Here is a 57,671-nt window from a genome sequence, read left to right as displayed (position 1 = left end):
GCTCCGGGGCCGGGCGCGCCGGGGCCGGCGTGCTGCTCACGGCCGGGGTCGAGGCCGGGTTGACGGCCGTCACCGGGGCGGTGGCGGCCGGCGAGGTGCCGGCCGGAATCCCGTGCTCGGAGCGGATGTCCGGGTTGCGCGGCGCCGGGGCCGTCGGCTGCGCCGGGGGCAGCACGCCCGTCCGGTGCGACGGGTCGGTCGCGGGCACCGACGCCGGCAGGCTCGGCGCCGGGTCCGGCGTGGTCGCGGCGTACCGCGCCGTGGGGCTGCCCGGCGCCTTCTCCGGTGTCGCGGCCTGCTGGGCCGGCGGCGCGGCCTCGGCCGCACCGGCCGGGCCGGTCGCGGTGGCCGAGCGCTGGGCGCCCTGCCGGAAGACGGCGGGCTCGATCTTCTTGTGGGTCGGCGTACCGCCCTCGAAGCCGGCCGCTATCACGGTGATCCGGACCTCGTCGCCGAGCGAGTCGTCGATCACCGTGCCGAAGATGATGTTCGCCTCGGGGTGCGCCGCCTCCTGGACCAGCGACGCGGACTCGTGGATCTCGAACAGGCCCAGGTCGGAGCCGCCCGCGATGGACAGCAGCACCCCCTGGGCGCCGTCCATCGACGCCTCGAGCAGCGGCGAGTTGATCGCCTTCTCCGCGGCCTGCACCGCACGGCCCTCGCCGCGGGCGGACCCGATGCCCATCAGCGCGGAGCCCGCACCCGACATGACCGACTTGACGTCGGCGAAGTCGAGGTTGATCAGACCCGGGGTGGTGATCAGGTTGGTGATGCCCTGGACACCGGAGAGCAGCACCTCGTCGGCCGAGCGGAAGGCGTCCATCAGCGAGACGCCGACGTCGCCGAGCTGCAGCAGCCGGTCGTTCGGGATGACGATGAGGGTGTCGCACTCGTTGCGGAGCTGCTGGATGCCCTCCTCCGCCTGGCCGGCGCGGCGGCGGCCCTCGAAGGTGAAGGGCCGGGTCACGACGCCGATGGTCAGCGCGCCGAGCTTGCGGGCGATCGAGGCGACGACGGGTGCACCGCCGGTCCCGGTGCCGCCGCCCTCGCCGGCGGTGACGAAGACCATGTCGGCCCCCTTGAGGACCTCCTCGATCTCCTCGGCGTGGTCCTCGGCGGCCTTGCCACCGACCTCGGGGTTCGCCCCGGCACCGAGTCCGCGGGTCAGCTCGCGGCCGATGTCGAGCTTCACGTCGGCGTCCGACATCAGCAGGGCCTGGGCGTCGGTGTTCACCGCGATGAACTCCACGCCCTTCAGCCCGACCTCGATCATGCGGTTGACGGCGTTCACGCCGCCGCCACCGATGCCGACGACCTTGATCACGGCCAGGTAGTTGTGCGGGGGCGTCATGCGCGGCACCTTCCAGTTGCTCGGGGTCCGGGTCCGGGTCCAGCTCCGGGTGCCCCGGGCCTTCGACGCAGAACGCTAAGTGGCCTCCCCTGCCCGGGTCCAGCAGGCGCGCCGCGCGTCGACAACACCCCGCTCGGGTGGTTCGTACCTCCCGGACATGTGAAACGCGGACCGTCGCGTACCGATCACGCTGTGCCGTCGGGCAGGGTGCGCGCCGGGTGTACGCCCAGGCACGGGGTGTCGTGCAGGGAGATCGCCCGGCCGACGCGCTTCCGGATCCCGGACCGCGCTCATCCCGATCATCGACACCGCGACGGCCGTACGGGTGACTCCGCCGCCAGGCCGATCCGCATCCGATCACCGACGCCCCGCCCCACGCGGGCGGCAGCCGCACCGTGCGCGGACGGCGCCGGGGTGCGCAGCAGGCCCGGAACACGGCGGCGCGGCGGCGCGGATCAGCCGTTGCGGACGGTCACGAGGTCGGGGCTGGAGACGTCGTAGACGGTGCCCTCGCGGCTCAGCAACGGGCCGAGCACCTCGGCACGCCGCGGGTTCGCGGTGGCGTCCGACCACGGCCCCCACAGGACCCGGCGGCCCTCGGTGAGGCCCAGCTCGAAGGTGGTCCCGCCGGGGCCGAGGGCCAGGGTCTCGACCTGGTCGCGGACCGGGTCGGGCAGGCTCGCGAGGACGGTGACGGCGGCGAGCGTGGCCGGGTCGTCCGGCGCCACCCGGGGCAGCTCGAGCCGGGGCAGCTCCACCCCGGGGGGCGCGTCCCGGTAGGCGACGCCGGTGACGTCGACCAGCTCGGGACCGTCCGGGGTCTCGACGACCGCGGCCGGGCTCCGTTCGGTCACGGTCACCGTGAGGGTGGACGGCCAGGACCGTCCGACGGCGACGTCGGCGACCCCGGGGATCGCCCCGACCCGCGCGGCGACCGCGGCGGTGTCGACGGCGGCGAGCGGGGTGCCGTCGGGGACGTCGGCGGCGGCGCTCACGTCCGGGGCGGGGATCTGGCTGGTGCCCGACACCTCGACGTGGTCGACGGCGGGACCGAACTGCCCGAGCGCCCACCAGCCGGCCGCCGACACCCCGATCAGGACGACGAGCAGGGTGGCCACGACGGCGAGGGCCCGCCGGCGGCGGTAGCGGGGGTCCCGGGCGGGGCGCCCGGCGTCGCGGTCCCGGACGGCGCCGGTCCCGTGGCGGCGGTCGCGGTCACGGCCGTCCCGGTCGCGTCCGTTCCGGGATCGGGCTCCGTCCTGCGCTCGGGCTCCGTCCTGCGCTCGGGCTCCGCGGCGCCCGCCGGTGCGGGTGCGCTCCGCGGCGCCCTCTCGGTCGGCGGCCGACTCGTCCCCCGAGGACCGGTCGTCGTACGCGCCGTCGTCGTACCCGCCGTCGTCGTACCCGCCGTCGTCGATGCCGTCGTCGGCCGGGTCGGAGGTGTCGCCGGTGCGCCCGGAACGCGGCGTCCGGGCGCCGGCGGACGCATCGGCGGACCCGCTGCGGGTACCGCGGCGCCGTCCGCGGCCGGGGGGACCGCTGCCCGTCGAAGCCGCCGGGCCCGCGCGCTCGGCGGCGCGCCGCTCGCGGATCCGCCGGGCCCGCTCCGACGCCGTCCGCTCCTGTTCGGGGGTGCGCCGCGCGGCCGGACCGGCCTGGTCGTCGTCGCCGCTCATCGCCGGACCCTCCCCGCGCGCACCCGTCCGGTCACACCTCGTCGCCGCCCTCGAGTTCACGCAGGATCTCGGGGCCGAGCGCGGTGACGTCCCCGGCGCCCATCGTGATCACCGTGTCGCCGTCGGCCGCGAGTGCCGCCATCGCGGCGGGCACCCGCTCCCAGGACGGGGCGCGGTGCACCCGCCCGGCGGGCAGCGCGACCCGCTCGGTGATCAGCGCGGGGCCGACGCCGGGCTCCGGGTCCTCACGGGCCCCGTAGACGTCGAGCACCATCACCTCGTCGGCCAGCGACAGCGCGTCGGCGAAGCCGTGCGCGAACAGCCGGGTACGCGAGTAGAGGTGTGGCTGGAAGGCGACCAGCACGCGTCCGCGGCGGCCGTGGCCGGACGCCGAGGCCTCCCGGGCCGCGCGCAGGGTCGCGGCGACCTCGGTCGGGTGGTGGGCGTAGTCGTCGTAGACGGAGACGCCGCGCACCCGGCCCTTGAACTCGAACCGGCGCTGCACCCCGCCGAACCCGGCGAGTCCCTCGAGCAGCGTCCCCGGTTCCTGCCCGACCGCGACACCGGCGAGGAACGCACCGAGCGCGTTGAGCGCCATGTGCTCGCCGGGGACGTCGAGCACCAGCTCGTGCTCGGTCCCGTCGTGCCGGAGCCGTGAGCGCGACCCGGAGCCGTCCGGCACGAAGTCGACCATCCGGGCGTCCTGCGGCCCGGCGGCGGTGCGCCCGTAGCGCCGCACGGTGATCCCGGCCGCCGCGGCGCGGGCCGCGACGTCCTCGGCGCCGGGGTCGTCGGCGCAGGTGATCAGCGTCGCGCCGGGCACGAGCCGGTCCAGGAACCGCTCGAACACCGCGTGGTAGGCCTCGGCGTCGCCGTGGTGGTCGAGGTGGTCGGGCTCGACGTTGGTGACGACGGCGACCGACGGCGCGAACGCGGTGAAGGACCCGTCGCTCTCGTCGGCCTCGACGACGAACACGTCCCCGGTGCCGTGGTGCGCCCCGCTGCCCGAGGCGGTCAGGTCCCCGCCGATCGCGAACGACGGGTCGGCACCGGCGTGCTGGAGCGCGACGGTGACCATCGACGTCGTCGAGGTCTTGCCGTGCGTCCCGGCGACGGCGACCAGCCGGCGTCCCCCGGTCAGCGCGGCGAGCGCGGCGGCCCGGTGCACGACGGTCAGGTCCCGCTCGCGGGCGGCGGCCAGCTCGGGGTTGGTCTCCCGGATCGCAGTGGAGACGACGACGGTCGGCGGGTCCTCCCCCGCCGCCGCGAGGTGGGCGGCGTCGTGCCCGATCTCGACGCGGGCGCCGAGTGCCCGCAGCGCCGTCACCGTGCGGGAGTCGCGGGCGTCCGAGCCGGAGACGGTGATGCCGCGGGCCAGCAGGATGCGGGCGATCCCGCTCATCCCGGCGCCGCCGATCCCGATCAGGTGCACGTGCCGGCCGAGGCCGGGCACACCCCCGGTGTCGTTCTGCGGGGCGTCGCTCACCGCCCGGCCACCTCCATCACGATGCGCGCCAGCTTCTCGTCGGCCTCGCCGTGCCCGGCCGCCCGGGCGCGACGGCCCATCGCCAGCGCCAGGTCCGGGTCGGTGAGGATCGGCATCAGCTCGTCGATCGCGCGCTCGCCGTTCATGTCCTCGTCCGGCACCAGCTTCCCGCCGCCGGCCTGCACGACCGGACGGGCGTTGAGCGCCTGCTCGCCGTTGCCGTGCGGCAGCGGCACGTAGACGGCGGGCAGCCCGACCGCGGTCAGCTCGGCGACGGTGGTCATCCCGGACCGGCCGAGGACGACGTCCGCCGCCGCGTAGGCCAGGTCCATCCGCTCGATGTAGGGCATCGGGAAGTAGCCGGGCCGCGGCTCGGCCGGGGTGCCGTTCCGGCCGTGCGCGTGCAGCACCGAGACGCCGCGCTCGGTGAAGGCCGGCAGCGCCTCGGCGATCGCCTCGTTCAGCGTCCGCGCTCCCTGCGACCCGCCGAACACGAGCAGTACCGGCCCGTGCGACGGCAGCCCGAAGTGGGTCCGGGCCTCCGGGCGCAGCGCGGCCCGGTCCAGCGAGGTGATCGACCGGCGCAGCGGCATCCCGACGACCTCCTCGTGCGCGAGGCCGGTGCCCGGGACGGCGGTGGCGACGGCCGCGGCGAACCGTGCACCGACCTTGTTCGCCAGCCCGGCGCGGGCGTTCGCCTCGTGCACGACGATCGGCACCCGGCCGCGCGCGCCGAGGTAGGCCGGCAGCGAGACGAAGCCGCCGAACCCGACGACGACGTCGGCCTCCACCGACTCCAGCACCTCGCGGACCCGCTTGACGGCACCGCGGACGTTCCCGGGCAGCTTGAGCAGGTCGGCGGTGGGCTTGCGGGGCAACGGGACCGGCGGGATCAGCTCGAGCGGGTAGCCCCGGGCCGGGATGAGCTGGGTGTCGAGGCCCTTCTCGGTGCCGAGCGCGGTGACCCGGGCGCCGGGGACGAGCCGGCGGATCGCGTCGGCGAGCGCCAGCGCGGGCTCGATGTGCCCGGCCGACCCGCCACCCGCGACGACGACCGACAGCGCGCCGGGCTGCGGGGCCGGCTGCTGCTCACCCGCGGGCCGGGTGGTCGCTGGCGGGGCCGCGCCGGGGCGCTGACCGGGCTGCGCCGGGTGTCCGGGCTGACCCGGCTCACCCGGGCCGGCGCCGGCCGGGTGACCGGGTGCCGGCGCGCCCGGGCCCTGCGGTGCGCCGGGGCCCTGCGGCATTCCGGGTCCCTGGGGACCGGACGGGCCGGGGCCGTGCGTCGGCCGGCCGGGACCGGTCAGGTTCGCCGGGTTCATCGGTGCCGGGCCGCCGCCGTAGGGCGGGGTGTCGGGGGACGTCCAGCCGCCGGACTGCTGCGGGCCGGGGAATCCCGGCTGCCCCGGCCGGCCACCGGGCTGCCCCTGCGATCCCGGACGGCCCTGCGATCCGGGACGGCCCTGCGGCCCGGGGTACCCCTGCGGTCCGGGGTGACCCTGCGGCCCGGGGTACCCCTGCGATCCGGGGTGGCCCTGCGATTCGAGGTGGCCCTGCGGTCCGGGGTAGCCCTGTGGCCCGGAGTAACCCTGCGGCCCGGGGTGGCCCTGCGGTCCGGGGTGGCCCTGCGGTCCGGGGTGGCCCTGCGGTCCGGGGTGGCCCTGCGGTCCGGGGTGGCCGAACGGGCCGGGCATGCCCGGCCGCGTCTGCCCGCCGGGGTGCGGCTGTCCCGCGGGCGGGGCGTACGGGCCCGCCGGACGTCCCTGCGGTCCCGCGTACGGGGCCCGGCCGGGCTGCTGCGGGTGGACCGGGGCCATCCCGGGCCGGGTGCCCGCGATCGGGCCGGCCGGGCCCTGCCCCGCCGGAGCCTGCGTCGGGGCGGACACGGGCCGGCCCGCCGGGGCCTGCAGCGGGGACGGCTGCGACCGGTGGATCGGCGCGCCCGCGGGGCTCGCGGTCTCGCCCCCGGGGGCGGCGCCCGCCGCCTGCTCGGCGGACGAGGCCTGTCCCGTGCTCGGAGCGGGTGCGGCGGCCGGCGCGTGCTCCGGGGTTGTCCCGGTGGCCGGTGTGCCGGTGGCCGGCGTGCCGGAGACGGCCGGCTGCCCGCCGGGGTCGGTCGCCGGGTGGTCGGCACCGGCCGATGGCGCCGGGGCCGGGGCGGCTGCCTCCGGTCCGGGTGCGGCCGCCGACGGCCCGGCGTCCGCAGCCGGCTCGTCCGCGGCGGTCCCCGCCTCACGGGCCGAGCCCGGCCCGGCGGCGTCGGCGGCTGCGGCGGTCTCGTCGGGCGCGGCCGGGCCGGCGGTGTCGGCGGCGGTGGCCGGTGCGGCGGGGTCGACGGGGGTGGCCGGTGCGGCGGGGTCACCGGAGCCGGGCCGGGCGGTCCCCGGCCGCGACCCCGCTCCGATCCCGCCGGCGGGTGTCGAGGTCGTGTCCGGCGCGGACGGACCCGGCCGGGCCCCGGGCAGCGCGACGTTCGGACCGGTCGCGGGGTCCTGCGCCGGCACCCCGTGCTCCGGCGTCCCGATCCCGGCCGGACCGGTCGGCACGCCGTTCGAGCCGGTCGCCGGGCCGGTGGTGCCGCGGGCGGCACCGTTCGATCCGGACGACGGCGTGAACAGGCCCCCCGGCGGCATCGCTCCGGGCGGGACGGCGCGCGACGGCTGCCCGCCGGACGCGCCCCGGGACGCTCCACCCGGGCCGCCCGACACCGAGCCGGGGCGCGGTCCCGGGCCCCCGGCGGCGTCACCTGCGGGCGGTCCGGCCTCGCCGCTCCGCGAGACCCCGTTCCGCGGGACACCGTTCCGCGGAACGCCGTGCGGCCCGGTGTCGGAGGTCCCGCCGGCCGGGGTCCCGCCGTTCCGCGGAACGCCGTTCGGGGTCGCACCGCTGCGCGGGACGCCGTTCGTCTCCCCCGCCGCGGTGCCGCGGTCCGCGTTCCGCGGAACGCCGTCGGACCCGCCGTCCGGCACGGCGCCGTTCCGCGGAACGCGGTCCGGCCCACCGTCCCCGGGCGCACCGGTGCTGCCGTGCGGGCCCGCGGGGTTCACCCCGGAACCGTTCGTTCCGGCACCGTTCACCGGCGTGGCCGGCCGGAAGAGCGACGGGTTGCCGTGGGTGTGTGGGTTCCAGCCGGTCCCCGGAAGGCGGCGGGGCGGTGTGATCCCGCCCGGGTTCGTGGCCGTCCCGGTCCCGGGGTCGGTCGTGTGCAGCGCGTCGGACGCCTCGGCGGGCTCGTCCGGCCGCGCGGCGTCGCCGGCGTCCAGCCGCACCGTCCGCCGCTCGTCGGGCGCGGGCCAGGAGGCCCGGGGCTCGTCCGGGGCGGTCGCCCCGTCCGCCGGCGGACCGCCGAAGACCACGCCGTCCGGCTCGACACCGGACCGGCCCGGCAGCGGCCGTCCCATCGTCGGCCTCCCGGACGGCGAGCCGCCCGGCCTGCCGGCGCCCCGGCCGTCGCGGTCGGCGCCGCCGGTCTGCTCCGTGCCCGTCACGCTCTCGTGCCCCTCAGGTCGTCCGACATCTGATCGTTCCTCGCGTCCCGCACGGCCTAGCGGGCCGTCCACCGCGGCGCCGGCTCCGACGCCCGGTACGGCTGCGGCAACGGCAGCCCCAGCATCCTCGCCAGCCGGCCCTGACCGTCCTTGCGCAGGGCCGCCACGGCCTCCGGCTCGTGCCGGGCCGCGTTCGTCAGCACCCCGAACAGGAACATCGTCACCACCAGCGACGTCCCGCCGGAGGAGATCAGCGGGAGCTGCAGGCCGGTCACCGGCAGCAGGCCCACCACGTACCCGATGTTGATCGCGGCCTGGACCACGAGCCCGGCGGTCGAGGTGGCGACCACGATCCGCAGCCACGGGTCGGTGTTGCGGGCCGCGATCCGCATCCCGGTGTAGGCCAGCGTCCCGAACAGCGCCAGCACCGAGAAGGCACCGACCAGCCCGAGCTCCTCACCGATGATCGCGAAGATGAAGTCGTTGTGCGCGTTCGGCAGGTAGTCCCACTTCGCCCGGCCCTGGCCGAGGCCGACACCGAACAGTCCCCCGCCGGCCAGCCCGTACAGCGCCTGGGTCGCCTGGTAGGCCGGGCCCAGCGGGTCCGCGGTCGACGGCGACAGGAACGCGGTGATCCGGCTGGCCCGGTAGCCGGCCGTCAGGCCCAGCACCACCGCGCCGATCAGGCCGCCGCCGGCGATCAGTGCGAGCAGCTTCAACGGCGCCCCGCCGAAGTAGAGCAGCGCCAGCACCGCGATCCCGATCGAGACCGTCATGCCCAGGTCGGGCTGCAGCACCAGCAGCGTGAACACGACCAGCGTGACCGGGACGACCGGGTTCAGCGCGTGCTTCCAGCGGTGCATCACCGCACGGCGCGCGACCAGCACGTGCGCGCCCCACAGGGTCAGCGCGACCTTCACCGCCTCGGACGGCTGCAGCGACACCGGGCCGAACGCGAACCAGGACCGGGCGCCGCCACGGATCTCACCGATGCCGGGGACCAGCACCGCGACGAGCGCGGCCAGGCCCACAATCAGCAGGGCGGGCGAGAGCGCGCGCAGCCGTCGCGGCGGCACCCGCACCCCGACGTAGAACAGCACCAGCCCGACCGCGCAGAACATCAGCTGCCGGGTGAACACCGAGTAGGACGACCCGCCGGCCGACAGCGAGCCCGCCGACGACGCGGACAGCACCATGACCAGCCCGAACAGCGTGAGCAGGCCGAAGACGGCGAGGACCAGGTGCAGCGACGTGAGCGGGCGGCGCAGCCAGCGCCGCACCCGTCCCACGGTCCGGCCGGTCCCGGTGACGAGGGCGGCGGCGAACCCACGCGCCGGACGCGCGCTCATCCGCGGCCGCCGAGCCGCGCCACGGCCGCGGCGAAGGCGTCGCCGCGGTGGGCGTAGTCGCGGAACTGGTCCATCGACGCGGCAGCCGGGGCGAGCAGGACGACGTCGCCGGGCCGGGCCATCGACGCGGCCGCCCCGACGGCGGCCGGCATCGGACCGAGCTGATCAGAAGGCTGGTGGGAGGGCACCATCGACCCATCGTGACCCTCGCGCACCTCCCGCACCGGGAGGCCGGGGGCGTGTCGCCCCAGTGCCTCCACGATCGGCGTCCGCTCGGTGCCGATGACCACCACACCCGCCAGCCGCTCGCGGTGCACGGCCGCCAGCGCGCCGAGCGCGTCCGGGGCGACGCCCTTGAGCAGCCCGCCGACCACCCACACGGCCCGCGCGCCCGGACGGCGGGCGGCGACCGCGGCCAGCGCGGCGTCGGCGGCGTGCGGGTTGGTGGCCTTGGAGTCGTCGAGGTAGACCACCCCGGCGTGCTCGCCGACCGGGGCGCTGCGGTGCGGGCCGGGCGTGAACGACGTCAGCGCGGCGCCGATGTCGGTCGCGGCCACCCCGTGCGCGCGGGCCAGCGCCGACGCGGCCAGCGCGTCGACGATCCCGGGCGGGCCCGGCGGCACGACGCCCGCGGCGGGCAGCAGCTCGCCGCCACCGAACGCGCGGTCGGTGAGCATCCCACCGGCGACCCCGAGCTGGTCCGGTCCCGGCTCCCCCAGCGTCACCCCGACCCGGCGGGGCGCGGATGACCCGGCCAGCAGCCGGGCGGCGACCGGGTCGTCCACCCCGGCGACGGCGACGTCCCCGACCAGCGCGGCGGCCTTCGCCGTCGCGTAGCCGGACATCCCGCCGTGCCAGTCGAGGTGGTCCTCGGCGACGTTGAGCACGACCCCCGCGGCCGGGCGGACCGACGGCGACCAGTGCAGCTGGAAGCTCGACAGCTCCACGGCCAGCACCCGGTGCCCCGCGGCGACCGCGCTGACCACCGGGTAGCCGATGTTGCCGCAGGCCACCGAGTCCAGCCCGGCGCCGCGCAGGATCGCGGCGAGCATCTCGGTCGTCGTCGTCTTGCCGTTGGTGCCGGTGACGACCAGCCAGGCCGGGGCAGGCGCGCCGCCGGCGTCCGCCCGGGCCACGCCGATCCGCCAGGCCAGCTCGGGCTCGCCGATGATCTCGGCCCCGGCCGCGGCCGCCTCGGCGACCAGCGGGTGGTCCGGCCGCCGGCCCGGCGAGGTGACGATCGTGGCGACGCCGTCGGGCAGCCCGTCGCCCGTCCAGGGCCGGACCCCGTCCGGCAACGCGGCCAGGGCGTCCGCGCGGTCGTCGGAGACGAACACCGGCGTCCCCGCGTCGCGCAGCGCGACGGCGGCCGCGAGGCCGGAGATCCCGGCCCCCGCGACCAGCACCGGACCACTGCTCACGCCGATCATCCGGACCCGGACGCCGCGAGCCACTCGCTGTAGAAGATGCCCAGGCCCATCGCCGCGCAGACCGCCGCGAGCAGCCAGAACCGGATGATGACCGTCGTCTCCGCCCAGCCCGCCAGCTCGAAGTGGTGGTGGAACGGCGCCATCCGGAACAGCCGGCGCCGCGCGGTGCGGAACACCAGGATCTGCAGCGACACCGACAGCGCCTCGACCACGAACACGCCGCCGATCACGACGAGCAGCAGCTCGGTGCTGGTCACCATCGACAGGCCGGCCAGCAGGCCGCCCAGCGCCAGCGATCCGGTGTCGCCCATGAAGATCCGGGCAGGGGCGGCGTTCCACCAGAGGAACCCGATGCAGCCGCCCATCGCCGCCGCGGCGACCACGCCGACGTCGAGCGGGTCGCGCACCTCGTAGCAGCCGGCCGTGGCCTCCAGGGCGCAGGCGTTGCGGAACTGCCAGAACGCGATGATCACGTAGGTGCCGAGCACCATCGCCGCGGTGCCCGCGGCCAGGCCGTCCAGGCCGTCGGTGAGGTTCACCGCGTTCGACCAGGCGGCGACGATCAGGTTGCACAGCAGCACGAACCCGACCACGCCGAAGGTCAGCACCGGGATGTCCCGGACGAACGACAGGCTGTCCGAGGCCGGCGTCAGGTTCCGCTCGTTGGCGAACCGGACGGCCAGGATCCCGAAGATCGTCGCGGTCAGCACCTGGCCGACGATCTTCGACGTCTTGTTCAGCCCCAGGTTGCGCTGCCGGCGGATCTTGAGGAAGTCGTCGATGAACCCGACCAGGCCCAGCGCGGTGGTCAGGAACAGCACCAGCAGAGCCGAGGCGGTGATCGGTTCCCGGGTGAAGCCGTGCGAGCCCAGGTAACCGACCCAGATGGCGAGCAGGATCGCCACGCCGCCCATCGTCGGCGTGCCGCGCTTGGACTGGTGGCTCTGCGGCCCCTCCTCACGGATCTCCTGGCCGAAGCCCTGCTTCGCGAAGAACCGGATCAGGTAGGGGGTCAGCAGGATGGACACCGCGAGCGCCAGGCCCGCGGCGACGAAGAGGCCTCTCACCGGCGGACCAGCTCCTCGGAGTCGGTCCGGTCGGTCCGGTCACCGAGCAGCCCGGCCGCCACCCGCTCCAGGCCGGCGCTGCGGGAGGCCTTCACCAGGACGACGTCGCCCGCCGCCAGTTCCGCACGCAGCAGGACCAGGGCGGCCTCGACGTCGGCGACGTGCTCGGCGTCCGGCCCGTAGTCCGGCGCCGCGACCGCGACGACCCGGGCCACCCCGGCCGCACGCGCCGCGGCCGTGGTCGCGGCGTGCGCCTCGGCGGCGCCGTCGCCGATCTCGGCCATCGGCCCGAGCACCGCCCAGGACCGCCGCTCGGGGCCCGCGATCGACGACAGCGCGGAGACCGCGGCCGCCATCGCCTCCGGGTTGGCGTTGTAGGCGTCGTTCACGACGATCACCCCGTCGGCGCGCTCGGTGACCTCCATCCGCCAGCGCGACGCCGGCGTCGCGGCGGACAGCGCGTCCGCCACCTGCGACGGGGTCGCGCCCAGCTCGAGGGCGACCGCGGCGGCCGCCAGCGCGTTCGACACCTGGTGCTCCCCGACCAGCCGCAGCGTGACGTCGGCGTCGCCGGCCGGAGTGACCAGGCGGAACGAGGCGCGTCCGGCGTCGAGGGTCACGTCGCCCGCGCGGACGTCGGCGGTCTCGGACCGGCCGAAGGTGACCACCCGGGCCCGGGTCCGCGACGCCATCGCGGCGACGGCGTCGTCGTCGGCGTTGAGCACCGCGACCCCGCCGCGGTGGCCGGGGAGATCGCCCGGCGGCAGCGCCTCGACCAGCTCGCCCTTGGCGGCGGCGATCCCGGCGCGCGAGCCGAACTCGCCCAGGTGCGCCGAGCCGACGTTGAGCACCACCCCGATCCGCGGCGGCGCCGTCGCGCAGAGCGCGGCGATGTGGCCCGGCCCGCGGGCGGAGAACTCCAGCACCAGGTGCTTCGTCGCGGCGTCGGCGCGCAGCGCGGTCCACGGGGTGCCGAGCTCGTTGTTGAACGACTCGGGCGGGGCCACCGTGCGGCCCAGCGGGGTCAGCACCGCGGCGAGCAGGTCCTTGGTCGAGGTCTTCCCGGCGCTGCCGGTGACGCCGACGACGGCGAGACCGGGCAGCGCGCCCAGCACGTGCCGGGCGAGCCGGCCCAGCGCGGCCAGGACGGCGGCGCCGTGCCCGTCCGGGTCGACCGAGCCCAGGTAGGACCGGGCGTCCCGCTCCTCGACCGGCGGCGCGATCACCGCGGGCGCGTCGACCTCGCGGCCGGCGAGCACCCCGGCGGCGCCGCGCGCGACGGCCCCGGCGGCGAAGTCGTGGCCGTCGGCGCGCTCGCCGGGCAGGGCCAGGAACAGCGTGCCGGGTCCGGCGCGGCGCGAGTCGAACTCGACCGCCGTCACCGGGGCCCCGGCCGCCTCGCCGTCGGCCCGGTGCAGTCGGCCGCCGGTCACCGTCGCGACCTCGGCCAGCGTCATCTCGATCATCGCCCGCGTGCCTCCACCTGCTCCGCCGGTCCTCCTCGCATCGTCCGTGCCCCTGTCACGAGACCGTACGGATCGCGGCGACCAGCTCGTCCGCGTCGTCGAACGGGTGCTTGACGCCGCGGGACTCCTGCCCGGTCTCGTGCCCCTTGCCGGCGACCACGACCGCGTCCCCGGGCCGCGCGGAACGCACCGCGTAGGCGATCGCGGTGCGCCGGTCACCGATCTCGATGACGTCGCCGGCCGCCGGCTCGCGGTGCGCGCCGTCCAGCATCGCGGCCCGGATGGTCGCCGGGTCCTCGCTGCGCGGGTTGTCGTCGGTGACCACCAGGACGTCCGAGCGGACCGCCGCGGCCGCACCCATCAGCGGGCGCTTGCCGGTGTCCCGGTCCCCGCCGCAGCCCAGCACCGTGATCACCCGCGCGTGCGGCTCGATCTGCGCGCGCAGCGCGTCCAGCAGGGCGGCGACGGCGGCGGGCTTGTGCGCGTAGTCGACGACACCCAGCCAGGGCTGCCCGGCGTCGACCCGCTGCATCCGGCCCGGGACCGACGCCTGCGTGAAGCCCTGCGCCGCGATCTCCGGCGGGATCCCGTCGGCGTCCAGGCAGGCCAGCGCGACCAGCGCGTTGGCGACGTTGTAGCGGCCCGGCAGCGCGAGGGTGACCGGCTGGGCGAGCCCACCCGGGCCGACCGCGACGAAGGTCTGGGTGCCGTCCGGGTGGGCGGTGAGCTCGCGCGCCGTCCAGGTCGCCTCGGGACCGTGCTCGGCGGCGCTGACCGTGACCGCGTCCGGGCGGCGGGCGGCCAGCTGGCGTCCCCACTCGTCGTCGACGCAGACGACGCCGTGCCGGGCGGGCTCCACACCCATCGCTCCGCCGCCGAACAGGCGGGCCTTGGCCTCGAAGTAGTCGGTCATCGTCGGGTGGAAGTCCAGGTGGTCCTGCGACAGGTTGGTGAAGGCGCCGACGGCGAACCGTGCGCCGCCGACCCGTCCCATCGCCAGCGCGTGGCTGGAGACCTCCATCGCGACGTCGGTGACGCCGTTCTCCACCATCACCGCGAACAGGGCCTGCAGGTCCGGCGCCTCGGGGGTGGTGAAGGCGCTGGCCAGCGCGCGGGACTCGTGCCCCGGGACCTGCACCCGGGTCCGGACGGTCCCGAGCAGCCCGGATGCCCGCCCGGCGGCGGTCAGCCCGGCCTCCAGCAGGTGCCCGACGGTGGTCTTCCCGCTGGTCCCGGTGACGCCGATGACCCGCAGCCGGGCGGTCGGCTCGCCGTAGACCGCGGCCGACACCGGGCCGAGCACCTCCCGGGGCGCGGGGTGCACCAGTACCGGGAGCCGGGAGTGCCGGATCTCGGCGCGGTCGGCGCCGTCCGGGTCGGTGAGGATCGCGGCGGCCCCGGCCGCGATGGCCTGGGCGGCGAAGTCCGCGCCGTGCGCCCGGGCGCCCGGCAGGGCGGCGAACAGGTCCCCGGGGCGGACCGCGCCCGCCCGGAGCGTCGCCCCGGTGACGGTGCGCGGGCCGTGTGCGGGGTCGAGCAGCGGGCCGGGCCCGGCACCGGCGGTGCGCGGGTTGAGCTCGGCCCCGGCGAGCCTGCCCAGCAGGGCGACGTCGACCGGCCGGACCGTCTCCGGACGGTCCGGCAGACCGCCACGCGGGCCGGTCACCGCGGGACCTTCGGAGCCAGGCGTGTCGTCGGCACGGCCCTCGTCGCTCTCGGCGCGGGAAGCGGGCGCAGCGTGGACGTCGGGCACAGCGCGGGAGATTACCGATCGTCCGGGGGCGGCCCGGGCCCGGCACCGGGTCCGCGGCCGGGTGAACACCGCCCGGCGCAGGGTCGCCCGACGGGTGTCACCGCAGGGCCGTACGACGGCACGGATACGGCCATCGGGCGCAGGCCCGCCACCGGTGAACGGGTCGACGGGGCACGGCCCGGACCGCGACCGGCGTCGCCCGTCCGGGTGGACGGCCCCGGCGACCGCCCGACGCAGCCAGACGACTCCCGGTCGCGGGCGGACAGTGATCGAACTCGCACGCCCGGTGACGGCTCGGTCGCCGCGTGCCGGGCTGCTGCGTCCGGGCTACGGGAGGATCTGCAGCGTCTGCACCCGGGGGGGCTCGTTCTGGACCGGGATCCGGTCGCGCTGGGCCAGGTAGGACGCGATGTCGTGGAACAGCGGCGCCGCGCTGGTGCCGCCCTGCGGGGCGTCGAGCATGATCCCGACCACGAACCGCGGGTCCTGCGCCGGGAGCATGCCGGCGAAGGTGATCCAGTACAGCGACCGGGAGTACGCCCCGGTCTCCGGGTCGACCTGCTGGGCGGTGCCGGTCTTGCCGGCGACCTCGTAGCCGGGGACGGCCGCCGCCGGGCCGGTGCCGGCCTGGCCGCGCTCGTCCTGGGTCACCGCGGTGAGCATCGTGCGCAGCTCGGCCGCGGTCTCCGGCGACATCGCCCGCACCGGCTCCGGCGCCTCGGTCGGGACGCGGACGCCGTCCGCACCCGTGGTGGAGGCGACGATCCGCGGCGGGATCCGGAGGCCGTCGTTGGCCACCGCCTGGTACATGCCGGCCATCTGCAGCACGGTCATCGACAGACCCTGCCCGATCGGCAGGTTGCCGAACGTCGACCCGGACCAGGTCGCCCGGGACGGCACGGTCCCGGCGCTCTCCCCCGGCAGGCCGACGCCGGTCCGCTGCCCGACGCCCAGCTTGTCCATCATGTCGGAGAAGCCGTCCTCGCCGACCTTCTGCGCCGTCATCAGGGTGCCGACGTTGGACGACTTCGCCAGCACCCCGGTGAGGGTGTAGCGGTCCAGCCCGTGCTGCCAGGCGTCCCGGATGGTCCGGTCGGCGACCTCGATGCTGCCGGGCACCTCCAGCACGTCGTCCGGCTTCGCGACGCCCGCCTCCAGCGCGGCGGCCATCGCCACGACCTTGTTCACCGAGCCGGGTTCGAACGGCGTGGTGACGGCCTTGTTCCCCAGCGTCGCCGGGTCGGCCTCGAGCAGGTTCGCCGGGTCGAACGAGGTGTTGTCGGCCAGCGCCAGCACCTCGCCGCTCTCCCGGTCCAGCACGACGGCCGAGCCGCTGCGCGCCCCGGAGGCGGCGGCGTGCTCGGCCAGCATCCGCTGCACCTGGAACTGCAGGTCGGAGTCGAGGGTCAGCTGGACGTCCGACCCGGACACCGCGGCCTGCTCCTGGCGCACGCTGCCCGGGATGACCGTCCGGCTCCCCTCGGCGGTGTCGGCGATCTGGAACCCGTCCTGCCCGGCGAGCACGTCGTCGTCGGCGGACTCCAGGCCGATCCGGCCGACCAGCTTCTGCGCGTCCGCGCTCCAGGTCGCCGCGCCGACGACGTTCGACGCCAGGGTGCCGCCCGGGTACTGGCGGGCCTCGCGGCCCTCCTCGGCGATCTCGGGGAAGCGCTCGCGCAGGTCGCGGGCCGGAGCCGGGTCGACGGCGGTGGCGAGCACGACGTAGCCGCGGTCGGCGGCCAGGGCCCGCTTGAGCTCGTCGACGTCCCCGCCGGTCACCCCGGCGACGGCCTCGGCCATGGCGTCCTTGTAGGCGGGCGCCTCGGCGCCCCGGTCCCGGTCGATCAGCCGCGGGTTGGTGACCAGCGCCTTGGACTCGGTGCTGAACGCCAGGACGTTGCCGTCCCGGTCGGTGATCGCACCGCGCTCGGCGGGGATCACGATCCGGCTGGCGCGCTGCTTCTCGGCGTCGGCGGTGAGCGTGCCGGCCTGCACGGTCTGCACGACGACCAGTTTCGCGCCCGCCACCAGCAGCAGGGCCGCGAGCATCACCCAGGCCAGGCGCAGCCGGAAGCGCGGGTCGTCGGCCGGGGAACGGCGCCGGCGGCGCGGCCCGTTCCGCGGCGGTCCGCCGCCGTGCACGGGCCGCCGCGCGCGGGGCGGGGCGGCGGGGGGCATCAGCCCTGGGTCTCGGCGGAGTCGTCGCCGTCCTCACCCGCGGCGCGGGTGTCGGCCGGAACCTCCTGCTCGGCCCCCTCGGGCGCCTGCTCGCCGTCCGCCTGCCCGGCGGTCTCCGGCGGGGCCGCGGACTCGCCCGCCGCGGCCGCGGCGGGGTCGCCGCCCTCGGCCAGCGGGTCCCCGGTCTCCACGGCCGGCGGCCCGGCCGGCCCGGCCGGGCCGGCAGGGTCCCCGGCGGGTGCGGCCGGCACGGCGGCCTGCGGATCGCCGACGACGTCGACCCGCCCGTCCGGTGCGACCACCAGCCGGGCCGGGTCGGAGACCGGGACGAGTCCCTGGTCGGTCGCGCGCTGTGCCAGCGAGCCCGGCGCCTCGAGCGCCGAGACGTCCTTGCGCAGCGCCTCGGACTGCTCGGTGAGCGCGGCGGTCCGCTGGCGGGCGTCCTGCAGGATGTAGGAGTCGGCGGCCGCGGCGGTGGACAGCCACAGCGTCGCGATCAGTCCGGCCGCCAGCAGCACCATCACGACCAGCACGAACTTCGCGCGGCCGGTGTTCTCCCGGGCGGTGCGGGCGCGCCGGGCGTCCGGCGCGCGACGGGTCTCGCCGGACCCACGCTGTGCCGGGATCCGCGGCTGGGTGCCCGGCCGCGGGCCGCGCCCGGTCCGGCTCCGGCCGCCCGGGCGCTCGATGACCGGTGTGCTCATCGCCGTTCCTGCCTCTCCGCCGGTGGTTCTGTACTGCCGTCCGCGCTGTCGTCGTGCTCGTCACCGTCGTCCGCGACACGCTCGGCCGCCCGCAGACGGACGGGTGCGGCACGCGGGTTGCGGGCGATCTCGTCGTCGGACGCGGTCTCGGATCCCCGGACGAGCAGCCGGAACTCCGGCCCGTGCCCGGGCAGCTCGACCGGCAGGTCGACGGGGGTGCGGGACCGGGTGCGCTCGGCGAGCTCGCGCTTGACCATCCGGTCCTCCAGCGAGTGGTAGGACAGCACGACGATCCGGCCGCCCGGGGCGAGCGCGTCCAGGGCCGCCGGCAGCGCGCGGCGCAGCGCGCCCAGCTCGTCGTTGACCTCGATCCGCAGCGCCTGGAAGGTGCGCTTCGCCGGGTGTCCGCCGGTCCGCCGGGACGCCGCCGGGACCACGCCGTAGAGCAGCTCGACCAGCTCGGCGCTGCGGGTGAAGGGCTGCTTCTCCCGGGTCCGGACGATCGCCTTCGCGATGGGACCGGCGAACCGTTCCTCGCCGTACTCGCGCAGGATCCGCCGCAGGTCGGGCGCCTCGTAGGTGTTGAGGACGTCGGCGGCGGTCGGGCCGGTCGTCGGGTCCATCCGCATGTCGAGGTCGGCGTCGCGGGAGTAGGAGAAGCCGCGGGCGGTCTCGTCGAGCTGCAGCGAGGAGACCCCGAGGTCGAACAGGATGCCGTCGGCCGGGCCGGCGCCGGTCCGTTCCAGGGCCTCGCCGATGCCGTCGTAGACGGTGTGCACCGGGTGGAAGCGGTCGGCGTAGGCGGTGAGCCGGCGCCCGGCGAGGTCGAGGGCCTGCGGGTCGCGGTCCAGCCCGACGACGGTCAGCCGCGGGTGCGCGGCGAGCAGCGCCGCGGCGTGGCCGCCCATGCCGAGGGTGGCGTCCACGTAGACCTTCGTGCGACCACCGGGGCCGCCGTCCAGCGCGGGTGCCAGCAGCTCGAGGGTGCGGTCGAGGAGGACCGGGACGTGCCGCTCGCCAGAAGTCTCCACGTTCCACCCCCCGGTGCGCCGTCCGTCCCCGTGGTCGGTGTCGTGCGGTCGTGCTCGGTCGTGCTCGGCGCCACCTGTGGTGGGCGTGTTCCCGGTCGTGCTGATCGTGATCCCGGTCCCGGCCCCGTGGGGCCGGGACCGGCAAGGATCCGTCCGTGGGAGTGCGACGCGGTCCGGCTCCCACAACCGGCCCGCCGCACGCCCGAAGACAAGTGGGACTCCACCCCGCCACCCGAACTCCCCAGTCGGGGTGAACGCCGGCGCCGTCCCCACCCGGGGGCCGTGCCGCCGGACCTGGCACCGGGGAAGGTGTGCCAGGGCCGGGCGATCACGGCACCCGGGTCGGGACGGCGACGGTGGTGTCGTCCCGGTCGTGCCACTGCTCCGCAGGGGTCCCGCCCGCCAGCGGGACCTAGAACAGTCCGGGCAGAACCTCCTCCTGGGCCTTCGCGAAGTCGTCCTCGTGCCGGTCCTGGTACTCCTGCCAGGCCTGCGCGTCCCAGATCTCGGCGCGCGTGAAGGCGCCGATCACCACGCAGTCCTTGGAGAGCCCGGCGTACCGGCGCAGCTCGGAAGTGATCGCGATCCGACCCTGTCCATCGGGGTTCTGCTCGTCGGTGCCCGAGAAGAGGTTCCGCTGGAACACCCGCGCCGACTCGTTCGTCAGCGGGGCCGCGGCGACCTTGCGCGCCATCTCGGTGAAGGCGTCACGGGTGAACACGTAGAGGCAGTGGTCCTGCCCTTTCGTGATCATGCAACCGCCTCGCAACTCGTCGCGGAATTTCGCGGGCAGCGTGAGCCGCCCCTTGTCGTCCAGCTTCGGGGTGTAGGTGCCGAGGAACACCGACCCCACCTCCACCTGGAGCACCTGTTCGCCCCAGCGATCTCCACACTACCCCACAACCACCCACCGTCAACCCGAGACGGTCCTGCCTCACCCCACCGCATTTGCATCTCCGCAGGTCAGCGGCGGTGGGGGGTGGTGGGGGGTCCCGACGCGCCACCCGGTTGCGCGACGCGGCACCGGCGCGTCGGCGATCATGTGACCTCCCCCGGGCCACCGGCCGGTCCCACCGCCGTCACCGCAGGTCAGAGGTGATCTCGGGGCACCCTGGGGTGTCCGGGGTGGGGCGAGGTGGGGGACGCGGTGGTGGGCGGTGGGGAGTCGGGTGGTGGCCGGTGGGGAGCTCCGGTGGGGAGAGGTGGGGGGCCGGGTGGAAGCCCGGGTGGGGACGCGTGGGGCAGCCGGTGCGGGGCGAGCCGGTCCGGTCGGCGCCGGGGCTCGGACTACTCCGGACAGCGGTGCGCAGGCGGCCGTGTGGCGGTCTCCGACCCCGATCGGGCGACGTTTGACAGACTGGGCCGATCCCCGTCGTCCGAGGAGGCCCGTTGTCGTCGAGTGCGCCGTCCGCGCCGTCTGCGCCGTCCGCACCGCGTTCCGGTCACCGGCCGGGCCCGGAGTCGACTGGCGCCGCGCGGGGACACACCGCGGACACGATGGACGCCGGCGGTGTCGCCGACGTCGCGGGACGGATCGCCGGCGCGGTCCAGCGGGTGATCGTCGGAAAGCCGGACGCGATCCGGCTCGCGATGGTCGCGATGCTCGCCGAGGGGCACCTGCTCGTCGAGGACGTCCCCGGGGTCGGCAAGACCTCGCTGGCCAAGGCGATGGCCCGGGCCGTCGACGGGGCCGTCAGCCGGATCCAGTTCACCCCGGACCTGATGCCCGGCGACATCACCGGCACCTCGATCTACAACCGGCAGACCTCGGAGTTCGAGTTCCGGGCCGGCCCGGTCTTCGCGAACGTGGTGATCGCCGACGAGATCAACCGGGCGTCGCCGAAGACCCAGTCCGCGCTGCTGGAGTGCATGGCCGAGCACCAGGTCACCGTGGACGGCGGCACGTACGCGCTCGGTGACCCGTTCATGGTCGTCGCCACCCAGAACCCGGTCGAGATGGACGGGACCTACCCGCTCCCGGAGGCCCAGCGGGACCGGTTCACCATCCGGATCAGCGTCGGCTACCCGGACCCGGCGGCCGAGCTGGCGATGCTCGACGAGCACGGGTCGGCCGAGCCGCTGGACCGGCTCCGCCCGGTCACCGACCTGCGGACGCTGCGCGCCATGATCGCCGCCATCCGCGCCGTGCACACCGCGGCCGAGGTGCGGCGCTACTGCGTCGACGTCGTGGGAGCCACCCGGCGGCTGAGCGAGGTCCGGCTCGGCGCCTCGCCGCGCGCCACGCTGCACCTGCTGCGCGCCTCGCGGGCGTGGGCCGCCACGGCCGGCCGCGGCTACGTCGTCCCGGACGACGTCCAGACGGTCGCCGGGCCGGTGCTCGCGCACCGGCTCGTCCTGGGTCCGGAGGGGGTGGCTGCCCGCCGGTCGGCGGCCGACCTGGTCCGGGCCGCCGTCGCGCGGGTCGCGGTGCCGTCCCCGCCGCGGGGCTGACGTGCCGTCCGGCGCCGCCACCGCCGCGGACCCCGGCCGCGACGCCCCACCGGGCACCCCGGGCCCGGCCCCGACCGCCACCACCGCGCGGCGGGAGCGGCCGGCCGCGCTCACCGTGCGCGGCCGGTGCCTGCTCGCCGGCGGCCTGGCCATGATCGCCTCGGCGGTCGTCCTCGACGAGCGCGACCTGGTCCGGGTCGGGGTCTTCGTCGCGCTGCTGCCGGTGCTCGCGCTGGTCGTCGCGCTGCGCTCGCGCCGGACCCTGCAGGTCGGGCGCACCCTGGAGCCGCTGCGGGCCGAGGCCGGCGGCCAGGGCACCGCGACGCTGCGGATCGCCGGAGGCGCGCTGCTGGGCTCGCTGCGGATCTCCGACGCGGTCCCGGACGCGGTGGGACCGTCGGACCGCTACCCGCCGCGCTTCACGGTGCACCGGCTCGGCCGCCGCGGCGCGCGGGTCGGGTACCCGCTGCGTCCGGCCGTCCGGGGCGCGTACGCGATCGGCCCGCTGCGTGGCCGCGGCACCGACGCGCTCGGGCTCGCCGAGTTCCGGCACGACCTGCTGCCCGCCGACCGGTGGCTGGTGCTGCCGCGGGTCACCCCGCTGACCGGACGCGCGCCGCTGGCCTCGGCCACGGCCGGCCGCGGCGCCGAGGGCGGCAGCCGGCCCGGCACCGGGAACCCGGACGTGCTGATCCGGCACTACCGCCAGGGCGACGAGATGCGCCGGGTGCACTGGCGCTCGAGCGCGCGCCGCGACGAGCTGATGGTCCGGCTCGACGACCGTCCCGACCCGACGGGCGTCACGGTGCTGCTGGACCGCCGCGACGGCGCGCACCGCGGACACGGGGCCGCCTCCAGTCTGGAGTGGGCGGTCGAGTTCACCGCCGCCGTCACCGCGCACCTGCTGCGCCGCGGCGACGACGTCACCCTGGTCGACGAGTCCGGCGACCCGCTCGGCGACGACACCGCGACCGGCGAGGACGGCGTGGCCCGCCGGCTGGAGACCCTCGCCGTGCTGCGCCCGTCGGCCACCGCCGGGCTCGGCTCCGGCGGTTCCGCCGACACCCGCCCCTCCGGCGGGGTGTTCGCCGTCCTCGGCGCGACCACGCCGGACGACGTGGCCGCGCTCGTCGCGGCCTGGCCCGGCGGCGGGCACGCGGTCCTGCTCGACGTCGACGGCTGGGCCGCGACCGGCACCGCCCCCGGCCGGGCGGCGACCGCGTCGGCCGCGCTGCGCCGCGCGGGGTGGCAGGCGACGGTCGTCACGGCCGGCACCCCGGTGCAGCGGGCCTGGGCCGACGCCTGCGGGGACCCCGCACCGGCCGGGGCCGCCCGGTGAGCGCCCCCACCGCCACCCGGCCCGCGCCACCCGCCCCGTCCGGCGGCGATCGGCCGAGGGCGCCCCGATGGTCGGCGTCGCTGGCACCGCTGGCCAGCGGCCTGTCGGTGCTGCTGGCCGGGTCCGCGACCGGCGCGGTCGTCGGCGGGACGGCCTGGTTCGGGCACGGCCTCGCCGCGGTGCTGGTGGTCGTGCTGGTGGGCACCGTGGCGACCGCGTTCCGCCCGTGGCTCGCCGCACCGGTCCAGCTGCTCGCGCTGCTGATGCTGGTCACCGCGTGGTTCACCGACGGCGGGCTGTTCGGCGTGCTGCCCGGCGCCGTGGCGTTCCGGGAGCTCGGTGTGCTGCTCGGCGGCGCCGGGGCCCAGATCAGCACCGGGTTGCCGCCGGTCGAGCCGACGCCGGAGATCCTGCTCCTGGTCACGCTCGGGTTCGGCACCGTGGCGATCGCGGTGTTCGGGCTCGCCGTCACCGTCGCCGCCCCCGCCGCGGCCGGCGTCCCGCTGCTCGTGGCCTTCGCCGTGCCGACGGCGCTGCAGCCCGAGCTGCTCCCCTGGTGGTCGATGGTCGCCGCCGCGGCCGGCTACGGCGTGCTGCTGCTCCTGCGTCCCGAGCGGCTCCGGCAGGGCCCGGCCGGGATCGCGGTGATCGCCGCGGCGGTCGCGGGGGCGTTGCTCGCGGGGGTCGTGGTGACCCCCGTCGGCACCGCGGGACGGTTCGAGGCCGGGATCAGCGAGGGCGGTGCGGCGGACGGCTCGATCGGGCTCAACCCCTTCACCTCGCTGCGCGGGCAGCTGACCCGTAGCGAGCCGCGCGAGCTGTTCCGGGTGCAGGGCCTGGAGACCGCGACCTACCTGCGCGCACTGACCCTGCAGTCCTACGTGCCCCAGGAGGGCTGGGAGGCCGGACGGCCGGCGCCGGGGGTGCCGCTGAACGGCGCGCTGCCGCCGTCGACGTCCGGGCCGGCGTCCGAACAGACCGTGCAGGTCGGCAACCTCGGCTTCCGGGACTACTGGCTGCCGATGTTCGGGGACCCGACCGCGGTCGACGTCGGCACCGACGTCGGCTGGGCCTACGACCCCGCGGCGGGCATCGGCTACAGCGAGCGGCCGCAGGAGGCCCCCGGCTGGACGCAGTCGATGCGCCTGCCGGAGCCCTCCGCCGACGAGCTGCGGGCCGCGTCCGGTCCGACGACGGTGGACCCGGTCTACGCCGACATCACCGGTGTCGACCCCCGGGTGATCGAGATCGCGCGGGACGTCGCCGCCGGGGCGGAGAATCCGTTCGACCGCGCGATGGCCCTCGAGGACCACTTCACCGGGCCGGACTCCCCCTTCACCTACAGCCTCGCCACCGCCCCCGGCGGGGGCGGCGACGCGCTGGTCGACTTCCTGACCCGCGGCCGCACCGGGTACTGCGAGCAGTACGCCTCGGCGATGGCCGTGATGCTGCGCGCGGTCGACGTCCCGGCCCGGGTTGCGGTCGGGTTCACCGTCGGCGACGCCGGCCAGGACGGGCGCACGATCAGCACCGAGGACGCGCACGCCTGGGTCGAGGCCTGGTTCCCCGGCTACGGCTGGCTGACGTTCGACCCGACCCCGCTGGCCGACGGGCGGACCATCGAGCCCGGCTACGTCGCCCAGGCCCGGGAGCAGGCCGGTGGCACGCCCGCGCAGGAGCAGCCGGCCCCCGAGGAGGAGACCGCTCCGGCGCCGGAGGAGGAGGCCGCCGCACCGGAGCCGCCGCCGGCCGAGGGCGAGGACGCGGCGCCGGCACCGGCGGGCGGGGTGTCCGGGAGCCTGTGGACCGCGCTCGTCGCCGTCGCGCTGGGTGCGGCACTGGTCCTGCTGGTCGCGTTCCCCGGCCTCTGGCGGCGTCGCCAGTACACCCGACGGGCCGGGCTGGCCCGGGCCGGCGGCGCCGGTGCCGCCGGGGCGGCGTGGGACGAGGTGCTGGCCGTGTCCCGCGACCACGGGGTCGTCGTGCCGCCGGCGGACACCGTGCGCGGCGCCGCCGTCCGGATCACCGACGAGCTCTCGCTCGACGGGCGCCCGGCCGAGGCGCTGCGCGAGCTGGCGGGACGGGTCGAGGCGAGCTGGTACGGCGACGTGCTGCCCGATCCCGGGGTCCTCGACGGCCTGGTCGACGAGGTGCGCACGGCCGTGGTCGCGGGTGGGACGCCGCTGCGGGCCCGGGTGCTGCCGCCGTCGGTGGTGCCCTCGATCCGAGCGAGCCGGGACGCCGACGAGGCCTCGGCCACCGACGAGCCCGCCGGCTCGGACCCGACCTCCCGCTGACGTCGGAGGTACGAGTCCCCCGGAGGTCCGGCCGGGCAGCCCGGCGCACGCGGGCGGACGGCCGAACGACAGCGGGGCGGGACACCGTGCCGGTGTCCCGCCCCGCTGGGCGTCGATCATGCGGGCCGTCAGCCCGCTGACGTCACTCCTGGTCGAAGCGACGCCGGAAGCGCTCCTCCATCCGACCGGTGAAACCACCGTTGTCGCCGGACTTCTCCTTCGACGACGGCGGGGCCTCACCGCCCTCGGCGTTCTCGCCCTCCGCACCCTTGCGAGCACCGATGGACGTCACCGCCAGCAGAGCACCGACCAGCATCGCCAGGAAGCCCACGACGCTGAGGACCGGGATCGGCCCGACGTAGAGGGCGGTGGCGGGGATCCCGGCCACGAGCAGGACGAGGCCTACGACGAAGAGCACGGCCCCCTGGATCCGGCGACGGCGAGCGGGCTTGCTCATCCGTCCGCCGCTCACCGAGGAGGCGAACTTCGGGTCCTCCTGGTAGAGGGCCCGTTCGATCTGTTCGAGCAGGCGCTGCTCGTGCTCGGAGAGCGGCATGCCTTCACCTCCGGCACACGAAATCGGACGGTAGGCCGTACCGGCCCGGGCTTCCCTGCCCCGATCGGTCCGACGGGCGCCCCACCTGGGCGTCTGAGGACAAGAGTACGAGGCGAACCGTGTCCCGACCACCCGGACCGGCCAACCCGCTCGGCTGATCGTCGAGTGGACGGCGCGCCGCGGCGTGTCGCACCCGCCCGGGGCCGGTCCGGCGCGGTCCGGAGGAGCACGGAACCGCAGGTCGGCGACGGACGGAGGGTCACCGGCGGCCGCCGGTGACGGCCACCACCCCGACGGGGGCGTCCGGCGCTCAGAACCGCCGGGCGAGCAGATGCAACCGCGGGGCGACCTCGCCGAGCGCCGCGACCGCGGACGCCAGCGTGTCCAGTTCGTCCCGCTCGTCACGTCCGGCCGGTTCACCGTCCTGGCCGGGGCCGGGCAGCCAGGCCTCCAGGGTCCCGTCGCCCTGCAGGCTCTCGACCTCCAGCCGGCCGGTCGCCGCGGTCAGCTCGCGGAGCCGGTCCGCGTCGAACCGGCGCAGCAGCCGGTCGTCCGGGCCCGTGCGCCCGTCCGGGTCGGTCAGCAGATGCCGGGCCTCGGCCAGCCGGCCGCCGGCGACCCGCCCGATGAAGGCGCCGTACCGGCCGACGGCCACCACCGACACCGCCCCACCGGGCGCCGCGGCCGCGGCCAGCGCGGTCAGCACCCGGCCCGGGTCGTCGACGACCTCGAGCAGGCCGTGCCCGAGCACGAGGTCGGCTCCGTCGGCCGGCGCCACGTCGGCGAGCGACTCGACGTCGCCGTGCAGCGGGGTGATCCGGTCGGTCACGCCGGCCTCACCGGCCCGCCGGGCGAGCGTCGCGAGCGCGTTCGGGCTCGTGTCGACCACGGTCACCGCGCACCCCGCGGACGCCAGGGGAACGGCCCAGGTCCCGCTCCCGCCCCCGACGTCCAGCACCCGGGGGTGCCTGCCGGAGTCGCGACGGACCCGCTCGATCTCCCTGTCCAGTGCCCGGAACACGGCGGCACCGCCCGCTGCTCCGGTCTGCTCCCGCGTCGGCGATCCCACGCCGGTGAGCCTAGTGCCCGCCGGAGACGTGTGGCCCACGCCGCACCCGTGCGGGCCCGCACGGTAGATTGATCGGGTGCAGGTCGTGGCCACGCTCAGTCTGAAGGGCGGCGTCGGGAAGACCACCGTCGCGCTCGGCCTCGCCGGTGCGGCGCAGCGGCACGGCGTGTCCACACTGGTCGTCGATCTCGACCCGCAGGCCAACGCCACCACCGCGCTCGACCCCGGGCCGACCACGGCCACCGTCGCCGACGTGCTCGACGAGCCGCGGCGCGCGGTCGTCGAGCGGGCCATCGCGCCGTCGGCGTGGGGCGAAGGTCTCGACGTGATGGTCGGCGCGGAGCTGACCGAGCGGCACAACCACCCCGACCCCGGTGCGAGCGAGCTGCACCGGCTCGACCGCGCGTTGCAGCGGATCGCCGGCGAGCTGATCACCGACGACGAGGACGGTGCGACGGACCTGGGCCGCGAGCGCTACCGGCTGGTGATCGTCGACTGCCCGCCGTCGCTGGGCCAGCTGACCCGCAGCGCACTGTCCGCGGCGGACCGGGCGATCCTGGTGACCGACCCGACGATGTTCTCGGTGTCCGGCGTGCAGCGGGCGTTCGACGCGGTGCAGACCGAGCGGGAACGCTCCAACGACCGGCTGCAGCCGCTCGGCGTCCTGGTGAACCGGGTGCGCCCGCGCAACACCGAGCACGAGTTCCGCATCGCGGAGCTGCGTGAGCTGTTCGGCCCGCTGGTGTTCAACAGCGTGCTGCCGGACCGGTCCGCGGTGCAGCAGGCCCAGGGCGCATGCCTGCCCATCCAGTCCTGGGACACCCCCGGCGCCCGTGAGGTCGCGGCCGTGTTCACCTCCCTGCTCGGCCGGGTGCTGCGCAGCGCGGCCCGGGACCGCCCGGCCGCGTCGGCCTGAGCTCCGGCCTCATCGCGGCAGCAGCTGCTGGACGCGCGTGACGAACTGCTCGGCCTGCCGCAGCAGGTCGTCCGCGCCCCGCCGGTCGACCAGCCGCTCGATGCCGGCCTCGGCCGCCGCCCGGGTCCGGGAACAGGACGCGAAGAACGCCGCCCACTCCTCCAGCTCCGGCGCGACCTCGGTCAGCAGCCGCCACACGTCCCGCGGGGCGCCGCGGCGCGGTCGCGGACGTGCCCGCATCGCCAGGACCGCGGCCCCGGCCCGCAGCGCGGCCAGGTAGGCGGCCGGGTAGCGGCGCACCGGTTCGGTCTGCCGGTGCGCCTCGGCCAGCTGGTCGGCCGCCTGCCGGAGCAGCGCCAGCGCGTCCCGCGACGGCGGCGGCACCGGGCGGCGCCCGGGCGCCGCCCGGCCGGTGGGACGCGCGGGCCGGCCGGTACCGGAGCCGGCCGCCGTCGAGCCGCCGGAACATCCCCGGCGGGGATCCGGCACCCGGGCCGCGGGGCCGGCGACGGCCGGGGCGGGAGCCTCGTCCGCCGCGCGCTCCGTGGCAGGTCCGGCCGCGTCGCGGGTCCTTCCGGCTCCGCCGCCGGCCGCGCCGCCGACGTGCAGAGGGAGCACCGGGTGCGCGACGCGGTGCACGGCACCGCGGCCGGTTGCCCGCCCCGCGGCCGTCGACCCTCCGGCCGCGACGCGCGCGGCGGGCAGGCCCAGGTCCAGGTCCAGCTCCATCGTCGTGATGGTCGTGCTCATCGCGGCGACACCTCCGTCCGGTCTCATCGGTCCTCCGTCCGCACCAGGTCCCAGACCCCCGGCCCGGCGCGCATCCGCAGCACCACCTCGCGCGGCGGCTCGGCGGGCTCCTCCACCGACCTCGCCAGCACCCGCCAGCAGCTCAGCCGGTCCCCGCCGACCGGCATCGGCGACGGGAACGGCCACGGCGACTCCTCGATCCACTGGTCCCGGACGCCGGTGATCAGGAACCGCTCGCCACGGCGCGACGGGCGCCGCTGGAACTCGACCGGCTCCCCGTTCTGCCAGCGCACGTCGATGGCCGCCGGCTGTCGTGCACGGAACAATCGCGAGAAGCCACCCACTCCATCACGCCCCTTCCCGGGTCGACGGGCCTCGGCTCCCGCGTCCCCGGCATCACCGTCCGGGGCGCCCGGTGGCGGGGCGCTTCCCCCACCCCGCACACCGGACACCCGGTCGTCGAACGCGCGTTCGACACGTTCAGTAGAACGCGCGTTCGACCGGTCGTCAAGTCGGACGCTCGGGTGATGGGCACCGGACCGGCGGTCCGGCCCACCCCGCGGGGCCCACCCGGTCGTGATGTGATGGGGACATGCAGACGCCCCCCGGCGGCACCACCCCCTCGCCCTCCGGCGCGCGGAACGCGTCGTGACGGCCGCGCCCGCGCGGCCGCGGCTGGTGGGCCTGAGCCGCGCCGAGTTCGCCGACCGGCTCGGCGAGGCGGTGGACGTCTACGTGACCGCCATGGGGTACCCGCGTTCCACGGTCCGGCAGCGGCGCTCGCTCTGGCTGGAGCACTCCTACCGCCCCGGCTGGACGGCGGCGGGCTGGCTGGACGAGCGCGGCCGCCTGGTCGCGATCGGCTACGGGTACTGGGGCGGGCCGGGCCAGTGGTGGTACGAGGAGGTCCGGCGCGGGGTACGGGCCCGGCGCGGCGAGCCCGGCGCCGCCGGCACGGACTGGCTGACCGACTACTTCGAGCTGACCGAACTGCACGTCCACCCGCAGGCACAGGGGTCCGGGATGGGCGAGGGCCTGCTGCGCGCACTGGCCGCCGACGCCGGCCGGGCGCGGATGCTGCTGTCCACCCCCGAGCACGGCCGGGCCGCGCCCGGCCGGGCGTGGCGCCTCTACCGCCGCACGGGGTTCCGCGACGTGCTGCGCGAGCACCTGTTCACCGGCGACCCACGGCCGTTCGCGGTACTCGGACGCGAGCTGCCGCTCCCCCCGCCGCGGCGCGACGCCGGCCCCGCCCCGGATCACCCGACACACACCCGCGCGTGAGCGCGGGGCGGTCGGTGCCGGGTGGCACGATGACCGCCATGCGTCGCGCCGGCTCCCCCTCCCGCTCCCGTCGTCGAACGGGGGGTGTGGTGCTCCTGCTGGTCCTGGCCCTGGTCGCACTGACCGGCTGCGCGCGCGTCCAGGTCGCGCTGGCCGTCCAGCCGGACGACACCGTGGACGGCACGATCGTGATGGCCACCCCGGACGGGGCGCCGGACGGTTCCGGCCCCGAGGTCACGGTGCCGCCGGACCTGGACGGCCGGGTCGAGGTCGCCCCCTACGACCAGGACGGCTTCGTCGGCTCGCAGATCACCTTCAGCGACCTGACCTTCGCGGAGACGTCCCGGCTCGCCGAGCTGGGCGGGAACCTGGGCGGCCGGGCCGGCCTGGAGATGCGCCGGGTCGGCGAGCGGATCGCCGTGGGCGGCCGGGCCGACCTGACGACGATGCCGGTGGACCGGTCCGACGTCCGGCTGGCGATCGGTTTCCCCGGCGAGGTCGTCGAGACCGACGGCGAGTCCGAGGCCGGCACCGTGACCTGGACGTTCGCCCCCGGCGAGGTCTCGCCGACGAACGCCTCGGTCGTCTCGACCGACCCGAACGCGCCGTCGGTGGCCGGCTGGTCGCTGCTGCTGGCCGGCCTGGTCGTCGTGGCGGCGGGCGCCACGGTGCTGCTGGCCCGGCGGGACCGGAACCCGCCCATCCGCCGCTGACCCACGGGGTTCCCGGGGGTCAGCGGCGCGGGCGCGGTCAGGCGGACGCGGCCGTCGGCAGGGCCGCCTCGGCCTCGGCCACGACCCCACCCCCGCGGTGATCGGCCAGCCCGAGCCGCTCGACCAGCTCGGTGGTCGCCGTGGAGCGGTTCAGGCAGTAGAAGTGGATCCCCGGCACGCCCTCGGCGATCAGCCGCTCGCACAGCTCGCCGGTGACCTCCATCCCGGCCGCGCGGAACGCCTTCGTGTCGCCGGAGTAGCGCGACAGCCGCTCGACCAGCGCCGGCGGCAGCGGCGAGCCGGACAGCTCGGGTCCCTTGTGGAAGGTCTTCTCCGAGGTCAGCGGCATGATCCCGGGGATGATCTGCTGATCGAACCCGGCCGCGACGACCCGGTCGCGCAGCCGCAGGAAGCCGTCGGGCTCCAGGAAGAGCTGGGTCACCGCGAACTCCGCGCCGGCCCGGAACTTGCCGACCAGCCGCTCGGTGTCGGCGTCGAGGTCGGCCGAGCGCGGGTGGCCGTACGGGAAGGCGGCGACGCCCACGCAGAACGGGCCGGAGCGCTTGATCAGCGACACCAGCTCGTCGGCGTAGGAGAGGCCCTCGGGGTGGCGCACCCACTCGCCGAGCGGGTCGCCGGGCGGGTCGCCGCGCAGCGCCATGATGTTGCGAACGCCCGCCGCGGCGAGCGAGCCGATGACGTGCCGCAGCTCGTCGGTCGAGTGCGACACGGCGGTCAGGTGGGCCATCGAGCACAGCGTGGTGTCGGTGGCGATGCGTTCGACGGTGCGGACGGTGCGGTCCCGGCTGGAGCCGCCCGCGCCGTAGGTCACCGACACGTAGGCCGGGTCGAGCACCTCCAGCCGGCGGATCGCCCGCCAGAGGTCCGCCTCGCCCTGGTCGTCCTTCGGCGGGAAGAACTCCACCGCGAAGAAGGGGCGGTCGACGCTGATCCGTTCGGTCACCGTGGATGCAGAAGTCGTCGTCACCCGTCGTACCTTACGGGCAGGGGGCGCCCGGCGAGCTGACGACGACCTCACGTTCGACACAGCTCACCCTGTGCCGCACCGCGGCGCCGGGCCGCCGCCGGGCCGCTGTCGGAGCCCACCGATAGCCTGGATCCGTGGTCGAACCCGCAGCTCCCGCCCCCGCGCCGTCCGGCCCGCACGACGTGCCCGGAGTCCCCGGCCTGCCGGCGGGCGACCCCGCCCCGCTGGACGACGCGGTCCCCCAGCACGTCGAACGGGTCCTCGCCGGGTACCTGGACCGGCGCCGCACCGACGTCCTGGGCATCGACCCGAAGGTCGCGCGCGCGGTGGACGCCCTGGCCGGGTTCGTCCTCGGTGGGGGCAAGCGCCTGCGCCCCACGTTCGCCTGGTGGGGCTGGCGCGGGGCCGGCGGCGACCCGCACGGCGAGGACGCCCAGGGGGTCCTCACCGCGATCGCGTCGCTGGAGCTGATCCAGGCCTGCGCGCTGGTGCACGACGACCTGATGGACGCCTCCTCGACCCGCCGCGGCCGGCCGACCGTGCACGTCGAGTTCGCCCGTGAGCACGCGGCCGGCGGCTGGTCCGGCCCGCCCGCGCGGTTCGGCGCGGCCGTCGCGATCCTGGTCGGGGACCTCGCCCAGGTGTGGGCCGACGACATGTTCCACTCCGCGGCGCTGCCCGAGGGCGCGCACCGGCGGGCGGCCGAGCCGTGGCGGGCGATGCGCACAGAGGTGCTGTCCGGCCAGTACCTGGACGTGCTCGCGCAGGCCTCCGGCGACACCGCCGAGGAGACCGCGCTGACCATCGACCGGTTCAAGACGGCGGCCTACACCGTCGAGCGCCCGCTGCACCTGGGCGCGGCCGTCGCCGGGGCGGACCCGCAGCTCGTCGGCGCCTACCGCCGTTACGGCGCGGACATCGGCGTCGCCTTCCAGCTGCGGGACGACCTGCTGGGCGTGTTCGGTGACCCGCGGGTCACCGGCAAGCCGGCCGGGGACGACCTGCGCGAGGGCAAGCGCACCCTGCTGATCGCGGCGGGCCTGCAGCGGGCCGAGCAGAACGGTGACCGGGCCGCGCACGAGGCGATCACCGGTGCGCTCGGTGATCCCGAGATGGCCGGGCCGGCCCTGGAACGGGTCCGGTCGGTGCTGTCCGAGCTCGGCGCGGTGCACGCGGTGGAACAGCGGATCGCCGCGCTCACCGGCTCCGCGCTGGACGCCCTGGACGCCGCCCCGGTCGCCGAGCCGGGCCGGGCGCGGCTGTTCGAGCTGGCCGAGCGCGCCACCCGGCGGGCCTGGTGAGCAGGGGCGTCGAGGGGGCCACCGACCACGTCGTCGTCGTCGGCGCCGGGCTCGCGGGGCTGTCCACCGCGCTGCACCTGCTCGGTGCCGGCCGCCGGGTCACGATCGTCGAGCGGGAGACCTTCCCCGGCGGCCGGGCCGGGCGGGACGAGGTGACCGACGAGCACGGCCGCTACCTGGTCGACACCGGCCCGACCGTGCTGACGATGCCGGAGCTGCTGGACTCGGCCTTCGCCGCGGTCGGCGAGACGACCGCGGACCGGCTCGACCTGGTGCGGCTGGATCCGGCCTACCGGGCCGAGTTCGCCGACGGCTCGGCGATCGCCGTGCACACCGACGCCGCGGCGATGGAACACGAGATCCGCGAGACCTGCGGACCGGCCTCCGCGCAGGGCTACCGGGACCTGCGCCGCTGGCTCACGGAGCTGTACCGGGCCGAGATGGGCTCGTTCATCGACGCCCAGATGGACTCGCCGTTCTCACTGCTCGGCCCGGACCTCGTCCGGCTGGCCGCGCTCGGCGGGTTCGGCAGGCTCGGCAGGCGGATCGACCGCTTCCTGCCCGACGAGCGGCTGCGGCGGATCTTCTCGTTCCAGGCGCTCTACGCCGGCGTCGCGCCGCAGCAGGCACTCGGCGCCTACGGCGTGATCGCCTACATGGACACGATCGCGGGGGTGTACTTCCCGCGCGGCGGGATGCGGATGCTGGGCACCGCGCTCGCCGGCGCGGCCGCGGACGCCGGCGCCGAGATCCACTACGGCCGCGAGGTCGTCGGGCTGGACCGCTCCGGAGACCGGGTGACCGCGGTCCGGCACCGGGACGCGACCGGCACCGCTTCCGCAGACGGAGAACACGGCACCGCGTGCGACGCCGTCGTGCTGACCCCCGAGCTCCCGGCGGCCTACGCGCTGCTCGGCGGACCGCCGCGGCGGCCGGTGGGCCTGCGCTGGTCGCCGAGCGCGTTCGTCGTGCACGCCGGGATGCCCGCTCCCGCGCCGGACACGGCCCGGCAGCACCACACGATCTCGTTCGGCGCCGCCTGGGAGAGCACCTTCTCCGAGATCATCGACGACGGCCGCCTGATGAGCGACCCGTCGCTGCTGGTCACCCGCCCGGGGCTGACCGATCCCGAGCTGGCGCCCGGCGGGCGCGAGGTGCTCAGCGTGCTCGCGCCCTGCCCGAACACCGCGGTGGCGGCGATCGACTGGCCGCGGGTCGGCCCGGCGTACGCCGACGAGCTGTTCGGGGTGCTCGCCGACCGCGGTCTGGTCGACGCCGGTGCCGAGCCGAGCTGGACGCGGACCTGGACACCGCAGGACTGGGCGCGGGCCGGGATGGCGGCCGGGACGCCGTTCTCGGCGTCGCACACGCTCGCCCAGACCGGCCCGTTCCGGCCCCGGAACCTGGTGCGCGGGGTCGCCAACGCGGTGCTAGCCGGGTGCGGCACGACGCCGGGGGTGGGCATCCCGCCGGTGCTCGTCTCCGGCCGGCTGGCGGCCGAGCGGATCACCGGGCCGGGGCGGATCGCCCACGCCCCGGGGGTGCTGAGTGGGTAGCGCTCAGAACGCGCCCGCGTAGGCGTTGAGCGCCGGCTGCCCGCCAAGATGGGCGTAGAGGACGGTCGAGGCCGGCCCGATCTCGCCCGAGCGGACCAGGTCGATCAGCCCGGCCATCGACTTCCCCTCGTAGACCGGGTCGATGATCATGCCTTCCAGCTCGCCGGTCAGCCGGATCGCGTCCACGGTGGACCGCACGGGGATGCCGTACACGTCCCCGGCCCAGCCCTCGAGCACCGTGATCTCGTCCGCGCGCAGCTCGCGGTCCAGGCCGATCAGCGACCCGGTGTGCCGGGCGATCCGCTCGACCTGGTCGCGGGTCTTCCCGATCGTCGCCGAGGCGTCGATGCCGATCACCCGGCGCGGCCGGTCCTGCTCGGCGAACCCGGCGATCATGCCCGCCTGCGTGGAGCCGGTGACGGTGCACACGACGATCGTGTCGAAGAAGACGCCCAGCTCCCTCTCCTGCTGCGCGACCTCCCGGGCCCAGTTCGCGAACCCGAGCCCGCCCAACCGGTGCTCGGAGGCACCCGCCGGGATCCCGTAGGGCGTCCCGCCGGCGGCACGCACCTCCTCCAGCGCCCGCTCCCAGGAGTCCCGGATGCCGATGTCGAACCCGGCCGGGTCCAGCCGGACGTCCGCACCCATGATCCGCGACAGCAGGATGTTGCCGACCTTGTCGTTGACCGCGTCCGGCCAGTCGACCCACTTCTCCTGCACCAGCCGGGCCTTCAGGCCGAGCTTCGCCGCGACCGCCGCGACCTGGCGGGTGTGGTTGGACTGGTAGCCGCCGATCGAGACGAGCGTGTCGGCGCCGGCCGCCAGCGCGTCCGGGACGATGTACTCGAGTTTGCGGGTCTTGTTGCCGCCGTAGGCCAGCCCGGAGTTGCAGTCCTCCCGCTTGGCCCAGATCGACGCCCCGCCCAGGTGGGCGGTCAGCCGGTCGAGCGGGTGCACCGGGCTCGGGCCGAACAGCAGCGGGTGGCGCGCGAAGTCGTCCAGTGACACGTCTTTCTCCTGGTCTACTCGGGTTTCAGGGACGCGGCTGGTCAGGGACGCAGCGTCAGCCAGTTGTCCCGGTTGGCCCGGGCGGCGCCGTCGGCGTCGCCGTCCCGCGCGAGCTCGACGATCCGGGCGTGCTGCGCGACCGACGACCGGCCGGTGAGCGAGGAGAACCGGACGCGTTCCATCCGCCGCAGCAGCGGCGTGACGTCGTCGAGCACGCTCGTGACCCGCCGGTTGCCGCAGCGGCGGACGAGCACGCCGTGGAACGCGTCGTCGGCGGCGATCGCCGCGTCGATCTCGCCCGCGGTCAGTGCCGCGGCGAACCCGTCGTTGGCCGCGACCATCGCGTCGAGGTCCGCCGGGGCCAGCACGGGCACGGCCTCGCGGGCCGCGAGCTCGTGCATCGCGGCCGCCACCGCCTGGGCCTCGACCGTGGCGCGCACGTCGAGCGCGCTCACCGTGGTCGAGCTGCCGGGGCGGACGGTGACGAGCCCGATCTGTTCCAGCCGGGCGACCGCCTCGCGCACCGGGGTGCGGGAGACGCCGAGCCACTCGCAGATCTCGGCGTCGTTGAGCCGCTCCCCCGGCTCGAGGGTGCCGTCCACGATCGCCGTGCGCAGCGTCCGGAAGGCCTGGTCGCGCAGCAGGGTGCGGTCGGTTCCGGCAGCGCCCGACGGGATCGGCATGCGACGTACTGTATGCGATATTTCGGATGTGGCAAGCTCTCGCGAAGTCAGGGCCGGGAGGGCCGCACCGACCTGCCCGTGGGACGATCCACCGCACGATGAGCGCCCAGCCCTCGCCCCCCATCCCCCGTCCGGACGCGCCCGCTCCGGTGACACCGGCGGCCGGCACCCCGTCCGATCGGCGTACCGGCGACCGCGCCGGCTCCCGCCTCGCCGGGCTCGCCGGGCGACTCGGCCACCCGCCGCGGCGCACCCTGCTGCTCGGACTGGCCGGCACGGTGCTGATGCTGATCGGCGCCCCGGGCGGTGGCGGGATCCCGGTGCGGGACCCGATCCTCGGGAACTCCGCACTGTCGTTCTGGCGGTACGGCCACGGCGCGCTGCTCGCCACGATCGTGATCTACGCCGGGCTCGTCCTGATGGTGTGGGCCTGGGTGCGGCTGGGACGCGACGTCCTGGCCCGGCGGACCGGCGGACGCGCGGTGCTGACGACCGCGGCGGTCTGGATGATCCCGATGCTGGTGACGCCGCCGCTGTTCACCCGGGACCCGTACAGCTACCTGGCCCAGGGTGCGCTGCCGCTGGCCGGGTTCGACCCGTACGTCTACGGCCCGGACGAGATGGGCGGCGTCCTCACCGACAACGTGCACTTCTTCTGGCAGGACACGCCGGCGCCCTACGGCCCGCTGTTCATCCTGATGGCCCAGGGCATCGTGCTGCTGACCGGGCACAGCGTGATCGCCGGTGTGATCGCGATGCGGCTGATGCTGCTGACCGGGCTGATCCTGCTCGTCGCGGTGCTGCCCGCGCTGACCCGCCGGCTGGGCGGGCGGCCCGCGGTGGCGCTGTGGATCGCCGTCGCGAACCCGGTGATGGTCGTGCACATGGTCGGCGGGGTGCACAACGACCTGCTCGTCGTCGGGCTGCTGCCGGCCGCGGCGCTGCTGGCGCTGCGCCGACGCTTCCTCTGGGCGATCGTCGTCGCCAGCCTGGCGATGGCGATCAAGGCCTCGGCGGGCCTGATCCTGCCGTTCCTGGTGCTGGTGTGGGCGGCGACGCTGACCGGCTCGTTCTGGCGCCGGCTGGTCCGGGCCGGGGCGCCGTCGGTGGCGATGTTCGTCGCGGTGTTCGGTGCCTGCACCTGGGTGACCGGGTTCGGGCTGGGCTGGCTGCCCGCGCTCAGCGCGCCCTCGATGATCATGAACTGGCTCTCGGTGTCCACCGGCGCCGGGCAGGCCCTGTACAGCGTGCTCGGGATGTTCGTCGACGGGCTGAACCCGCTGGCGTTCATCGACGTGGCGCGCGCGATCGGGGCGGGCGTCCTCGCGATCCTGCTGGTCGCGCTGTGGTGGCGGGCCAGGGAGGGCGGCACCGTCGCGATCCGCAACGCCGCGATCGGGCTGGCGCTGGCCGCCGTCCTGGCTCCCACGACGCTGCCGTGGTACCTGAGCTGGGGGCTCTGCCTGCTGGCGATGACGGCCTGGAGCACCCGCGGCCTGCAGTGGGTGATCGCCGGGTCGGTCTGGCTGATGATCGTCTACTACCCGACCGGGGAGACGGCGCTCTACGACTGGCCGTTCCTGGCGCTGTGCGCCGCGGCCGCCGTGCTCGCCGCGGTCTCGCTGCTGCGGCACGATCCGCTGGGTCTGGCAGGTGACGGTGCCCGGCGCGGGGCGTCCCCGGTGGCCGGCGGTGCCGCGCCGGCCGGTTCCGGCGGCGCTCCGGCCACGCCGGACGATCTCGCCGACCACCCGCTCCCGACCGGGGCCCCCGGCCGTGCGCCCGCCGGCGGCTGACCGGGCCGAGCGCGTCGAGCTCGACGCGGCCGGGCTGACCGATCCGGGGCTGCGCGCCGCCTACGCCGCGTGCCGGGCTCTGCATGCCGAGCACGGCCGGACCTACTTCCTGGCCACCCGGCTGCTGCCGCCCGACCGGCGGGTGGACATCCACGCGCTCTACGGCTTCGCCCGGCACGCCGACGAGATCGTCGACGACCCCGACGGCGCCGGCGGCGGGGACCCGCACACCCGTCTGGACGCGCTCGACGCCGAGCTGGCGGCCGCGCTCGGCGGTGCGCAGCTGCCGGGCAGCCGGCCCGAGGTCGTGGCCGTCGCCGAGACCGCGCGACGCCGGGACCTCGACCCGCAGCTGTTCCGCGACTTCATGGTCTCGATGCGGATGGACCTGACCGTCACCGACTACCCGACCGACGACGACCTGGCCGTCTACGTCCACGGCTCGGCGGCGGTGATCGGGCTGCAGACCCTGCCGGTGCTGGGCACTGTGGCCCCGCGCGCCGAGGCCGAGCCGCACGCCGCGCTGCTGGGGGTCGCGTTCCAGCTCACGAACTTCCTGCGCGACGTCGGCGAGGACCTCGACCGCGGCCGGGTCTACCTGCCCGCCGACGAGCTCGCCGCCTTCGGTGTCGACCGCTCCCTGCTGGCCTGGTCCCGCCGGACCGGCCGGGCCGACCCCCGGATCCGGCGGGCGCTGGCGCACCTGGTCGCCCGGACCCGGGCCACCTACCGCCGTGCCGATCCGGGCATCCCGATGCTGGAGCCGGTGTCACGGGCCTGCGTCGGTGCCGCTCGGACGCTGTACTCGGAGATCCTCGACCGGATCGCCGACGCGGACTACGACGTGCTGGGCCGCCGGGTCGCGGTCCCGAACCGCCGGCGCGCCGCGGTGGCGCTCCCCGGCCTCGCCCGGGCGCTCGCCGTCCGCGGCGGCCAGCTCGCCCACGCCCGCGCCGGCCGGCGCCGGCGCTGACCCCGCCCGAGGCCGACTCATGACGCTTCAGTTCGGTATGGCCGAACTGAAGCGTCATGAGTCGGAGATTCTGGTGGCCGTGCGCCGGACGATCAGCGGTCAGAACGCCATCGCCTGGGCGCGGCGCTTGACCTCCTTCTGCCGGCCCGCCCGGAGGGCGCCGATCGGCGAGCCGGGCAGCGACTCGTCGTCGGTGAACAGCCAGCGCAGGATGTCGCGGTCGTCGTACCCGCCGTCGCGCATCACCATGATCGTGCCGGACAGGCCGCGGACGACGTCGCCGTCGACGAGGAACGCGGCGGGGACCACGACCTCGCCGTCGTGCCGCAGCGACAACAGCTGGCCGTCCCGGACCAGCTGGTGGACGCGGGACGTGGGGACCGACAGACGGGCGGCGGCCTCGGAGACGGGAAGCGTCTCCTCGGTGACGGCCGCGGGGAGGGACTCGCTCACAGCGGGACACTGTTCCACACACCACTCCGCCCGCCCACACAGCGCGCCGATGCCCGTTCCCCGCGGTGTTCCGCTCCCCGGGTACCGCCCCGCGGCGCGGACCGCGGACGCGGAGCGGCTACCGCCGGTGCCGGGACGACTGCGGCGTGCAACGCCGGGTCCGGTGCGCGTGCGCGGGCAGCCCCCACCCGGACAGCCGGGACGATGCGCTCAGTAGCCTCCATGGCGTGAGCGCACCGTCCGGACCGGCCGAACCCGGCACGCCGGGTGGGGCCGTCGGGGCCCCGGCCGATGACGGCACCGTGCTGCTCGACGGCCGCTACCTGGTCGGGCCGGTGCTGGCCCGCGGCGGGATGTCGACCGTCTACCACGGCACCGACACCCGCCTCGAGCGCGCCGTCGCGATCAAGGTGATGGACCCGCGGATGGCCGGCGACCACGCGTTCCGCACCCGCTTCGACCGGGAGGCGCGACTCGCGGCCCGGATCGACCACCCGGCCGTCGTCGCCGTGTTCGACCGCGGGACGACGCCGGGCGGGCCGCTCGGCGAGCCCAGCCTGTTCGTCGTCATGGAGCTGGTGGACGGCGGCACCCTGCGCGACGTGCTGCGCGTGCACGGCGCGCTCGGGCTGCCCGCGGCGGTCGGGGTCCTCGAGCCGGTGCTCGCCGGGCTGGCCCGCGCGCACCGGCAGGGCATGGTGCACCGCGACGTCAAGCCGGAGAACGTGCTGATCGCGTCCTCGGGCAGTGTGAAGGTCGCCGACTTCGGCCTGCTCACCGCAGCCGCCGAGGCCGGGGTCAGCCACGCCGGAATGATCCTCGGCACGATGGCCTACCTCTCCCCCGAGCAGGTCGTCAGCGGACGCGCCGACGGGCGCAGCGACGTCTACGCCGCCGGTGTCGTGCTCTACGAGATGCTCACCGGCGTCCCGCCCTACACCGCCGACAACCCGTTGTCGGTGGCCTACCGGCACGTCAACGAGGACGTGCCGCCGCCGTCGGCGACGGTCCCGGGCCTGCCGCCCGCCGTCGACGCGCTCGTCGCGCGGGCCACCGCCCGGGACCCGGAGCACCGGCCGGCGCACGCCGAGGCGTTCCGCCGGGAGCTGCTCGACGTCGCCGGCCGCCTCGGCCTGCCCCGGGCTCCGGTCCCGCACCCGCCGGCCGCCGACGACGCCGCGACCATGCCGGCCGGCCCGCACCAGATGCGTCCGGCGCCGGCCGGGCCGTCCGGGACCCGCGCGCAGGGCCGCCCCTCCGGGCCGTCGCACGCGGCGGGCGCGCACGGGACGGCCCTCGCCCCGGCCCGGGACGACGGGTCGCCGCGGCGCCGGACGAGCCGCCGCGGCCTGGCGCTCTGGCTGGTCCTGCTCGTGCTGCTCGCCTCGCTCGCCGGGACCGGGGCGTGGTGGATGCTCGCCGGACGCTGGACGACGATGCCCGAGGTCACCGGCCTGGACCGGGAGCGGGCGACCGCACTGATCACCGAGTACGACCTCACGCCGTCGGTCACCGAACGCGCCGACGACGACGTCGCCGCGGACGTCGTCGCCGAGATCGACCCGGCCCCCGAGACCCGCGTGCTGCGCGGCTCCACCGTCACCCTGGTCGTGTCCACCGGCCGCCCCGCGGTGCCCGAGGTACCGGCCGGCAGCGCCGTCGCGACCGCCGAGGAGGCCGTGCGCGAGGCCGGCCTGACCCCGGTGCAGTCGACGGCGGCCCAGGAGTACAGCGACGAGGTGCCCGAGGGCGCGGTGCTGCGTACCGACCCGGAGGCCGGGACACTGCTGCCCGGGGGCTCCGCGGTGACGCTGGTGACCAGCCTCGGCCCGGAACCGGCCCCAGAGCCGCAGCCGCCGGCGGAGGTCGCGGTGCCGTTCGTGATCGGGATGAGTGCGGCGGAGGCGGTGGCGGCCCTGCAGGCGCAGGGATTCGCCGTCCAGGTGAGCCAGAGCTTCCCGTTCGGCCGCCAGGACGGCAGCGTGATCGCCCAGGATCCGGCGGCCGGCGAGGTCGTCGAGCCGGGCGCCACGATCACCCTGACCGTGCTCTGAGCCCCGGCGAGCCCTGCTCAGCTCACGAACCACCAGACCAGCACCGCGAGCGCGCCGACCGCGAACGCCGCCGCACGGCGGATCGCGGTGCGGCTCCGGTTCCGCTCGGCGTCCAGGTGGTCGGTGCGGGCGGACGTGGTCAGGGTCAGCGGCTGGTCCGGCCCGCCGGCGACCCGCACCCCGTCGGCGACGCACCGCGCCTCGCCGATCACGGTGATCCGCTCCCCCGGCTCGAGCCGCCACTCGGTGAGCTCGTAGCCCTCGGTCCGGTTGCCGAGGCGTACCGGGCCGAGCGCGATGCCCTCGTCCGGGTCCGGTCCCTCGTCCCGCTGCTCGGCGACGGGCAGCTCCACCCGCGCGTCGGCCGGGTCGACGGTCACGACGGCACCGTCCCCGGAGCGCAGCTCGAACCTGCCGCCGCCCCGCCGGTCCGACACCACCTCGTTCTCGGTCCGCCCCTTGTCCCCCCGGAAACGGCGGATGCGGCGCACCCGGAACCACAGGCAGTCGGCGCCGCTGAGCGGCGCGGGGCGCAGGTCGCCCTCGCCGGCCGGCTCCACGGTGCCCTGCAGCGTCACGACCCGGCGGAACGAGCCGGCGCCGAGTTCCGCGGACGCGGCCCCGGCCATCGCGACGAGCTCACCGATCCCGGTCTCGGTGGCGCCGAGGCCCCGGGTCCACGCGGCGTGCGCGGCCCGGGCCTCGGTGAACGCCTGGTAGGCGAAGTACCCGAGGATCCCGGCCAGCCCCAGCAGCACGAGCTGCGACGTCGTCATGACCGGGAACCCTAGCCGGGCGAATCGGACACGAGGTCCGTAGATCTACCCGCGAGACCTACCCGCGCAGCATCTCCGCGACCAGGAAGGCGAGCTCCAGGCTCTGCTGGGTGTTCAGCCGCGGGTCGCAGGCCGTCTCGTAGCGCCCGGCCAGGTCGGTGTCGGAGATCCGCTGCGCCCCGCCCAGGCACTCGGTGACGTCCTCACCGGTGACCTCGACGTGGATGCCGCCCGGGTGCGTGCCCAGCGCCCGGTGCACCTCGAAGAAGCCCTGCACCTCGTCGACGATCCGGTCGAAGTGCCGGGTCTTGTACCCGGTGGAGGACTCGTGGGTGTTGCCGTGCATCGGGTCGCACTGCCAGATGACCTTGTGCCCGGTCGCGGTGACCTTCTCCACGATGGCCGGCAGCACGTCGCGAACCTTGTCGTTGCCCATCCGGGAGATCAGCGACAGCCGGCCGGGACGGTGGTGCGGGTCGAGCCGCTCGACGTACTCCACGGCCTGGTCCGGCGTGGTCGTCGGGCCGATCTTCATGCCGATCGGGTTGACGAGCAGCTCGGCGAACGCGACGTGCGCGCCGTCGAGCTGGCGGGTCCGCTCCCCGATCCAGAGGAAGTGCGTGGACAGGTCGTAGAGCTTCGGCGACTCGCCTCCGCTCTGGTCGCGCTCGAGGTCCAGCCGGAGCATCGCGCGCTCGTAGTCGAGCAGCAGCGCCTCGTGGCTGGCGTAGAACTCGACCTGGTGCAGGTTGTGGTCGCGCACCCCGCAGGCGTCCATGAACCGGACCGCGCGGTCGATCTCGGCGGCCACCGCTTCGTACCGCACCCCGGCGGCGGAGGTCCGCACGAAGTCCTTGTTCCAGTCGTGCACCTTGGTCAGGTCCGCCATGCCGGTCGCGGTCAGCCCGCGCACCAGGTTCATCGCGGCCGACGCGTTCGCGTAGGCGCGGATCATCCGCGACGGGTCCGGCGTCCGGGCGGTGAGGTCCGGGGTGATCGCGTTGACGATGTCCCCGCGGTAGGACGGCAGCCCGGCCGCGTCGGTCGCGGAGCTGCGCGGCTTCGCGTACTGGCCGGCGATCCGGCCGACCTTGACCACCGGCAGCGACGCGCCGTAGGTCAGCACGACGGCCATCTGCAGCAGCGTGCGGATGGTGGCCCGGATGTGCGGCTCGGTGTTGTCCACGAAGGTCTCGGCGCAGTCCCCGCCCTGCAGCAGGAACGCCTCGCCGTTCGCGACGTCGGCCAGCCGCTGCTGCAGCCGGTCCACCTCCGGGGGCAGCACCACCGGCGGTACGGACTCGAGCACCGTCCGTACGTGCCCGACCTGAGCCGGGTCGGGCCACTCCGGCTGCTGGGCAGCCGGGCGGGACAGGGCGTCGTCCAGACCCGAGCGCAGGTCCGCGGGCAGCGGAGGCAGCACCGGGAGGACGTCGATCGGGGCGTCGACGGACCAGTTCACGCGTCCCAGACTAGGCCGGTGCGCTCGGTGCCCGCTGCGCGGCCCCCTCGCCGAGTGTCTGCGAGATCACTTCCCAGCGCTGCAGGTTGTGCCGCGCATCGGCAAGCGCGTCGTGTGCCTCCCGCGGCGGCGGGGGCAGCGTCGGCCGCCCGGCGTCCTCCCACCGCTGGCGCAGCTCCCGGGTGAACCGGGGCAGCGCGCGCGGCAGAGCGGGCATCGCGCCCCAGAGCTGGCACAGCGCGACGTGGTCGTAGGCGGCGATCCAGGCCCACAGCTCCACGTCCCCGGGCGCCGAGGTGCAGAACTCCAGCAGCTCGTCGCGGATCCGGGCCCGGGACATCCACGCCCTGTCGGCCGGCGACGGCAGCTTGGGCAGCACGTTCGCGCGCACCCACTTCCCCGCCCGGTCCGGGTCGAACTCGGTGGACACGGCGTAGAACTCGCGGCCGTCCTCGCCGACGACGCCGATCGACACCAGGTCGATCGTGGTGCCGTCCTCGATGAACTCGCAGTCGTAGAAGAAGCGCATGGTCCGCTCTGGGTCGTCGAAGCTCTGGGTACCGGACGCGCTCAGCTGGCGCGGGAGTCGGGCAGGTCGACGTCCGGGCGCTGCGCCGCCGGCCGGGACGGCGCCGGCGGCGGGACGCCGGCCGCGGCCTTCTCCTTCACCGACGCCGCGTACAGGTCGACGTAGGTCTGGCCGGACAGCTCCATCAGGTTGTACATGATCTCGTCGGTCATCGACCGCTCGATGAACCGGTCCCCGGCCATGCCCTCGTAGCGGGCGAAGTCCATCGGCTCGCCGATCCGGATCCGCACCTTGCGCGGCCGCCACATCTTCGAGCCGATCGGGTTGACCTTGTCGGTGCCGACCATCGCGACCGGGATCACCGGGACGCCGGCCTCGAGTGCCATCCGGGCGACGCCGGTCTTGCCCTTGTAGAGCTTGCCGTCGGGCGACCGGGTGCCCTCGGGGTAGATGCCGAGCAGCTTGTTCTCGCCGAGCAGCCGCACGGCGGTGTCCATCGCGGCACGGGCCGCGGAACCACCCGAGCGGTCGACCGGGACCTGCCCGACGCCGGTGAAGAACTGCTTCTTGAACCAGCCCCGCACGCCCGGCTCGGTGAAGTACTCGCGCTTGGCGAGGAACGTCACCCGGCGGGGCAGCATGAGCGGCAGGAAGAACGAGTCGGCGACGGCGAGGTGGTTGCTCGCGAGGATCGCGCCACCCCGCTCCGGCACGTTCTCGGCACCGGAGATGACGGGTCGGCAGAACAGCCGCATCAGCGGACCGAGCAGCACGAACTTGGACCACCAGTACAGCACCCTGCGCTGCCTCCCTACCGACTTCGCCGGTCAGCCTACGGACGGTCCCCTGGTCCTCACAACGGGGTCGCCGATCACCCACCGTGGCCGGCCGTACCGGCTCCGGCTCACCGGCGTACACCACCCGCGACGGTCGTGTCAGGATGTCGGTACAGGTGCCGGCCCCGGGCCGGTCGAGGATCGGGGTCGGCAGAGCCTTCGAAGGACGGACATGGACCCAGCACGCGGCCGGCGCTCCGGGCCGGACGACGACGACTTCGAGTCCATCGTGTCGGGCTGGCGCAGCGAGGGGTCGGTGCCGGACTGGCCCGACGCGCGCGAGGCCCGGGACGCCCGGGATGCCTCGGAACCGGCGCCCCCGACCGTGCAGCCCGGGGAGCGCCCGGTGCACCGGCCGGGTCCCGAGGCCGTGGACGACGAGGACCACTACCACCCGCCCGAGCCGCCGCCGCTGCCCCGGCCGGGGCCGCCCGCGGTCGTCGGCGGCGGGTTGATCGCGTTCGGCCTTCTGCTGTGCATCGCACCGGGCGTGATCGGCGTCGGCGGCGTGTGGCCGCTGCCGCTCGGGCTGGTCCTGATGGCGGCCGGGCTGGGCTGGCTGGTGCTGCGGCTGTGGAGCTCCGACCCGGACGACGACCGCCCCGACCCCGACGACGACGGCTCCCGTCTCTAGGTGCCCGCCTCCCGGGCCAGCACGGCCGCGCCGACCACCGCCGCGCCGGCGCCGAGCTGGGCGGTGCGGATCCGGGCCAGCGGGCGGTGCCCGGCGCCGGTGGCGACCCGGGCGTAGTGCTCGCGGGCGGCGTCGAGGAACAGCGGCGCCGAGGCCGACACCCCGCCGCCGACCACCACCAGGTCCGGGTCGAACAGGTCGGCGATCAGCGAGAGCCCCTCCCCCAGCCAGGTACCGAGGTCGCGCACCGCGGCCCGGGCGATCGGATCGCCCTCCCGGGCCGCGTCCGCCACCCGCTTGCCGGTGATGCTCCCGGGATCGGCCGCGGCGCGGCGGGCCAGCGCCGACGGGCCCGGCGCATCCGCCGCGGAGATCATCTCGAGCGCGGTGGTGGCCAGCGCGGTGCCGCTGCAGTAGCGCTCCCAGCATCCGCGCTTGCCGCAGGCGCAGGCCCGCCCGCCGGGGACCACCCGCAGGTGCCCGAACTCCGGGGCGACGCCGTGCGCGCCGCGGAAGAGCTCGCCGTCGTGGAGCAGGGCGCCGCCGATCCCGGTACCGAGCGCGACGAGCACCGCGCTCGAGGCCCCCGCCGCCGCGCCGTAGCGCCGCTCGGCCAGCGCCGCGGAGTTCGCGTCGTGCTCGACGACGACCGGCAGCCCGCCGAGCCGGTCGCCGATCCGCGCCGCGACCGGCGCGTCCCGCCAGGACAGGTGCGGGGCGTAGCGGACGAGCCCGCGCGGGGCGTCGACGAACCCGGCCAGCGCGAGACCGACCGCGCGGACCGGGTACCGGCCGCGCAGCTCGTCGACGACGCCGGCGATCGCGGCCTCGAGCGCGTCGTCGGTGCGCGGGGTCGGTGCGGACGCGGTGTCCCGCACGACCCCGTCGGCGTCCACCACGCCGGCACGCACGCTGGTGCCGCCGACGTCCACCCCGACGGTGAGCACGGCAGAGCCGACGGCCCACCCGCCCTTCACCTGCGGTGCACCGGGATCCGCTGGACCGACCGGCCGTGGTGCGGGCGGTGACCGTTCGCCGCCGGACGCCCGGCGGGCGTCGTGCCGGGCGCGGACGCCGGCCGCTCCGGGGATCCGTCCGGCCCGGCCCGGCCGTCCGCCGCCTCGTCCAGCGCGGCGAGCAGCACCGCCAGCAGGCCGTAGGCGTGCTCGGCCAGCGCCGCCGCGAGCTCGGAGCGCTCGCCGCGCAGCACCGCGACCAGCGCGCAGACCGGGCACGCGGTACATGCCCCGGGCCCGTCCGGCGGGGCCCCGTCCCCGGCCGCCGGATCCGCGGACAGCGCCGCCAGCGCCGTCCGCGCCCGCTCCAGCAGGGCCGCGGCGGTGGCGCGCAGCTCGTCCGGGATCCCCTCATGAGCACCGTGCGGCCCGTGCGCGCCGCCGCAACCGGTCACGAGGTCATCCAGGAGCCCGGGTCGGGCCGGAAGCTGACGACGAGCCGGGCCTCGGAGCCGCTGCCCTCCAGCCGCGCGCCGACCGCCTCGCAGCGGCGCAGCACCGACGGCAGTGCCACCACCCGGCGGCTGAACCCGATGCCGACGACCATGTCGTCGCCGACCCGGGCCAGGTCCAGCGGGGCGTCCTGGGCGCCGGGCAGCGCGACGTCCAGTTCGAACTCGGTGTCGTGCGAGACACCCTGCCCGGCGGTGCGGCGCATCTCCATCAGCGGCCGAACCGGGGCGGCGCCGTCGGTCCCGGCCGGGTCGGTGTCACCGTAGATCGACCGGGCGAGCGCGCGCAGCGCCTTCACCCCGGTCGGCTCGGCCGCGGTGTAGCGCACCGCCGTCACCGGGACCCCGGCGCCGATCTGGTCGAGCTCGCCGAGCACCGCCTGCTGCTCGTCGGACCGCTCGCGCAGCCAGCGCGCCGCGGGCCCGCGCAACGAGGGCGGTGGCCCCGGCATGACCCGGTTCGCCAGCAGCGCGTCCACCCGGAGCTCGTGCAGGGCCAGCGCGGTCAGCGTGCGCCGGGTCTCCGCGGCGACGACCCGCTCGGGGGTGAGCACCAGCCGGATCGAGGTGCGGGAGCGGTCGGCGAGCATCGCGCGCAGGCCGGCCAGCTGCTCGGCGAGCACGCCGAGCGCGTCCACGGTGCGGTCCCAGCCCGCGCCGTCGCCCTTGACCCCGGCGAGGTTCGCGACCAGGCCGCGCACGGCCCGGCGGTGCGCGGGGAACAACCGTTCCACGTAGCCCGACAGCGCCTCGGGCAGGGTCAGCAGCCGCAGCGTCTCGGCGGTCGGACCACAGTCGACGACGACGACGTCGTACTCACCGGAGTCCGCGAGCCGCTGGACCTCGACCAGCGCCAGCAGGTCCTCGACCCCGGGCAGGACGGTCAGCTCGTCGGCGACGAGCTCGTCCACACCGGCACCGGCCAGCATGGTCCGCAGGTGCTCCTGCAGCTCGCCCCAGGCGCCCTCGAGCAGGGTGCGGGCGTCGACGTGCGCGGCGGACAGGTTCTCGGCGACCTCGACCGGGTCCGGGCCCAGGTCGGCATCCAGCGCGTCGCCGAGCGAGTGGGCCGGGTCGGTGGACACCACCAGCGCCCGGCGGCCGGATCCGGCGAGCAGCGCGGCGGTCGCCGCGGCCAGGGTGGTCTTGCCGACCCCGCCCTTGCCGGTGAAGAGCACGACGCGCACGACGCGGAGCCTAACGATCGCGCTCCGGTGTCCTCCGGCGGACCCGGTGTCGCCTCTCAGCCCTGCTCGACGCGCCGCTTCAGTCCCTTGAGGGCGGCGTCGATGATGACCTTCTCCGCCTTGCGCCGGAGCATCCCGATCATCGGGAAGTTGACCTCCACCGAGAGCCGGTAGGTGACGACGGTGCCGTCCCCGTCGGGAACCAGGTCGTAGGAGCCGTCCTGGGCCTTCTGGATGCCGCCCTTGACCAGCGTCCAGGACACCGAGCGGTCGTCGGCGGCCCAGTCGTAGTCGAGCGTGTAGGTGTCCTTGATCGCGCCGGCGTTCATCGAGAACTTCACCTGCCGCGCCCGCTCGCCCGTGCCGGGGTCGATGATCTCGACGTCGGTGATCTGGTCGGTCCACTCCGGATAGGACCCGAAGTCCGCGATCACCGCCATGACCCGGTCCGGGGGTGCGTCGATGTGCAGCGAGGAGGTCGTGGCGTCGGCCATGGCGGGCAGGCTATCGCCCTGCCTACAGGTGCAGCACGTACGGCCGCTCCGACGCGCGGAAGTGCCCGGCGTTGACGCACTCGGTACGGCCGAGGCGGGCCCGCCGGGCCAGCGGCTGGTGGACGTGCCCGAACAGCGCGTGCGACGGCTGCTCGGCGCGGATCCGGCCGGTCAGCTCCCGGCTGGCGAGCTCCCGGCGGCGGGTCACGACGTCGTAGGTCAGCACCGGCACGTCCGGCGGGGCGTGCGTGCAGAGCACGTCGGCCGGTCCGAGCGCGTCGAGCCGGGCGGTCCAGTCCGCCGCGGACAGGAAGTACGGCTGCCACGGCCCGTCCCGGTGCGGGTCGACGCCGCCCGGCAGCGGGACCCCGCCGAGGAACCCGATCCGGACGCCGCCGATCCCGATCACCCGGCCGTCCGCGGCGACGACGCCGTCGGTCTCCGGCCAGGCGGCCGGCATGTCGACGTTGCCGGGGATCGCCCAGACCGGCACGTCCAGCGTGGACAGCACGCCGAACAGCTCGGCATAGGACTCCGCGACGGCCTCGGTGACGGCGGCGGCCGGGTCGGCGAACCGGGCCCAGGACCGGTCGAGCAGGCCCAGCATCTGCGCCCGCGGCGCGCCGATCCGGCGCAGCCGGCCGAACTCCGCGCTGACCTCGACGCCGAGCAGCCGGGCGATGATCCCGTTCTCCGGGTCCCGGTAGTCGATGAACTCGAGCAGGTCCCCGAGCACGATCAGCCCGTCGGCACCGTCCGCGGCGCGGGCCAGCGCGCGGGTGTTGCCGTGGACGTCCGAGACGACGTGCAGCCGCACCGGATCAGGCCCCCGGGTTCTCGACGACGACGGGCACGGCGGCCGGGGCCGTCGCGGCGGGCGGGCACCCCGGCGCCCGGCCGTCCTCCAGCCGCCGCTTGAGCGCGAAGGCGTGCGCCTTGAACGCGCGGTGCCTGCGGTCGCTCTCCGCCCGGCGCCGGCGGCCGCGGGAGCCGTCGTCGCCGGCCGGGTCGGCGCGCAGGAAGAAGTGCAGGACGGTGCCGTCGAGCACCTGCTCGCACCACACCTCCATGGTCCCGGTCAGCGCCCCGGTGACGGTCCAGCGGATCCCGGCCGGGCCGCGGTCGTGGGCGATCTGCGGGCGCAGGTCGGGCCAGTAGGACGCCCACCGCCGCGGGTCGGTGAACTCGGCCGCGACCCGCTCGCGGGGCACGGCCAGGAACGTCTCGTCGATCACGTCCACCACCGGCACGCCGATCAGCCTGCCACCCGCACGGGTGGTCCGCGGACGGCGGTACCGTCCTGCTCCGCGAGCACGCACACCCGGGCCGTTCCGCATCCGTTATGCCCGAATCGATGCACTCGCCCGCTACTACACGTTAGGTTCGGGTTCCGAGCACCCCGGCGCGGTCGCGCCGCCGGTGCTCCTGCCCTGTCGAGGCCGCCAGGAGGTCGATCCCCCGTGCGTGAGTTCAGCGTTCCCGCCACGGTGTCCGTGGACGCCGAGGAGTCGCTCTGCGACGCCCTGTTCGCCAACGCCGAGCAGCACCCCACGGACGTCCTGTTCCGCCGCAAGGTCGACGGGTCCTGGGTCGAGGTCACCGCGGCGGAGTTCGCCGAGCAGGTGACCCGGGTGGCCGCCGGGCTGATCGCCTCCGGCGTGGCCGCCGGTGACCGGGTCGCGCTGCTGTCGCGCACCCGCTACGAGTGGACCCTGTTCGACTACGCGATCCTCGCCGCCGGCGGGGTCACGGTGCCGATCTACGAGACGTCCGCGCCGGACCAGATCTCCTGGATCCTGTCCGACTCCGGCGCCGTCGGGATCGTGGTGGAGGCCGCCGAGCACTCCGCCTCGGTGGAGAAGGTCCAGGCCGACCTGCCGGAGCTGCGCACGGTCTGGCAGATCGACCCGAGCGCGGCGGCACCGGACGCGCCGTCCGCGATCGAGCAGCTGCGCGGTCTGGGCACGGACACCACGGACGAGGTGGTGCACGAACGCCGCCGCGCGGTGCGGGCCGACGACCTCTGCACGCTGATCTACACCTCGGGCACCACCGGCCGCCCCAAGGGCTGCGAGCTCACCCACCGGAACATGCTCAGCGAGGTCCGGACGATCTCCACGACGATCCCGGAGCTCTTCGCCCGCGGTGACTCGGTGCTGCTGTTCCTGCCGCTCGCGCACGTGTTCGGCAAGGCGATCCAGTGCGGCTGCCTCTACACCCGCACGATCGTCGGGCACTCCCCCGACGTGAAGAACCTGCTGCCCGACCTCGCGGAGTTCAAGCCGACCTTCCTGCTCGCCGTCCCGCGGGTGTTCGAGAAGGTCTACAACGGCGCGCGGCTGCGGGCGCACAACGACGGCAAGGGCAAGATCTTCGACGCCGCCGCCGAGACCGCGATCGCCTACTCGAAGGCCCTCGACGCGGGCGGCCCCGGCCTGGTGCTGAAGGCCAAGCACGCGCTGTTCGACAAGCTGGTCTACGGCAAGCTCCGCGCCGCCGTCGGCGGGAACGTCAAGGCCGCGGTCTCCGGGTCGGCGCCGCTGGGCGCGCGGCTCGGGCACTTCTTCCGCGGCATCGGTCTGCGGGTGCTGGAGGGCTACGGCCTGACCGAGACCACGGCCGGGATCACCCTCAACACCCTCGACGCCCAGCGGGTCGGCTCGGTCGGCCGCCCGGTGCCCGGCTGCGCGGCCCGGATCGCCTCCGACGGCGAGGTGCTGCTGCGCGGCGACATCGTCTTCCGTGGCTACTGGCACAACGAGGAGGCGACCCGCGAGGCCCTCGAGGCCGACGGCTGGTTCCACTCCGGCGACATCGGCGAGCTCGACGACGCCGGCTACCTCACGATCACCGGGCGGAAGAAGGAGATCATCGTCACCGCGGGCGGGAAGAACGTCGCCCCGGCGCCGCTCGAGGACCGGCTGCGGGCACACCCGCTGGTCGGGCAGTGCATCGTGATCGGCGACCAGAAGCCCTACATCTCGGCGCTGGTCACGATCGACCCCGAGGCGCTGCCGGGCTGGCGCGAGCGCAACGGCAAGCCCGCCGGCGACGGCGGCTCGGCGGCCGACCTGGTCGAGGACGAGGACCTGCGCTCCGAGATCGCCACGGCGGTCGAGGAGGCGAACCAGGCGGTCTCGCGGGCCGAGCAGATCCGCAAGTTCCGGATCCTGCCCGCCGACTTCTCCGAGGCCGGCGGCGAGCTGACGCCGACGATGAAGGTGAAGCGCAAGGTCGTCCTGGAGTCCCACGGCGACGAGATCGAGGCGCTCTACTCGCAGGCGCCCGCCGGCAAGGACTGATTCCGGCCCGCGGGCCCGGCCGGTGGCCGGTCCCCGTGCGGGGCCCGGTCGTCGCGGCGTTTGCGCGACCGGGCCTACCGGTCGGTGACCGGGTCCGCGGAGGGCGCCCGGCCGTCGAGGTGCGCGCGCAGCCGCGCGGCCGGGCCCGGGCCGCCCCACATCCGCTGCACCCGCGCCCGGCCGGCCCGGCCCATCGCCGCGGCCCGGCCGGGGTCGGCCAGCAGCCCGGCGGTCCGGTCGACGAGCGCGTCCACGTCCCGGCCCGGGACGACGTGGCCGGTCACCCCCTCCTCGACGGTCTCCGGCGCGCCGCCGGAGTCCCCGGCGACGACCGGGAGCCCGCACGCCGCCGCCTCCAGCAGCGCGATGCCCAGCCCCTCGACGTCCAGGCCACCCAGGTGGGTGCGGCAGGGTAGCGCGAACACGTCCCCCGCCGCGTGGTGTGCGGCGAGCTCGGCGGCGGCCACCCGGCCGGTGAACACGACGGCGTCGGACACCCCGTGCGCCGAGGCTCGTGCCCGGAGCCGCTCGGCGTACGGACCGCCACCGACGAGCAGCAGCCGGGTCCCCGGCACCCGGTCCCGGATCCGGGACAGCGCGGCGATCAGCACGTCCTGGCCCTTGCGCGGCATCAGCCGCGCCACGCACGTCACCACCGGCGCCTCCCCCAGCCGGTACCGGTCCCGGACCCGCGCGCGGGCCGCCGGGTCGGGCGCGAACCGGACGGTGTCGAGCGGCGGCGGCAGCGGCTCCAGGGCGGCGTCCGGGCCGCACGCGGCGGCGAGCCGGTCGCGGGTCCAGCGCGAGACGGTGGTGACGACGTCGGCGTCGTCGGCGATCCGGCGCAGCGCCCGGCGGGCCCCGGGCAGCATCGACCAGCCGACCTCGTGCCCGTGCGTGGTGGCGACCACCCGGGTGACACCGGCCCGTCGCCGCAGGTGCGGGCCGAGCAGGGCGAGCGGGGCGGCGGCGCCGAACCAGACCGTGCCGGCGCCGTGCGCGCGGGCGAGCGCGACCGCCCGGGACGCGACGGCCGGGACCGGCAGCATCGGCGACGTCGGGTGCCGGTGCACCCGGAACGGCTGGGCCGCGTCGAACTCCCCGGCGCCGGGCCAGGCCGGGGCGTAGACGGCGAGGTCTCCCGGTGGCAGCCCGCGGGCGAGGTCGTGCAGGTAGCTCTGGATCCCGCCCGGGCGGGGCGGGAAGTCGTTGGTCACCAGCAGGGTGCGGGCCACGGCGGCGACGGTAGCCGCGGCGGTGGGTCCGTGAGGAAGGGGCCGGACGGTGGCGCCGCACGCTCCGGGGGGATGCGTCGGGGTCGCGGGCCGCCGTCCGGCCACTCCGGGGAGCGGACGAACCGCGCTCCTCACCGGTCACCACCGCGATCCCGTCTGGGGTCGGGACGACGCGCTGGTCCGTACGGGTGGCCGGGGGACCGCCCGCACGCACAACCGGTGAGGAGGTCGTGCTGTTGGGGTGAACGAGTGACGCGGCGTCCGGTTACGGATCGGCAACGAAGGATGTTGCACGCAATCCCGTCTGCCCGAGCCCGCAGTTTCTGTCAGACCCCTCCCCTAACGTCCGCGGTGATCGAGGAGCTCCACCGAGGAGGCGTAATGATCATCGACTGCGACCGCTGCGATGTCCGTGGCGACGCGTGCGGCGACTGCGTGATCGGCGTGCTCATGGACACGCCGGAGATCGACCGTCCGATCCCCTACCTGCCGGTCGACCTGCCGGGAGAGGCGGGGCCGGCGATCGTCGGGCACGGGAACGGCGGACCGGCCGCCGCGCCGCTCGAGTTCGCCGAGCCGGAGCGCCGTGCGCTGGAGGTGCTGGCCGACCAGGGCCTGATCCCCCGGCTGCGGCTCGTCGAGCGCGCCCGGCCGGGTGCCGCGGGTCCGGAGGGGGCGACGATGCTCCCGATGCCCGTGGTCCCGCACCGGCACGCGCGGCACCGCGACGCGGGCTGAGCCGGCTCCGGAGGCGTTCCGGTCCCGCCCGGCCGCACCGGTCTCGTCCGGGCAGCCGCGGATCAGCCGCGCAGGCGCTGCAGCAGCACCGCCGACGGCACGGTGTGCGCGCCCCGGCGGCGGACCGAGCGGACGATCTCCTGGTCCGCGGTGGCGACCAGGAGCGGGCGTCCCCGCGGCTCCGCGGCCACCAGGTCGCGGACGACGTCGTCGGCGATCACCCCCGGATCGCTGAACAGCACGCGCACGCCGCGGCTGCCCCGGGTCGGCGCGGCGGTGACGGCCGCGCCGTCGAACACCACGGTGATCTCCGCGCCGGTGCGGGCGGCGAGCGCGCCGAGCTGGGTGACCAGGCGGGTGCGCTGGTCGGCCAGGGTCAGCTCGGGGTAGCCGGTCTTGCTGACGTTGTAGCCGTCGACGATGAGGTGCACCGACGCCAGGCCGAGGAGCGTGTCGAGGGCGGCGAGGCCGTCGACCGGGATGCCGGCCCGTCCGGTGGCGTGGCCCGCGGCGCCGCCGACGCTCCCGGCGACGAGGTCGGCCGGCCGTGGGCCGCCCGATCCGACGTCGAGCTCGCGGCGCAGCCCCGCGATCGCCCCGCCGACGGTGTCGAGCAGCAGCTCCAGGCGCACCTCGTCACCGCGCCGGGCCTCGCGTGCGGCCTGGCGGGCCGCGGCGACCTCGCGGGCGGCCGACTCCGCCCGGCGGTGTTCACGGTCGGCCCGGGCCCGCTCGTCCTCGGCCTCGGCGCGCACCGCGGCGAGCCGGTCGTCGGCGCCGGCACGGAGCCGCGCCACCTCCTCCTCGAGTGCGGTGCGCGCATCGACGGCGGTGCGCAACTTCGCGCCCTGCTCGCTGACCCGGCGCCGCATCTGCTGGTACCCGGTGTCCCGGTCCACCGCGGACGCGCGGGACTCCTCGCGCATCTCCGCCAGCTCGGCCCGGACCCGTTCCAGCTCCGCGGTGACCTTGTCGACCTTGGCGAGCGCCTCGTCGCGTTCGGCCCGGAGCGCGGACAGGTCGCCGGACTGCTCGGCGTCGGCGACCCGGCGGGCGGCCAGCGGATCCCCGGTGAGCAGCGCGACGGCCGCCGCATCCAGCTTGTCGACCGGGGCCGGGACGATGCCGTCGCCGGGGGCGGCGTGATCGGTTCGGGGGTGCTCGTCCCCGGCGCGACCGGGATCGGGCCCGGGGTCGGGATCGGGTCCGGGGTCGGGGTCGGGGTCGGGGTGATCGGGATCGCCACCCGCGCCACGGTCGGCGTCGACGCCCCCCGGTACGGCGGCGCTCGCGGGGGGCAGCTCCAGCTCGCCGGGACGGTGCTCGCCCCACCATGCGACCACCGCGGCCCGGAACGCCGCGTCCGACTCCAGCCGGCCGACCAGCGCGGGAGCACCCAGCCGGGACCGCTTCGCCGGGGTAAACTTGGCGAGGCGGCGCAGCGGCGCCGGCACGTCGCCGGGCGCCATACCGCCGAGCGCGGCACCGGCGATCTCGGCCAGCCGGGCCTTCAGCGGACCGGGCAACGCCGTCCAGGCGACCCCGGCGCCGGTACCGGACCCGCCCGGTCCACCCGTGTGCTGGTCGACGTCCGCCGCCGATGCTCCCGAGCCCGGACACGGCGGGACGCCGGAGCCCTCGGGCCCCCGGTCGTCTCCGCCTGTGCGTGGCATCGGACAAGGCTATCCCCGACCGTCTCGGTACGCCGACGTCCGCACCGCCGGGCACGGGCCCGGCCGGGCGATGATCGACACACACCACCCGTCCGGGTGCGGCCGCGTCCCGCTGCCCCGACCGGCCGGTGCGGACAAGTACCACCCGGCTGCCGCGGCACCCGCCCACCCGGGCGACGCCACTCCTCCGCTCCGGCAGCCGATCGAACATACTGTCGGACCCCACCGCTACCGTGCCGTGCGTGACCCCCCGCTCCCCCGCACCCCGGTCGCCGCAGCTCGCCCTCGACGAGCTCGGCACGCCGCTGCGCGAGGTCTCGTTCGTCGTCCTGGACCTGGAGACCACCGGCGGCAGCCACCAGCGGGACGCGATCACCGAGGTCGGCGCCGTCAAGGTGCGCGGCGGCGAGCGACTCGGCGAGCTGGCGACGCTGGTCGACCCGGGTGTCCGGGTTCCGGCCGACGTCACCCGGCTGACCGGCATCACGAACGCCATGCTGGGCGGCGCCCCGCCGATCGGGGCGGTCCTGCCCTCGGTCCTCGACTTCCTGTCCGGTGCGGTCCTGGTCGCGCACAACGCACCGTTCGACAGCGGGTTCCTCCGGGCGGCCTGCGCGCGGTCCGAGCGCGCATGGCCCGCGCCGCCGGTGCTCTGCACCGCCCGGCTGGCCCGTGCCGTGCTGCCCCGGACCGAGTGCCCGAGCATGCGGCTCGGCGCGCTGGCGGCGCACTTCGGGTGCACCACCACACCCGACCACCGGGCGCTCACCGACGCCCGGGCGACCGTCGAGGTCCTGCACCACCTGCTGGAGCGCGTCGGGAACCTGGGGATCCAGAGCCTGGAGGAGCTGCTGCAGCTGGTGAAGGACCGGGCCCCGCACCGCCCGACCGCCACCCAGCGCCGCCGCAGGCACCTGGCGAACGACGTGCCGTCCGCACCCGGGGTCTACCTGTTCCGGGACGCGAACGGCGAGGTGCTCTACGCGGGTACCAGCGGCGACCTGCAGCGCCGCGTCCGCTCCTACTTCACCGCCGGGGAGCGCCGCCGCCGGGTGCGGGACATGCTGGCGCAGGCCGAGCGGGTGGACACGGTCGTCTGCGCGCACGCGCTCGAGGCCTCGGTGCGGGAGCTGCGGCTGATCGCCGCGCACCGTCCCCGGTACAACCGGCGCTCCCGCAACCCGGGCCGGGCCTGGTGGGTGGCGCCGACGGACGAGGCGTTCCCGCGGCTCTCGGTGGTCGCCACCCCGCGCGACGGTGCGCTCGGCCCGTTCGGTTCGCAGCGCGCCGCGTCCGAGGTCCTCGACGCCGCGCTGGAGGCGGTGCCGCTGCGCCGCTGCACCGTCCGGATCCCCCGCCGCGCACCGTCGGCGACCCCCTGCGCGTTGCACGAGCTCGGCCGGTGCGCCGCCCCGTGCGCCGGTCTCCAGCAGGTCGAGGAGTACGCACCGGCCGTCGGCGCCTGGCAGGACCTGGTCGACGGACGGGACGACACACCGCTGCGTGCGCTCGCCGCCGACGTCGAGGCACGTGCCGCCGACGGTCGCTACGAGGCCGCCGCGCGCCTGCGCGACCGGCTCGCCGCGCTGGCGTCGGGGGTCGACCGGGCCGGGACGCTGGCCGGGCTCGCCGCCCTGGAGGAGGTCGTCGGCGCGCGGCCGGACGGGCGTGGCGGGTGGGAGCTCGCCGTCGTGCGGTACGGCCGGCTCGCGGCCGCCGGGAACGCACCGCGCGGGGTGCGGCCGATGCCGGTGGTGGAGGCACTGCGCGAGGGCGCGCAGACCGTGCTCCCCGATCCCGGCCCGCTGCGCGGCGCCCCGGCCGAGGAGGTGCGGCTGCTCTACCGCTGGCTCACCGGCGGCGGCACCCGGCTGGTCCACAGCACACCGGAGTGGGCCGAGCCCGCACACGGCGGCGGGGCATGGCGGAACTGGGCCGAGCAGGCCCGGCAGGCCGCACAGCGCACCGGCGACCACGCCCCCGACGAACCCCGCTGAGCCGGAACCTCGTCCACCCCACTCACCACATCGGCCCCGCGTACCCCATCCGGGCCCGGACTCATGACGCTCTAGTCCGGTCATACCGAACCAAAGCGTCATGAGTCGGGCGATGGGGCGGGGCGGGGGGGGCGATGGGGCGGCGGGGGCGGGGGCGGGACGGTGGGACGGGGC

The 57,671-nt window shown here is 76.2% G+C and carries 48 protein-coding genes (1 of these 48 running past the window's edge); 15 read left to right on the top strand and 33 right to left on the bottom strand.

Going from position 1 to position 57,671, the window contains the following annotated elements; all coding sequences use genetic code 11:
• The 13 genes from ftsZ to mraZ all read right to left on the bottom strand — a co-directional run.
• A protein-coding gene (gene ftsZ / locus WIS52_RS17475; protein WP_349299337.1) for a cell division protein FtsZ crosses the window boundary here: on the bottom strand, positions 1 to 1,351 show its 5' portion. Its footprint begins 44 nt before the window's first position; only the first 1,351 of its 1,395 coding nucleotides appear in the window; it begins with the start codon at positions 1,349 to 1,351; the stop codon falls past the left edge of the window.
• 455 nt (positions 1,352 to 1,806) lie between these two features.
• Positions 1,807 to 3,027: an FtsQ-type POTRA domain-containing protein gene (locus tag WIS52_RS17470; RefSeq protein WP_349299336.1), complete on the bottom strand. Its 1,221-nt coding sequence runs from the start codon at positions 3,025 to 3,027 to the stop codon at positions 1,807 to 1,809.
• 31 nt (positions 3,028 to 3,058) lie between these two features.
• Complete coding sequence (murC, locus tag WIS52_RS17465; RefSeq protein WP_349299335.1) at positions 3,059 to 4,513, bottom strand: UDP-N-acetylmuramate--L-alanine ligase; 1,455 nt, start codon at positions 4,511 to 4,513, stop codon at positions 3,059 to 3,061.
• Entirely contained in the window at positions 4,510 to 5,574 is a 1,065-nt protein-coding gene (locus tag WIS52_RS17460; protein WP_349299631.1) for a UDP-N-acetylglucosamine--N-acetylmuramyl-(pentapeptide) pyrophosphoryl-undecaprenol N-acetylglucosamine transferase, read from the bottom strand. Before WIS52_RS17460 ends, murC begins: the two co-directional genes overlap by 4 nt.
• 2,483 nt (positions 5,575 to 8,057) lie before the next feature.
• Positions 8,058 to 9,350, bottom strand: a complete 1,293-nt coding sequence (ftsW, locus tag WIS52_RS17455) for a putative lipid II flippase FtsW (protein ID WP_349299334.1) — start codon at positions 9,348 to 9,350, stop codon at positions 8,058 to 8,060.
• On the bottom strand, positions 9,347 to 10,780 hold the full coding sequence (murD, locus tag WIS52_RS17450; RefSeq protein ID WP_349299630.1) for a UDP-N-acetylmuramoyl-L-alanine--D-glutamate ligase: 1,434 nt from the start codon (positions 10,778 to 10,780) through the stop codon (positions 9,347 to 9,349). Before murD ends, ftsW begins: the two co-directional genes overlap by 4 nt.
• The gene (mraY, locus tag WIS52_RS17445) at positions 10,777 to 11,847 is read right to left on the bottom strand and encodes a phospho-N-acetylmuramoyl-pentapeptide-transferase (RefSeq protein ID WP_349299333.1); all 1,071 of its coding nucleotides are present in this window, start codon (positions 11,845 to 11,847) and stop codon (positions 10,777 to 10,779) included. The genes murD and mraY overlap by 4 nt, the downstream gene beginning before the upstream one ends.
• Complete coding sequence (locus WIS52_RS17440) at positions 11,844 to 13,313, bottom strand: UDP-N-acetylmuramoyl-tripeptide--D-alanyl-D-alanine ligase (protein WP_349299332.1); 1,470 nt, start codon at positions 13,311 to 13,313, stop codon at positions 11,844 to 11,846. Before WIS52_RS17440 ends, mraY begins: the two co-directional genes overlap by 4 nt.
• A gap of 55 nt (positions 13,314 to 13,368) precedes the next feature.
• Positions 13,369 to 14,979 (bottom strand): UDP-N-acetylmuramoyl-L-alanyl-D-glutamate--2,6-diaminopimelate ligase, encoded by a 1,611-nt coding sequence (locus WIS52_RS17435; RefSeq protein WP_349299331.1) that lies wholly within the window; start codon positions 14,977 to 14,979, stop codon positions 13,369 to 13,371.
• A 414-nt stretch (positions 14,980 to 15,393) separates the two neighbouring features.
• Entirely contained in the window at positions 15,394 to 17,244 is a 1,851-nt protein-coding gene (locus tag WIS52_RS17430; protein WP_349299330.1) for a peptidoglycan D,D-transpeptidase FtsI family protein, read from the bottom strand.
• A complete protein-coding gene (locus WIS52_RS17425) occupies positions 17,244 to 17,948 on the bottom strand; it encodes a hypothetical protein (RefSeq protein WP_349299329.1) in 705 nt (234 codons plus the stop codon). Before WIS52_RS17425 ends, WIS52_RS17430 begins: the two co-directional genes overlap by 1 nt.
• Positions 17,945 to 18,979, bottom strand: a complete 1,035-nt coding sequence (gene rsmH / locus WIS52_RS17420; protein WP_349299328.1) for a 16S rRNA (cytosine(1402)-N(4))-methyltransferase RsmH — start codon at positions 18,977 to 18,979, stop codon at positions 17,945 to 17,947. The genes WIS52_RS17425 and rsmH overlap by 4 nt, the downstream gene beginning before the upstream one ends.
• A 412-nt stretch (positions 18,980 to 19,391) precedes the next feature.
• Positions 19,392 to 19,823: a division/cell wall cluster transcriptional repressor MraZ gene (mraZ, locus tag WIS52_RS17415; RefSeq protein ID WP_349299629.1), complete on the bottom strand. Its 432-nt coding sequence runs from the start codon at positions 19,821 to 19,823 to the stop codon at positions 19,392 to 19,394.
• Positions 19,824 to 20,476: 653 nt separating this feature from the next.
• Here mraZ and WIS52_RS17410 point away from each other — a divergent pair.
• The 3 genes from WIS52_RS17410 to WIS52_RS17400 are packed head-to-tail and all read left to right on the top strand — an operon-like array spanning position 20,477 to position 25,066.
• Complete coding sequence (locus WIS52_RS17410; RefSeq protein ID WP_349299327.1) at positions 20,477 to 21,430, top strand: AAA family ATPase; 954 nt, start codon at positions 20,477 to 20,479, stop codon at positions 21,428 to 21,430.
• 1 nt (position 21,431) lies between these two features.
• Positions 21,432 to 22,769, top strand: coding sequence for a DUF58 domain-containing protein (locus tag WIS52_RS17405; protein ID WP_349299326.1), 1,338 nt, complete (start codon positions 21,432 to 21,434; stop codon positions 22,767 to 22,769).
• Positions 22,766 to 25,066, top strand: a complete 2,301-nt coding sequence (locus WIS52_RS17400; protein ID WP_349299325.1) for a transglutaminase TgpA family protein — start codon at positions 22,766 to 22,768, stop codon at positions 25,064 to 25,066. The genes WIS52_RS17405 and WIS52_RS17400 overlap by 4 nt, the downstream gene beginning before the upstream one ends.
• 142 nt (positions 25,067 to 25,208) lie before the next feature.
• Here WIS52_RS17400 and WIS52_RS17395 read toward each other — a convergent pair whose 3' ends face one another.
• Both WIS52_RS17395 and WIS52_RS17390 read right to left on the bottom strand, forming a co-directional pair.
• Complete coding sequence (locus WIS52_RS17395) at positions 25,209 to 25,622, bottom strand: DUF3040 domain-containing protein (RefSeq protein WP_349299324.1); 414 nt, start codon at positions 25,620 to 25,622, stop codon at positions 25,209 to 25,211.
• Between the two features lie 310 nt (positions 25,623 to 25,932).
• Positions 25,933 to 26,691 carry a class I SAM-dependent methyltransferase gene (locus WIS52_RS17390; protein WP_349299323.1) on the bottom strand — a complete coding sequence of 253 codons (759 nt, stop codon included), beginning with the start codon at positions 26,689 to 26,691 and terminating at the stop codon, positions 25,933 to 25,935.
• A 76-nt stretch (positions 26,692 to 26,767) separates the two neighbouring features.
• Between WIS52_RS17390 and WIS52_RS17385 the strand changes: the two genes are divergently transcribed.
• On the top strand, positions 26,768 to 27,607 hold the full coding sequence (locus WIS52_RS17385; protein ID WP_349299322.1) for a ParA family protein: 840 nt from the start codon (positions 26,768 to 26,770) through the stop codon (positions 27,605 to 27,607).
• Between the two features lie 9 nt (positions 27,608 to 27,616).
• Here WIS52_RS17385 and WIS52_RS17380 read toward each other — a convergent pair whose 3' ends face one another.
• Entirely contained in the window at positions 27,617 to 28,357 is a 741-nt protein-coding gene (locus WIS52_RS17380) for an SAV_6107 family HEPN domain-containing protein (protein WP_349299321.1), read from the bottom strand.
• A gap of 23 nt (positions 28,358 to 28,380) precedes the next feature.
• Positions 28,381 to 28,683 carry a hypothetical protein gene (locus WIS52_RS17375; protein ID WP_349299320.1) on the bottom strand — a complete coding sequence of 101 codons (303 nt, stop codon included), beginning with the start codon at positions 28,681 to 28,683 and terminating at the stop codon, positions 28,381 to 28,383.
• 322 nt (positions 28,684 to 29,005) lie between these two features.
• On the opposite strand from WIS52_RS17375, the gene WIS52_RS17370 reads away from it, so the two are divergent.
• Both WIS52_RS17370 and WIS52_RS17365 read left to right on the top strand, forming a co-directional pair.
• Positions 29,006 to 29,641, top strand: coding sequence for a GNAT family N-acetyltransferase (locus tag WIS52_RS17370; RefSeq protein ID WP_349299319.1), 636 nt, complete (start codon positions 29,006 to 29,008; stop codon positions 29,639 to 29,641).
• Positions 29,642 to 29,730: 89 nt separating this feature from the next.
• Positions 29,731 to 30,354 carry an LppM family (lipo)protein gene (locus WIS52_RS17365; RefSeq protein WP_349299318.1) on the top strand — a complete coding sequence of 208 codons (624 nt, stop codon included), beginning with the start codon at positions 29,731 to 29,733 and terminating at the stop codon, positions 30,352 to 30,354.
• A 37-nt stretch (positions 30,355 to 30,391) separates the two neighbouring features.
• Here WIS52_RS17365 and WIS52_RS17360 read toward each other — a convergent pair whose 3' ends face one another.
• The gene (locus tag WIS52_RS17360) at positions 30,392 to 31,342 is read right to left on the bottom strand and encodes a methylenetetrahydrofolate reductase (protein WP_349299317.1); all 951 of its coding nucleotides are present in this window, start codon (positions 31,340 to 31,342) and stop codon (positions 30,392 to 30,394) included.
• Between the two features lie 182 nt (positions 31,343 to 31,524).
• Between WIS52_RS17360 and WIS52_RS17355 the strand changes: the two genes are divergently transcribed.
• Positions 31,525 to 32,643 (top strand): polyprenyl synthetase family protein, encoded by a 1,119-nt coding sequence (locus WIS52_RS17355; RefSeq protein WP_379610467.1) that lies wholly within the window; start codon positions 31,525 to 31,527, stop codon positions 32,641 to 32,643.
• Complete coding sequence (crtI, locus tag WIS52_RS17350; protein ID WP_349299627.1) at positions 32,637 to 34,199, top strand: phytoene desaturase family protein; 1,563 nt, start codon at positions 32,637 to 32,639, stop codon at positions 34,197 to 34,199. The genes WIS52_RS17355 and crtI overlap by 7 nt, the downstream gene beginning before the upstream one ends.
• A gap of 3 nt (positions 34,200 to 34,202) precedes the next feature.
• On the opposite strand, the gene WIS52_RS17345 is transcribed toward crtI, so the two are convergent.
• A complete protein-coding gene (locus WIS52_RS17345) occupies positions 34,203 to 35,207 on the bottom strand; it encodes a 1-aminocyclopropane-1-carboxylate deaminase (RefSeq protein WP_349299316.1) in 1,005 nt (334 codons plus the stop codon).
• Between the two features lie 41 nt (positions 35,208 to 35,248).
• Entirely contained in the window at positions 35,249 to 35,890 is a 642-nt protein-coding gene (locus WIS52_RS17340; RefSeq protein WP_349299315.1) for a GntR family transcriptional regulator, read from the bottom strand.
• A gap of 98 nt (positions 35,891 to 35,988) precedes the next feature.
• Between WIS52_RS17340 and mptB the strand changes: the two genes are divergently transcribed.
• The gene (gene mptB / locus WIS52_RS17335; RefSeq protein WP_349299314.1) at positions 35,989 to 37,686 is read left to right on the top strand and encodes a polyprenol phosphomannose-dependent alpha 1,6 mannosyltransferase MptB; all 1,698 of its coding nucleotides are present in this window, start codon (positions 35,989 to 35,991) and stop codon (positions 37,684 to 37,686) included.
• On the top strand, positions 37,667 to 38,659 hold the full coding sequence (locus WIS52_RS17330) for a phytoene/squalene synthase family protein (RefSeq protein WP_349299313.1): 993 nt from the start codon (positions 37,667 to 37,669) through the stop codon (positions 38,657 to 38,659). The genes mptB and WIS52_RS17330 overlap by 20 nt, the downstream gene beginning before the upstream one ends.
• 99 nt (positions 38,660 to 38,758) lie before the next feature.
• Here the strand turns inward: WIS52_RS17330 and WIS52_RS17325 are convergent, their stop codons facing one another.
• Entirely contained in the window at positions 38,759 to 39,112 is a 354-nt protein-coding gene (locus tag WIS52_RS17325; protein WP_349299312.1) for an Rv2175c family DNA-binding protein, read from the bottom strand.
• Positions 39,113 to 39,339: 227 nt separating this feature from the next.
• On the opposite strand from WIS52_RS17325, the gene pknB reads away from it, so the two are divergent.
• A complete protein-coding gene (pknB, locus tag WIS52_RS17320; RefSeq protein ID WP_349299311.1) occupies positions 39,340 to 41,166 on the top strand; it encodes a Stk1 family PASTA domain-containing Ser/Thr kinase in 1,827 nt (608 codons plus the stop codon).
• Positions 41,167 to 41,183: 17 nt separating this feature from the next.
• Here pknB and WIS52_RS17315 read toward each other — a convergent pair whose 3' ends face one another.
• From WIS52_RS17315 to WIS52_RS17300, 4 genes are read right to left on the bottom strand one after another with little or no spacing between them, the layout of a single operon-like run.
• Positions 41,184 to 41,942, bottom strand: a complete 759-nt coding sequence (locus WIS52_RS17315; protein WP_349299310.1) for a GIDE domain-containing protein — start codon at positions 41,940 to 41,942, stop codon at positions 41,184 to 41,186.
• A gap of 58 nt (positions 41,943 to 42,000) precedes the next feature.
• Positions 42,001 to 43,404: a class II 3-deoxy-7-phosphoheptulonate synthase gene (locus tag WIS52_RS17310; RefSeq protein WP_349299309.1), complete on the bottom strand. Its 1,404-nt coding sequence runs from the start codon at positions 43,402 to 43,404 to the stop codon at positions 42,001 to 42,003.
• A 10-nt stretch (positions 43,405 to 43,414) separates the two neighbouring features.
• The gene (locus WIS52_RS17305) at positions 43,415 to 43,933 is read right to left on the bottom strand and encodes a polyadenylate-specific 3'-exoribonuclease AS (protein ID WP_349299308.1); all 519 of its coding nucleotides are present in this window, start codon (positions 43,931 to 43,933) and stop codon (positions 43,415 to 43,417) included.
• A gap of 41 nt (positions 43,934 to 43,974) precedes the next feature.
• On the bottom strand, positions 43,975 to 44,730 hold the full coding sequence (locus tag WIS52_RS17300; protein WP_349299307.1) for a lysophospholipid acyltransferase family protein: 756 nt from the start codon (positions 44,728 to 44,730) through the stop codon (positions 43,975 to 43,977).
• Positions 44,731 to 44,941: 211 nt separating this feature from the next.
• Between WIS52_RS17300 and WIS52_RS17295 the strand changes: the two genes are divergently transcribed.
• Positions 44,942 to 45,403, top strand: a complete 462-nt coding sequence (locus tag WIS52_RS17295) for a hypothetical protein (RefSeq protein WP_349299306.1) — start codon at positions 44,942 to 44,944, stop codon at positions 45,401 to 45,403.
• On the opposite strand, the gene WIS52_RS17290 is transcribed toward WIS52_RS17295, so the two are convergent.
• Genes WIS52_RS17290 through WIS52_RS17265 form a run of 6 tightly spaced genes read right to left on the bottom strand, consistent with a single transcriptional unit; the run spans position 45,400 to position 49,802 of the window.
• On the bottom strand, positions 45,400 to 46,350 hold the full coding sequence (locus tag WIS52_RS17290) for an ROK family protein (RefSeq protein WP_349299626.1): 951 nt from the start codon (positions 46,348 to 46,350) through the stop codon (positions 45,400 to 45,402). The genes WIS52_RS17295 and WIS52_RS17290 overlap by 4 nt on opposite strands.
• Positions 46,351 to 46,376: 26 nt before the next feature.
• Positions 46,377 to 46,814 carry a hypothetical protein gene (locus WIS52_RS17285; protein ID WP_349299305.1) on the bottom strand — a complete coding sequence of 146 codons (438 nt, stop codon included), beginning with the start codon at positions 46,812 to 46,814 and terminating at the stop codon, positions 46,377 to 46,379.
• Positions 46,811 to 48,058: an ArsA family ATPase gene (locus tag WIS52_RS17280; protein WP_349299304.1), complete on the bottom strand. Its 1,248-nt coding sequence runs from the start codon at positions 48,056 to 48,058 to the stop codon at positions 46,811 to 46,813. Before WIS52_RS17280 ends, WIS52_RS17285 begins: the two co-directional genes overlap by 4 nt.
• 56 nt (positions 48,059 to 48,114) lie before the next feature.
• Positions 48,115 to 48,552, bottom strand: coding sequence for an SRPBCC family protein (locus WIS52_RS17275; protein WP_349299303.1), 438 nt, complete (start codon positions 48,550 to 48,552; stop codon positions 48,115 to 48,117).
• A gap of 22 nt (positions 48,553 to 48,574) precedes the next feature.
• A complete protein-coding gene (locus tag WIS52_RS17270) occupies positions 48,575 to 49,369 on the bottom strand; it encodes a metallophosphoesterase family protein (protein WP_349299302.1) in 795 nt (264 codons plus the stop codon).
• Positions 49,370 to 49,373: 4 nt separating this feature from the next.
• Positions 49,374 to 49,802, bottom strand: coding sequence for a polyketide cyclase / dehydrase and lipid transport (locus tag WIS52_RS17265; RefSeq protein WP_349299301.1), 429 nt, complete (start codon positions 49,800 to 49,802; stop codon positions 49,374 to 49,376).
• 210 nt (positions 49,803 to 50,012) lie between these two features.
• On the opposite strand from WIS52_RS17265, the gene WIS52_RS17260 reads away from it, so the two are divergent.
• Positions 50,013 to 51,854, top strand: a complete 1,842-nt coding sequence (locus WIS52_RS17260) for an AMP-dependent synthetase/ligase (protein ID WP_349299300.1) — start codon at positions 50,013 to 50,015, stop codon at positions 51,852 to 51,854.
• 74 nt (positions 51,855 to 51,928) lie between these two features.
• Here the strand turns inward: WIS52_RS17260 and WIS52_RS17255 are convergent, their stop codons facing one another.
• Positions 51,929 to 53,089: a glycosyltransferase family 4 protein gene (locus WIS52_RS17255; RefSeq protein WP_349299299.1), complete on the bottom strand. Its 1,161-nt coding sequence runs from the start codon at positions 53,087 to 53,089 to the stop codon at positions 51,929 to 51,931.
• Between the two features lie 381 nt (positions 53,090 to 53,470).
• Here WIS52_RS17255 and WIS52_RS17250 point away from each other — a divergent pair, with 381 nt between their 5' ends.
• Complete coding sequence (locus WIS52_RS17250) at positions 53,471 to 53,827, top strand: hypothetical protein (RefSeq protein WP_349299298.1); 357 nt, start codon at positions 53,471 to 53,473, stop codon at positions 53,825 to 53,827.
• A 62-nt stretch (positions 53,828 to 53,889) separates the two neighbouring features.
• Here WIS52_RS17250 and WIS52_RS17245 read toward each other — a convergent pair whose 3' ends face one another.
• The gene (locus WIS52_RS17245) at positions 53,890 to 55,500 is read right to left on the bottom strand and encodes an NYN domain-containing protein (RefSeq protein ID WP_349299297.1); all 1,611 of its coding nucleotides are present in this window, start codon (positions 55,498 to 55,500) and stop codon (positions 53,890 to 53,892) included.
• A 242-nt stretch (positions 55,501 to 55,742) separates the two neighbouring features.
• Here WIS52_RS17245 and WIS52_RS17240 point away from each other — a divergent pair, with 242 nt between their 5' ends.
• Positions 55,743 to 57,497, top strand: a complete 1,755-nt coding sequence (locus WIS52_RS17240; RefSeq protein ID WP_349299296.1) for a DEDD exonuclease domain-containing protein — start codon at positions 55,743 to 55,745, stop codon at positions 57,495 to 57,497.
• Positions 57,498 to 57,671 lie beyond the last annotated feature (174 nt).

Origin of the sequence: Pseudonocardia nematodicida (genome assembly GCF_040105385.1) — a bacterium.
GTDB lineage: Bacteria > Actinomycetota > Actinomycetes > Mycobacteriales > Pseudonocardiaceae > Pseudonocardia > Pseudonocardia nematodicida.
This window is presented reverse-complemented; position numbering and strand designations above follow the sequence as displayed.

Coding starts and splice junctions, on each gene's coding strand:
- WIS52_RS17440 (WP_349299332.1), bottom strand. CDS start 13,313: ATGATCGAGATGACGCTGGCCGAGGTCGCGACGGTGACCGGCGGCCGA.
- WIS52_RS17250 (WP_349299298.1), top strand. CDS start 53,471: ATGATCATCGACTGCGACCGCTGCGATGTCCGTGGCGACGCGTGCGGC.
- WIS52_RS17425 (WP_349299329.1), bottom strand. CDS start 17,948: ATGAGCACACCGGTCATCGAGCGCCCGGGCGGCCGGAGCCGGACCGGG.
- WIS52_RS17395 (WP_349299324.1), bottom strand. CDS start 25,622: ATGCCGCTCTCCGAGCACGAGCAGCGCCTGCTCGAACAGATCGAACGG.
- WIS52_RS17410 (WP_349299327.1), top strand. CDS start 20,477: ATGGACGCCGGCGGTGTCGCCGACGTCGCGGGACGGATCGCCGGCGCG.
- WIS52_RS17430 (WP_349299330.1), bottom strand. CDS start 17,244: ATGCCCCCCGCCGCCCCGCCCCGCGCGCGGCGGCCCGTGCACGGCGGC.
- WIS52_RS17380 (WP_349299321.1), bottom strand. CDS start 28,357: ATGAGCACGACCATCACGACGATGGAGCTGGACCTGGACCTGGGCCTG.
- WIS52_RS17295 (WP_349299306.1), top strand. CDS start 44,942: ATGGACCCAGCACGCGGCCGGCGCTCCGGGCCGGACGACGACGACTTC.
- WIS52_RS17340 (WP_349299315.1), bottom strand. CDS start 35,890: ATGCCGATCCCGTCGGGCGCTGCCGGAACCGACCGCACCCTGCTGCGC.
- mptB (WP_349299314.1), top strand. CDS start 35,989: ATGAGCGCCCAGCCCTCGCCCCCCATCCCCCGTCCGGACGCGCCCGCT.
- ftsW (WP_349299334.1), bottom strand. CDS start 9,350: ATGAGCGCGCGTCCGGCGCGTGGGTTCGCCGCCGCCCTCGTCACCGGG.
- WIS52_RS17470 (WP_349299336.1), bottom strand. CDS start 3,027: ATGAGCGGCGACGACGACCAGGCCGGTCCGGCCGCGCGGCGCACCCCC.
- WIS52_RS17305 (WP_349299308.1), bottom strand. CDS start 43,933: ATGCGCTTCTTCTACGACTGCGAGTTCATCGAGGACGGCACCACGATC.
- WIS52_RS17245 (WP_349299297.1), bottom strand. CDS start 55,500: ATGCCACGCACAGGCGGAGACGACCGGGGGCCCGAGGGCTCCGGCGTC.
- WIS52_RS17275 (WP_349299303.1), bottom strand. CDS start 48,552: ATGGCCGACGCCACGACCTCCTCGCTGCACATCGACGCACCCCCGGAC.
- murD (WP_349299630.1), bottom strand. CDS start 10,780: ATGATCGGCGTGAGCAGTGGTCCGGTGCTGGTCGCGGGGGCCGGGATC.
- WIS52_RS17315 (WP_349299310.1), bottom strand. CDS start 41,942: ATGACGACGTCGCAGCTCGTGCTGCTGGGGCTGGCCGGGATCCTCGGG.